Raw genomic sequence first — 57671 nt, 5'->3', positions numbered from 1 at the left:
CGTCCGCTTCGCGGGCGGCGGGACCGGGTTCTGAAACCGGCACCGCCGCGCCCGCGTCACCTCACCCGCCGCGCCCCCGCCGAAGGCACCGCCTCGAACACCCGCGGTGCAGTGAAGCCGGCTGCCGCGAAGGACTCCTCCACCGCCTTGGTGATCGTGTCCACGTCCGCGACGTCGGCCAGGACGATCGCCGAGCCGCCGAAGCCGCCGCCCGTCATGCGGGCGCCCAGGGCCCCTGCCGAAAGCGCGGTGTCCACGACCAGGTCCAGCTCCGGGCAGGAGATGCGGAAGTCGTCGCGCAGCGAGGCGTGGCCCTCGGTGAGGACCGGGCCGATCGCGCGGGTCTCGCCCGATTCCAGGAGGGCGACGACTCGCTCGACTCGTTCGTCCTCCGTGACCACGTGGCGGACCAGGCGGCGGATCTCCTCCTCGTCGCCCAGGCGGGCCAGCGCCGCGTCCAGCTCGGCGTAGGGGATGTCGCGGAGGGCGTCGACGCCCAGCAGCGCGGCACCCTTCTCGCAGCCGGCGCGCCGCTTGCCGTACTCACCGGTGCTGTGTTCGTGCTTGACCTGGGTGTCGACGACCAGCAGGCGCATGCCCTCGGCTGCGAGGTCGAAGGGGATCTGACGCTGGGAGAGGTCGCGGGTGTCCAGGAACAGGGCGTGGCCCGCGGTACAGCAGGCGGAGGCCGTCTGGTCCATGATGCCGACCGGGGCGCCGACGTAGACGTTCTCGGCGCGCTGGCACAGCCGGGCCAACTGCCAGCCTTTCAGGCCCAGTTCGTAGAGATCGTTGAGCGCCAGGGCGATCACGACCTCCAGTGCCGCCGACGACGACAGACCCGCGCCCGCCGGGACCGTGGAGGTCAGGTGGACGTCCGCGCCGGTCACCTCGTGGCCGGCCGCGCGCAGCGCCCAGACCACGCCCGCCGGGTACGCCGTCCAGTTCCTGTCCGACTCCGGCTCCAGGGCGTCGACGTCCAGTTCGACGACGCCGCCCTCGACGTCCGACGAGTGCAGACGCAGTACGCCGTCGTCGCGGCGCGAGACCGCGGCGACCGCGGTGTGCGGCAGCGCGAACGGCATCACGAAGCCGTCGTTGTAGTCGGTGTGTTCGCCGATGAGGTTGACCCGGCCCGGTGCGGCCCACACGCCGTCCGGCTCGGCCCCGTACAGCCCCTTGAACCGCTCGGCGACAGTCCCTGCGGCGACCTCGCTGCTCATACCCCTGACCCCTGACCTTCCGTACGTTCTACTTGCCGTGCCGCTGCGCGAAGTCCCACGCGTCCGCGACGATTCCCGCGAGGTCCGCGCGGGACGGGTTCCAGCCGAGGCGGGCGCGGGCCGTGTCGGCCGACGCCACCAGGACCGCCGGGTCGCCGCCGCGGCGCGGGGCCACCACCTCGGGAATCGGGTGGCCGGTGACCTGGCGGACCGTCTCGATGACCTGGCGGACGGAGAAGCCGTTGCCGTTGCCGAGGTTGCAGATCAGGTGCTCGCCCGGGGTCGCCGCCTTGAGGGCCAGCAGGTGCGCCTCGGCCAGGTCGGCGACGTGGATGTAGTCGCGGACGCAGGTGCCGTCCGGCGTCGGGTAGTCGTCGCCGTAGACGGAGATCGCGTCGCGCCTGCCCTGGGCGACCTGGAGGACCAGCGGGATGAGGTGCGACTCGGGGTCGTGGCGCTCGCCGAACGCGCCGTAGGCGCCCGCGACGTTGAAGTAGCGCAGCGACACCGCGCCCAGGCCGTGGGCCTTCGCCTCGCCGGTGATCATGTGGTCGACGGCGAGCTTGGAGGCGCCGTAGGGGTTCGTCGGGGCGGTGGGCGCGGACTCGACGATCGGGACCTGCTCCGGTTCGCCGTACGTCGCCGCCGTGGAGGAGAAGACCAGCCTGCGTACGCCCGCCTCGCGCATCGCGCCGAGCAGGGCCATCGTGCCGCCGACGTTGTTGTCCCAGTACTTCTCCGGCTTCACGACCGACTCGCCGACCTGGGAGGACGCGGCGAAGTGGAGCACGGCGTCGTACGAGGAGTCCAGCCACTTGGCGGCGTCGCGGATGTCGCCCTCGACGAAGGCGGCGCCGGCGGGCACGCCCTCGCGGAAGCCGGTCGAGAGGTTGTCGAGGACCGTCACCTCATGACCGGCCTCCAGCAGATGCTGGGCGACCACGCTGCCGACGTATCCCGCACCACCCGTGACCAGGTACTTCCCACTCATGAACTCGCTACCTCTCGCAGTCGCTCGGCCGCGCGCTCCGGCGGCACGTCGTTGATGAACACGCTCATGCCGGACTCGGAACCCGCGAGAAACTTCAGCTTGCCGGAAGTACGGCGGATGGTGAAAAGCTCCAGGTGAAGCGCGAAGTCGTCACGGCTGACGCCCTCGAACTCCTCCAGATGGCCGAACGGGGCCTGGTGCCAGGCCGCGATGTACGGCGTGGGCGGTTCACCTTCGCCGAAGATCCGGTCGAAACGCCTCAAGAGTTCCAGATAAACCTGGGGGAATTCCGAGCGCGCCGCCTCGTCGAGCCCGAGCAGATCCGGCACCCGGCGGCGCGGGTACAGGTGAACCTCGTACGGCCAGTGCGCGGCGTACGGCACGAAGGCCACCCAGTGTTCACTCGCGAGGACGACCCGCTCGTCGGCGAGTTCACGCTCCAGGACGGCGTCGAAGAGGTTCTCCCCGCCCGTCGCCTCCTTGTGGGCGGCGAGCGAGCGGAGCATCTGGGCGGTGCGGGGGGTGGTGAAGGGGTAGGCGTAGATCTGGCCGTGCGGGTGACCCAGGGTCACACCGATCTCGGCGCCGCGATTCTCGAAGCAGAACACCTGTTCCACGGAGGGCAGGTGGGACAGCTCGGAGGTACGGTCGGTCCACGCGTCCAGAACCAGCCCGGCCTGCTCCTCGCTCAGGTCGGCGAAGGAGGCGTTGTGGTCGGAGGTGAAGCAGACGACCTCGCAGCGGCCGGAGTCGCCGGCCAGCGAGGGGAAACGGTTCTCGAAGACGACGACGTCGTACGACGAGTCCGGGATCTCGCTCAGCCGGTCGCCCTGCGTCGGGCACAGGGGGCACTCGTCGGCCGGCGGGTGGTAGGTGCGGCCCTGGCGGTGCGAGGCGATGGCGACCGCGTCGCCGAGCAGCTCGTCGCGGCGGATCTCGGAGGTCGTGACGGTCCGGTCCAGCGGACGGCGGTCGACCGCGTCGCGCACGGCGTCGTCGCGCAGGTCGTAGTAGATCAGCTCACGACCGTCGGCGAGACGGGTCGAGGTCTTCTTCACCGCGGACTCTCCATTCGAGCCACCCAAGCATTCAACAGAACTCAACATACCAAAACACAACTCACCACGACAGTCAACATCACAATCAATCAAAGCTCGACATCGGACGTGTTCAATTAGCGAACGCGGAGGCGTAGGTTCCGCCCTGGATCAGTTCAGGAATCGGTTCGGCTCAGTTCCCGCAACGAAGTCCCGCAACGAAGCGAGTGCGTATGGAAACCCCCACATACCTGGCCGCCGAGCTACGGCTCCCCACCAACTGGCTCGACTACACGATCCTCGGCATCTACTTCGTCGTCGTCCTCGGCATCGGCTTCGCCGCCCGCCGGTCGGTCAAGACCAGCCTCGACTTCTTCCTGTCCGGACGCTCCCTGCCCGCCTGGGTCACGGGTCTGGCGTTCATCGCGGCCAACCTCGGCGCCACCGAGATCCTCGGCATGGCCGCCAACAGCGCGCAGTACGGCGTCTACACCACCCACTGGTACTGGGTCGGCGCCATCCCCGCCATGGTCTTCCTCGGCCTGGTGATGATGCCGTTCTACTACGGCTCCAAGGTCCGCTCGGTTCCCGAGTTCCTGCTGCTGCGCTTCGACAAGGGGGCGCACCTGCTCAGCTCGATCCTGTTCGCCTGCGCCTCCATCCTGATCGCCGGCGTCAACCTCTACGCCCTCGCGATCGTCGTCGAAGCGCTGCTCGGCTGGCCGCAGTGGGTGGCGATCGTGATCGCCGGCTTCTTCGTGCTGGCGTACATCACCCTGGGCGGTCTGTCGTCGGCGATCTACAACGAGGTGCTGCAGTTCTTCGTGATCCTCGCCGCGCTCATCCCGATCTCGGTGCTCGGCCTGAAGAAGGTCGGCGGCTGGGACGGGCTGTCCGACACGCTGACCGAACGCCGCGGCGAGAACTTCATGACCGCGTGGGGCGGCACCGGCATCGGCCACGACAACCCGCTCGGCGCGAACTGGCTGACGATCGTCCTGGGCCTCGGGTTCGTGTTGTCGTTCGGCTACTGGACGACGAACTTCGCCGAGGTGCAGCGCGCGCTGTCGGCGAGAAACCTGTCCGCGGCGCAGCGTACGCCGCTGATCGCCGCGTTCCCGAAGATCTTCATCGTCTTCCTGGTGATGATCCCGGGCCTGGTCGCCGCGGCGCTGGTTCCGCAGATCGGTACGCCCGAGTCGGACCTGCAGTACAACGACGCGATCCCGTACCTCATGCAGGACCTGTTGCCCAACGGCGTCCTGGGCATCGCGGTCACCGGTCTCCTGGCGGCCTTCATGGCGGGCATGGCGGCCAACATCTCGGCCTTCAACACCGTCTTCACGTCCGACATCTGGTCGAAGTACGTGGTGAAGGGCCGCGAGGACGCGTACTACGTGCGGTTCGGGCGGCTCATCACGGCGATCGGTGTGATCGCGTCCATCGGCACGGCGTTCCTCGCCTCGTCGTTCTCGAACATCATGGCGTACCTCCAGACGCTGTTCTCCTTCTTCAACGTCCCGATGTTCGTCGCGTTCATCATCGGCATGTTCTGGAAGCGGGCGTCCGCGAAGTCCGGCTTCTGGGGTCTGCTCGCCGGCACCACCGCCGCGATGGTGAACTACTTCGTCTTCTACCAGCAGGGCGTCATCGGCATCCCCTCCGACCAGGGCGCCAACTTCGTCTCCGCGATCGCCGGGTTCGTCGCCGGTGCGGTGGTCATGGTGGCCGTGTCGCTCTTCACCGCGCCGAAGCCCGCGGAGGAACTCCAGGGGCTGGTCTACGGCACCCGGGCCCCCGGTGTGCCCGAGCCGCCCGCCGTGGGCGACGACGCGTGGTACCGCAAGCCGGCGCTGCTCGGCTGGGGTGCCGTGATTCTGGCCGCCGTCTGCTACATCCCGTTCTCGTTCTGACCGCGGGAGGATTGAGAGACCATGTCCGAGGACCACGGATTCTCCGAGAAGGACGTCCAGCGGGAAGTCACCGAGCTGGAGGGCAAGTCCGCCACCGCCGCGCGACTGTTCGACATCCGTCGGACCATTGGTGCGCTGTTCGTGATCTACGGCGTCATCGTCACGATCGCCGGGCTGACCGACGATGACGCGGCGATCGCCAAGGCCGAGGGGGTGAACGTCAACCTGTGGACCGGGGTGGGGATGCTGCTGCTCGGGTTGTTCTTCCTGATGTGGCTGAAGCTGCGGCCGCTGGCTCCGCCGCCGGCTGTCCTGCCGGACGAGAAGACGCCGGAGTAACGCGAGTCGGAGCTACGGATACGGAGCCGGAGTCCACGCCGGTGGGCTCCGGCCGGGCCGGTCGGTACGCCACTTACGCCGTCACGCCGTCACGCCGTCGACTGTCGGCCGGGTCTTCTCCGGCAGATCTGTCCCACAACACGCCCCGGCATGACGACAGCGGTAGGCGCGCGGCTCAAGCAGCAGAGGAGCCTCCGTCCGATGCCGCTTCGGACGACCGGTCGCGGTCATGCGCAGTGAACACGAACGTCGAACTGTCGCCATCGAGATCAATGGTCAGCGATGCATCCAGAGCCTTGGCCAGACGGGTGAGCAGGGGCAGTGTCGGTACGGAGTCGCCGCCCTCGATGTTGGAGATCTGCGGTTGGGTCATGCCGGCGCGGCGCGCCAGCTCGGCCTGCGACAGCCCGAGTTCCCTACGCCGGTCATGAACGGCCTGCCCCAGAGCGAACGCGTACCCGGCCTCCACGTAGGCCGCGGACTCCTCGACCTGCTCCCCCAGCAGCTTCCGGGTCCGCCGAGTCTTCCATTGGGAGTGGTTCACCACTTCTCCTCCTCACTCCGGTCGTAGCTGTGCTCAGCGGGACCATGCTCCGCTTCGCACACCTTCTGTGCCTGCCGAGCCCGCTCGACCTCGGCCTCCTCCCGCTGCCTGGTCTTGCGGAACACCGTCAGGAGCACGACCCGCTGCTCGGGAGCGAGCCAGTACGTGATGCGGACCGCGTTCCCCTCCATCGTGAACCGCAGCTCTCGCAGCTTGCCGCCAAGGTGCCGGGAGTAGGGCTCCCCCAGGGTGGTCGGCTGGGCCGCGAGCATGTCGGCAGCACGCTCGGCCTTGTCGTATTGCTGATCCGAGAGGAGCTCCAGCCACTGGCGCACCTCCGGCTCGATCTCGATCAGCCACGGATCACTCACACCCACGACTATACAGAAATCTGTATCACGCCTTCCGTGAACCGCATGCGCACGGGTGCGGGCCAGTGGCCCGGAGGCGCCGGGCGCCGGCCCCGTAGGGGCACCCCCCTTGCGGCCGGGGCCCCGGAGGGCCGGTGCGACTACGTGTGGCTGGTGCCGTCGTGTTCGGCGTCCTCGGCGTCCGTGTCCGCCGGTGATCGCCGTCCCCGATCCGGACGCAGGGGAGTCGGACGACGCCGAGTAGGCCTCCTCGTTCAGCCGAGCTTCGTCTCCTGGGTCTCGACCAGGACGGTCGGGAAGTCCCATGCGTCGCCGGAGACCACTGCAGCGGAGTTGACGGTGCTGAACTGGGCCAGGATGCTGCCGCGGCGGAAGATCACCGCCTTCGTCGGGCCCAGGAGACCGCCGTCGCCGCTGACCGTCGCGGTGAAGGCGACGGCCTCGTCGCCGGCGTCGGGCGCGGTGGCCGTGCTCACCTTGCCGACGTCCTGCGTTCCGCCCGCGCTGGATTGGAACCCGCCGTCACAAGCGGCAATCGAGCTGCGCAGCGACTTGAGGGCCGTCTTCGCCTGGTCCTCGTTGTCGTAGGAGGCGAGGCTCACCGTGGTGCTGGTGACGGTGAACGCCGCGTCCAGTTCCTCGGCGGACTCCGCCGCATCGATCGCGGTGTCGTCGAGCCCGGAGTCCACCCGCCGTTGGGCGGTGGCCGCCGGGTCACCCAGGGCCACGCCCCACATGACCTGGCTGACCGGGGCGCAGTCCGCCTCGCCCGTACGCAGGTCATCCTTGGTGAACCTCTCGTACGCGGCGGGCTTGCGGACGTCGAAGCCCTTGAGGTCACTCGCGGCCAGGGACAGCTTGTCCAACTGGGCGGCGGTCAGCGGCTTGACGGCGGAGGCGGCGGCAGACGTCTGCGCGGCGGACGGGGACACGGACGCATCGACGGCGAAGTCACCGTCGCCGGAGCCACCGCACCCGGTGAGCACTGCGACGGAGACCAGGGCGGAGGCCGCCAGAGCACCGGCGCGGAAGCGGGAGCGGCGTATGCCGGATCTGTTCACGATGTGCTGTGTTCGCTTTCTCTGTTCCTCAGCAATGGCTGACGCACCGTCAGCCACTTAGGTTCACGCCAGGCGGCTCAGGACAGCTTGGCCAACTGGGCGTCCACAATGGCCGCCGGTACGGCGAAGTCCTTCGGGGCGCTACCCTCGGGCACGGCGCTGACGTAGGCGACGGTGTTCCCCTTGCGGAAGACCACTGCCTTCACCGGCGTCTTCGCTCCGGCCCGCTTGACGACCGCACCCAGACCCATCGCCTGGTCCGCGCCCTCGGGAGCCAGCTCCAGGGCGATCTTGCGGAAGGCCCGATCCTCGCCGTCCACCGTCGCCGTGAAGCCGGAAGCGCAGTCGTCGACCGCGGTCCCGAGCGCGTCCATCGCCGACTGGGCCTGCTCGGCCTCGTACTCCGCGAGGGCGACGGTCACCACGGCGCCCTCCCCTGACGCCTGGCGTACGACCGTGCTCGCCGGCTTGCCGATCACCGTGCCCGACAGGGCGTACGCCGCCGGGGCGCAGGCATTCTGCGACACCCGCACCACCGGCGCCCCCGCCGCGGTCACCGTGAAGCCCTCCGCCTCCCGGCCCGCCAGCGCCGCCTTGCCCAGCCCGCCCGGCAGGCCGGTGGCGGTCGCCTGGGTGATCGGCTTCAAGCCCAGCTCGTCGACCGAGCCCCCGCCACCACCGCCCGCCACGTCGCACGCCGACAGCAGCGCGCACAGCACTGCCGTCACGCCGAACGCGTCTCCGCTCTTCCGACGCGCCGCCACCATGTCAGCCCTCAGCCCTTCTCTGCACGTCTCATCGTTCACGTACCCACCACAGAAGGCCGACGTGGATCGATCAGGTTGACGCCTGCTCTCTCAAATCTTTCTTCCAGCCGCTCCATTCCTCGGCGCCGGGCGTATTCGCCCTCGTTCGCATAGACCGGAACCAGCCAGAGAATGGAGATCGTGCCCCCGGTCGCAGGGGCATCCCCGCATTCCGGCGGGAAGGCGTACAGAGGTGTCACCAAGAGGTGATCCGCGCCGCTCCCCTCGAACCACGGGCGTCCCAAGTTCATCATGGAACCCACGTGCACGTCACGCCCGGTGGCCTGCCAATGCGCCACCATGGCCAACGTCTCGACATGGCGAGGAGTCTCCGCCGGTGACAGCAGCGCGAACTCGTGCACCCGCTTCCCGGCCTGGGGTTCCGCCACTCCAGACGAGATGTAGAGCCATGACTTCAGGCTTTCGCCGGGCGCGACGCGAACCACTCGGAACTCGGGAAGCAATTCCTCGACAGGCCCTGCGGTCCACCTGAAGTCCACCACTTCACTGTTCGGCCACATCGCACGGGCATGTCGAACGACATCGCCGACCGGGCCGACTGCGGACGTGTTCATCTGCGCCTCTTCATTCCCCAGACGTTGGCCGGCTTGGTAACCAGTCCGGACAACCTACCTCCCTGGCTGTTCTGGCACGCCTTGCACCTGGTCCCGTTGATGCCCTGGCGCGCGTAGGAACGGCGTTCCTCATCCGTCATCTGCCATCCACCGTGGAAGTAGTAGTGGATCGCAAGCGGGGGCTCGTGCTCGGGCACCGGCTGCGTCGCGGTACCCGACACCTGCATGTCACCACAGTCCAGGCAGCGGGTCCCCTCGCCTGCCACCCGGGCCGCCCGGCCCTCGGGGCCGTTGGTCTGCGCCCCACCGTAATGAGCCTTCCGAGCACGCCCCGGACACCACCCTCGTCGTCGGCCACTGGGCCTACCTCGGCACCGACTACAGCCCGGCGCCGCCCTCCTCGCCGCCGCCGTCTGGCACCGCAAAGAACTGGAACGGCAGTTCATCGCGGAAGGGGGCTGCTCATGACCGCGCACGGACCCGTGCACGGCGAGGAGTCGACGGCACCGGAGGAACTGCTGACAGTGCCACAGGTCATGACACGCCTCCAGATCGGCCGCTCCGCCATCTGCGACCTGATCCGCACCCGCCAGCTCGCCTCCATCACCCTCGGCCGCGCCCGCCGCATACCCGCTCGCGCCCTCACCGACTTCATCCGCACCCGCCTCGGCCAGGAAGCCGCCTGATGACCACCCCGCGCTCCACGCCCTCCCGCCGCCGCACCCGCGCCAACGGTGACGGGACCGTCTATCAGCGCAAGGACGGACGCTGGGAAGCAGCGGGGTACGTGCTGGCTCCTGGCAACACCCGCAAGCGCATCCGCGTCTACGGCACCACCCGGAAGGAGGCTCTGGCCAAGCTCACCGAGAAAATCGCCGCCAGCAACCGCGGTCTCCCCGTCCCCTCCGCGCAGGGCAGCGTGGCCGCGTACCTGACGTACTGGCTGGAGAACGTCGCCGTCCACCACCTCCGCGAGAACACCCACCCCCGCTACACCGCCTGCGTCCACCGCTACCTCATCCCCGGCCTCGGCAAGAAGAAGCTCACCAAGCTCACCGCCAAGGACGTCCGCACCTGGCTCAACCAGCTCCGTACCACCTGCCAGTGCTGCACCCGCCGCATCGACACCCGACGCGACCAGCCCCGCTGCTGCGCCGCCGGCCAGTGCTGCCGCAAGCTGCTCTCCCCGCTGACGCTCACCTACATCCACTCCGTACTCAAGTCCGCCCTGGAGCACGCCGTACGCGAAGAAGAGATCCCGCGCAACGTCGCCCGCAACGTCCGCACCGGCACCCCACGGCCCCGACGCTTCGAACCTCTCACCGCCGACGAAGCCCGTCAGTTCCTCGCGGCCACGCGCGGACACCGGTTGCACGCCCTGTTCGAACTCGCCCTCCACACCGGACTCCGCAAGGGCGAACTCCTCGGCCTGCACTGGGAAGACCTCGACCTCGACGCAGGCACCGCCGCCATCCGCCGCACACTCCAACGCACCAGCGCAGGCGGGCTCACCACGCTGCCCACCAAGACCCGGGCCTCCGAGCGCCGCATCGCCCTACCCGCCCGTTGCCTCCACTCGCTGAAGCTTCACCGCGAGCAGCAGCAGCGAGAGCGGGAGGCCGCAGGCACCTCGTGGCAGCGCAGCGGGCACGTGTTCGTCACTGTGCAGAGTGGACCGATCGACCCGACCAACCTCAGCCGTGCCTTCGCCACGCTCCTCCGCAAGGCCGGCCTCCGCCGCATCCGATTCCACGACCTTCGCCACTCGACAGCCACCCTTCTCCTGGAGCAGGGAGTCGAACTCGTCGTGATCAAGGAACTCCTCGGCCACGCCCACATCGGCGTCACCGCCACCGTCTACGCCCACGTCCGACTCCGCCTTCAACGCGACGCCATCGACACCCTCAGCACCGCACTCGACGGCCCCACGATCACCGAAACGGCCAACGGCGACGGCGACGAAGCGCCGCCCTGTGCCACTCTCGTCCGCTGACGTCGCCGTCAACTACTGCCGTCACAGCACCAGAAGCCCCTGTCAGGCTCCGCCTGACAGGGGCTTCAATTTGCTGGAGAAACATACCCTGGTGCCGTCAGCTCACGGCGTCTGAGCAAGGCCAGGACTGCACCAAGCTCGCAGCCGCACTACCGGGCACGGCGGGACGCAGCTATCGAAGGCTGTCCCAGTCGATTTCCGGATCCTCGACGACCTCGACCATGGACGGCCGGTCGAGGCGCTGCCCGTTCATGTGACCGGCAACCCAGTTGATGCACTCAGGTCGATTCCCCGAGCGCAGCCGACAGAATTCCTCCACCGCGGCCTGAATTCGGGAAACCGGCAGAGTGCTGGCCGGGTCATGGAAGAGTGGATACCCAGGGTCCGACACAACGCGTGGGTCGAAATCAAGAGGTTCGGGATTGTCGGAAATCCAAACGGAATCATAAACCCCTCCCTCTTTAGGGAATTTCTCATCAACGAACCACACTAGAGCCCCATACCCATGGCGTCGATTGATCGCCACGCGCAGGTTACTCCCCGCCACCGGGTCGGTTTCAGTATGCCGTCGATCAGCAATACAGAACCACGCATCTTCGCCGGGATAGTAGGAGCCCCCAGATCCCGTTCATTCATGCAGTTCACGAGCACATGCGGGTCACGCGGCGCCCTAATCCCAGGACTCATCGGTCCGCCATCTCAGTAGCCGTTCGCGACACCAGCGCACCCCAGGGGCCCCGGTCTGTCGCAGAGCTCGCGGGCTCGCGGATGGAAAGAGGGGTCAGCCCTGGAGCGGGCTCGCGCCGTAACGATCAACGCCCAGCCGGACGCCGTGAGTTTCGCGGTGATCAAACAGCCTCGCGGTGGTGCGAAGGCGCCGGGCCGCCGGTCTAACGGGAGGCCTCGCGGGCCAGGCTGACCACAGGCGTTGCCCGGCGCCCACGTCACCGCCACGGGGGCTCAGGGGGACAGCGGCGCCAGTCTCAGAGCGGGTCTCAAGGACCGTGAGGGCCGAAGGCGTTCCGCTGTCCCCCGCAAGCAGCCCGCCAGCCCCTTGCGGAGACCGGACCGAGCCGCCTACACCCTGGATTAGAGGGCCGGGGTCTGGGGCGGAGCCCCGGAAAAGGTGCGCTGTGCGGGTTGTTGCGCGCCCGGACCGGCGGGGTCGTCGGCGAGCGGGGCGGAGACAGGAGCGGGCGGCGGCCCCGCAGGGCCGGGCGCGCGCGGGCCGCGCTAGCGGGCCGCCTCGGACTGCGCTGGGAAGACCTCGACCTCGACGCGGGCACCGCCGCCATCCGCCGCACACTCCAGCGCACCAGCGCGGGCGGGCTCACCACGCTGCCCACCAAGACGCGCGCCTCCGAACGCCGCATCGCCCTCCCCAGCCGCTGTGCCCAGTCCCTGAGGCTCCACCACGATCAGCAGCAGCGCGAATGCGAGGTCGCAGGCTCCACGTGGCAGCACAACGGGCACGTTTCACCACAGCGCAGGGCAGACAGATCGACCCAACCAACCTCACCCGCACCTTCACTACGCTCCTCCGCCGCGCCGGCCTCCGCCGCATCCGATTTCACGACCTCAGGCACTCGACCGCGACCCTGCTCCTGGAACAGGGCGTCGAACTCGTCGTGATCAAGGAACTCCTCGGCCACGCCCACATCGGCGTCACCGCCACCGTCTACGCCCACGTCCGACTCCGCCTCCAGCGAGACGCCATCGATGCCCTCGGCACCGCACTCGTCGGCCGGGAGACCACCGAGTCGGCGCGCTCCGACGGCGACGAACCGCCACCCCGCCCTCGTCCGCTGACGTTGCCGTCAGCTACTGCCGTCACCCCACGCAGAAGCCCCGCCAGGATGCGGTGGTTTCCAGGGGTCGTTGCAACACGTGGTCGGTTGATCAGGCCGCGAGCAGTTTATTCACGGCCAGTTCGCTCATGGACGCCGACGCGTCGGCTTGCCTCTCGGTTGGTCAGCCCCATCTGCACGAGCCGGAAGTATTCCTCCCGCTCACGCCACAGCTTCACAGGCCCCTGAGCCTTACGGACCTTGCGGATCTCGAAGTCCATCGCACCCCTTGAACTGGGGTGTTGCAACGACCACTAGAACCGAAGTGCACCTGGCGGGGCTTCAAATTTGCTATCGCCACTAAGGACAGTAACTGAACCCCCTGGAGAGTTCACGCCAAAGAGTCCGCCTCAGCATGGTTCTCGGTGATCATCCCTCGGAAGAAATCCGAGAAGGTTCGATATCTTTCGATTTCCCCGCCCGCAAGCCAGATAACCGGTGCCGGTCGATTCGACTCTCTCGCGCACGGCATGACGAGGATGTCGATGTCTGTTCGTGACGCACCGATGGGAATCAAGCGGGTGAAATCATCCCCTCGCTCAATCTCCACCTCATCCTCGATCACACGCACGAGTTCCTCGGCCTCGACGTAAGCGACACTACCGAAGTCCGCCGTCCCAAACAGGTCGATGTCCTGCAAGATGGCCGACCAACCGTCCGCATGCAGCAGGAAATCGGCATACTCAGGGTCCACAGGACAGCGCGTCACTGTAGCAATCTCTGCGATCCGCTCCGGCTTGGCCGGAGGCCGACGTGGCTCATGGCGCCAGAGGCCGTCTTGGTCACTGACCGCCAGCCTGCGCTTAGCCGTTTCCATTTCCGCAAAAAGCGCCGACCAATCAGACACCGCCACCCCTGTTATCCACCAGCACGAACCTCCTAGGACTGCACCCCACCGGGCAGCGCTGCCCTTGGGCAGAAAGACTACTGTTCACCCGCTTCGTCATATCAATCCAGGTTGGCGGCTTCCCGTGGCCCAGCCACATCGCATCCGGCGCATGCCCGGCAACGCCAGAGTAAGGAGTTCCGGCCGCCGCCGCACGGCGCCGCTCGCTCGCTGCCTCACGGGCTGCCTCCCTTCTGATGGAACCTGCGGTAGAAACCCGACCAGTCGGCGACATCTGCCCCCGCGCAATAGCGTCATTGGCCGCATCTACGTAGTCCGCGAACTGCTGCGCCTCTTCATCTGTGGCCCACTCGGGGATCCTAACCTCGGCTTCGCCATTTGTGTTGCAGTTGTGAACGAGTACCGGCGTGGCCCCCGCCAGCACATAGTACGTGTGCAGGTCGCTGACGGTGAGGTTGTGGACCGTGGACCGCCGCGTGGTCCAGCGTTCGACGGCCGTGATCTGGACGTACGTGCCGGCGCTCGTGCGCAGCCACTCGCCGGCCTGCAAATCCTTGGCGTCGATCCACTCGCCCAGCTCCGGGACCCAGAACGGGTGCCCGTCGGTGGCCGTCACCTCGGCGGTCGTGTCCTTGCCGGTGGCGATCGTCATCTTCACCAGGTGCTTGACGCCCTCGCCCACGATCTCGGCGGTGACCGTCTCAACCGCCGTCTCACCGGTCTCCGGGTCGGTGGCGAGGACCTTGTCGCCGTTCTCGACCTGCTCGATCGGCTTGGTGGTGCCGTCGGCCATCAGGACCTGTGTGCCGGGGACGAAGCTGTTTGCCTCGCCCTTGGAACAGCTCCCGCCACCCCCGGACGACTCCTCCTTCGCCTTCGCCTGCCGCGGCTTCGGCTCCGCCTTCTTCGCCTCGGCACGCCTCGTCTTCTGAACCGCGTTGCCCGTCTTCTGCGCCGCCCTCTTGGCCTGCCGGGTCGCCGCCTCCTTGGCCTTCTTCTTCAGCTGGGCAGCCCGCTCGGCGGCCTTGCGCTTGGCCTCCTTGGCTTTGCGCGCCAGCTCCCTGGCCTTCTTGGCCAACTCGATGATCTTGCGGGCCTTCTCCTTGGCCTTCATCCACGCGCTGACCGCCTGCGCGATCCGCCACGCTGCCTTGGCCACCGAGGGAATCTTGGCGACCTTGTACCAAGGAACGGCCGAGATGAACAGCTTCCCGCACGCCCACAGATCGCCCCGCGAGAAGCAGCCCATCACGTCGTCCCAGCCGACGAACTCCTTCAGGGCCGCCCAGCCGACCGAGAGGATGACGTCCGACAGGGACGTGTTCAGCTGCTGCTTCGCCCACGCCTCCGACGACGCCGACGGACCGCCGTACTCCGAGGTACCGCCCTCCGACGCCAGACCCGACGGGTCCGCGAACGTGACCGGGTTGTTCTCGCAGTACACGTACCCGTTCATCTGCACTGGATCAGCCAGGTCCAGCACCGGGTCCGGCGACAGGAAACGGCCCGTCGACGGGTCGTACTCCCGCGCGCCCAGATGCACCAGGCCGCTGCTCGCGTCCTCGCCACCGCCGACGTAGCCCTGATGCGAACGCCACGTCGACGACTCCGAACGCTCCACGCCGAACGGGTCGGTCTTGGAGAACTTGACCTTGTTGCCGGATGCCAGTGCGACATTGGCGTACGCCGTGCCGTTCTGGTCGGTGATCTGGACCGACAACTCCCCCGCGCCGCCAGCGCCCAGCGCGTGCCGCATGACCGTCGGGGCACCCGGCTGCGAGTAGTACCGCTCCGTGTACGCCGGACCGCCGGCCGCGTTCACCGAGATCGTCGACTCGCCCAGGTACAGCGTGCGCTCGGTCGCGGAGATCGCCATCAGACGCGTGCCGTCACCGCCGTAGACGTACTTGGTCTCCTGGTCCGGCGCCCACGACTGAGCCGCCCCGTTGGCATCACAGGTGTACAGCTGCAGATCGGTGCCGTCGGCCGAGTTGGCGCTCGGCACGTCCAGGCACTTGCCGGAGGAGACGTGCTTCAGCTTGTGGCCCGCGGACACCGCCGTCCACTGCTGGCCGGCAGCCCCCGTGCAATCGGCGATCACCACCGCGGTGCCGTTCGCCGTGCCTCCGTCCTTCGGCACCATGCACTTGCCGAGGATCTTCAGCGCGCCCGTCGAGGGGGCGGCGGACGACGCCGAGTCGATGCGCAGCTTCTGCGCCTTTGAGCCATTGCACGTGTACAGCTGGAGCGCTGTGCCCGCCGTCGTCGACGACGACGTCAGGTCCAGGCACTTGTTCGCCAGCCCCAGCCACGCGCCCGAGCCGTTCTCACCGAAGCCGGTGACCGTCTCGACCTGGCCGTCCCAGGTCCAGGTCAGGGCCTGTTCCGAGCCGTCGTACGTGCGCGTCTTCGTGTTGCCCGCGGCGTCGTACGTCAGGTTCGTCGCCTTGGTGACCTGGGCGCCGGAGTCCGCCTTGTACGTCTGCGACATTCCAGTCAGCGTGTGCGGCTGGGTGCCGTCCGTCTTGCCGTACGAGTACGTCGTCGTGGCGTCCTTCGACGTGTCCAGGCCCGGGTCGTGCTCGACCAGCTTCTTGCGGTTGCCCAGCGCGTCGTACTCATAGCTCTGCCAGTAACCGCTGTTCGCGGACGTCACGTTGGTCGTGCCGTCGGAGTACTTCGGGGCCGCCGTCGTCTTGCCCGCCGCCGTGCAAGACGAAGGGGCAGTCCACGCCTCCGTCAGCTGACCCAGCGCGTCATACGTGAAGCACTGGCGGTCGGTCACGGAGTTGGAGGTGTCGGCGATCGACGTGACGTTGCCCGCCGGGTCGTACGCGTATGTACGGGAGTTCACGCGGTGGCCTGTCACGGCCGTCGTGTCGCTCGTCGACTCACGGTCGACGATCGATCGGGTCAGCTCGCCCGTCGCCTCGTCGAACAGGTTCGTCGTCCACACCCGATTGGGGTTCTCACCGCTGACCGTGCGCAGCACCTGGCCGTACGGGGAGTAGGAGGTCTGCGAGGTGTACCAGGCCAGGCCCGACGTCGAGACCGGCAGGCCGTCCTCGTTGTAGCGGATGACCAGTCTCTCGGCGGGCAGGGTGCCCACCGAGGGAAGGTTGACCGCCTCCAGCAGACCCGAATCCGAGTACTCGAAGCTGTAGGCGTACTCCTTCTGCAGGCCGTACGACATCGCGACCGACTCGGGAATCGTGATCTTCTGGCCGGTCGGCTGATAGTCGGCCGTGTAGCCGGTCACCGATGTGGTGTACGCCTGACCGTCCGTGTAACGGGTCTGCGACGTCGGCAGCCCCGCGCCCCCGATCAGCGTGTCGTACACCGTCTTCGACAGCAGGGTGCCGGAGGCGGAGCCCTCGTGCTGCTCGGTCGGGCGGGACAGCTCGTCGTAGAGCGTGTAGACAGCCGCGTTCTCGTCCGTGACCAGCTCGGGACGGTCCAGGACGTCGTACGTCGTTGTGGTCGTGCCGGCGTCCGGGTCGACCGACTTGATCTCGCGGCCGCGGGCGTCGTACTCCCAGCTCCAGACGTTGCCCTCGGAGTCCTTGGCCTCGACACGGTCGCCGCGCTCGTCGTACTTGTACGTCGTCGTACGGTGGGCCGCCCGCAGTGCGTCGGTGAAGGTGTCCACCCGGACCGTGCGGCCGAGCGCATCCGACCAGGTGCGCTGCGCGGCGGCGCCCTCCGGCTCGATGACCGTCGAGTAGTCGTAGCCGTATTCGTAGCGGGTCGCCTTGGCCGGAACCTCCGTGCCGTTGAGGTACGGGGTCTCCGTCAGCGTGCGGCCCAGGCCGTCGTACGCGTACAAGGTGGCGTTGGGGACCTCGTAGTCCGAGGCCAGCTCGAACAGCTGGGTCGTCGGCTCGCCCGTCGCGAAGTACGCGTTGTTGGTCTGCTTGATGGTGCCGTTGGCGCTGTACAGGACGTCCGTGATCAGACGGCCGCCGCCGACCGCAGGCTCCTGCTTCTGGCGCTCGCGACCGAGGCCGTCGTAGATGACGGTGGAAGTTTCGTACGCGCCCTCGTGGTTGAGCGCCTCGGTGGTGATCGAGACCGGCTGGCCGATCGTGGTGTCGTACGTGAACTTCGCCGACGGGGACTTGGACGTCGAGCGGGTCGGGGACCATACCTGCGTCGCGCGGCCGAGCGAGTCGTAGGTGTACGTCGTCGTACGGCCGTTGACGTCCTGGTCGGTGAGGGAGACCCCGCGGCCGGGCTCGATCGTGGTGATCTCGCTCTGCAGCAGCGCGTTGGTGGTCTCGATCTCGTAGACCTGTCCCTTGTCCGGGCGGTAGGCCGTGGTGCTCTTGTTGCCCTTGGCGTCCCACGTCGTCGTGGTGCGGCCGTAGGAGTCGTAAGCGACCTCGCCGTCCTTCACCCAGGCGCCGCCCGCGCCCGCGGGGGCCCAGGTGATGGTGGCGTTGGGGGAGGATGGGACGGCCGCGGTGCTGAACGTAGTGGCGCCGTCGTAGCCCACCCGGGAGCCGTCGATCCAGTCGGCGGCGGTTGCTGTGGCGGCAGCCGCGCAGGTGCCGGCGGTGGTCAGGGTCTGCGCGGGCAGGCCGATGAGGTGCTTGGCCGTGTTGTGGACGTACGACATGACGGTGCACGTCTCGTCACCCGTCCTGCCGGTGTCGCCCTGCGACTCGACCTGGGTGAGCAGGCCGTAGGTGTCCTCGTGGGTGTTGACCGTCTTGAGGGTGCGCCAGGTGCGGGTGTCGTCGCCCGTGCCGGAGGAGCGCGTGACCGTGACACTGTGGCTGTCCTGGACGCGGTAGGCCTTCAGGTCCGGGATGCCGCCGCTGCGGCTGCGGGTGGCCAGGAGCGTGGACGTGGGATAGTCGACAGTGCGGGTCAGCAGGTCGCCGCCGCTCTTTGTGTACGTCAGGGTCTCCGCGACCCGGCCCGCGTACTGCTCCTTGTCGGTGGAGATGGTCGCGCCCGTGGAGTCGGTGACGGTCTCCGAGCGGGTGGTGCCGTCGGGCAGCGGGACGCCGTGCATGCCCCGGAAGTACCGGGTCTCCGTCATTCCCGCCTGGGTGGACATGGACGGCGCGACGGTGGAGTCGGAGGTGTCGCCCGTGATCGTCCGCACGAGCGCGTAGCCGCGCCACTGGTCGTAGGTGCGGGTCTTCTTCTTGGAGAACTCCGCCTGGTTCAGAGCCCAGGCGGCGCCGCCGACGTACTGGTACTGGGTGGTGACGGGGTCCACGCCGGTGAGGGCGGGCAGTTCCTGGACGGACGCGACGCGGTACTTGTAGAACCAGTCGATCTTCTCAACGTCCGGGTCCGGGTGCCAGTAGACCGGGAAGCACTGACCGGTGTTGCTCTCGGGCTTGGGAAAAGCACCGTTGACCTTGCAGTCGTCCCACGGGTCGTCATAGGTGACGAGAGTCTCGCCGCCGTACTCGCTCACGACCCGTAGGATGCGCAGCCGGTCGAAGGCCGGGTTCGGGTCGTCAGCGCCGTGCTTGACGCGGTTGGGCATCGATTTGCTGTTGGCGAGGAACTGCACCGGGTTGAGCGTCTGGGGCTCGCCGTCAGGGGCGTAGCCGGTGCGGGTGATCGACTCCAGCCACAGGGCCGTGCCCTCGTCGGTGAGGTCGGCGGGGAGCGACTGCTGGAGCGTCCAGCTGTCCACCTTCGACAGCTCGGTGGAGCCCTGGGTGCGCTGCGTCCACGTCGTCACCTGGGCGAGGCGCTTGCGCGACCAGAAGGTGGGGACGGGGACGTAACACTCCTTGCCCCCCGCGCAGAACAGATCGGCCGGGGTGTCGTACCAGATGCGGTTCTTCGCGAAGTCGCCGGACGCGAAGTTGTCGTTGGTGTCGTCCTCCGTCGTGCAGGCGATCTCGCCTTCCTTGAAGCAGCGCTCGTCGACGTCGAAGGTGACCTTGGAGATGGGAGCGGCGAAGAGGTTGGCCGTGGTCAGGCCGTACTCGATGCGCTTGAGGTAGCCGCCGCGGTCGTAGGGGACCGGGGACTTGAAAGCGTTGTTCTTGGCGTAGTGGTTCTTCTCCTTCGCCCACCACAGGGTCATCGCGTTGCCGTCGGTGTCGACGACGTAGTCCAGGTTCCAGCGCCAGGCCTCGGTGCAGAACGATCCCGCGAAGTCGCCTGCCTTGTAGCAGGGTTCGTCGCTCTGATTGCTGGCGACGGGGGCCGTGAGGACGGAGTTGGTGACCGGGTTGCCGGTCTGCCAGTTCGGCAGCTTGTGCTTGCCGAAGTAGTACTGGGTGCCGTCCCGGGTGGTGACGCGCCAGTACTCGCCGTCCTGGTCACCGTTGTCGAGCGAGGTGTCCTTCAGCAGCTCGACGCGCGAGCCGTCACCGTTGGCCGTGACCCACTTGTCGCCGTACGGGCCGCTCGCGCTGTCGGGAAGCACCAGCTCGGTGGTCGTGCCGCCCAGCGTGAGCGTCGCGTTGTACGAGCCGAAGCAGAGGTCGCTGGTCTTCTTGGTGTTGTTGCCGTTCGTCTGGTCGTCACGACAGCTCTTGTACGTGCGGGTGATGGAGCCCGCGTTGTACTCCCAGCCATCGCCGATCCATGACGGCTGGTTGTTGGAGGCGGACGTACGGCCGTCCACCACCTGCGAGTTGTAGCCGAAGGACACCGACGGCGAAGGGCCGCCGGGGACGGACGGGGTCTGCAGGGTGTACGAGTAGGTGAAGGCGCCGGAGTTGCCACCCGCCGACCACGAGCCGGCGCTCACCAGCGGGGTCGCGCCGAAGTCGCCCTTCGAGCCGGAGCCGGAGTCGGTGGCCAGGAGGACGGACGAGCCGGAGCCGGAAGTCGCCTCGGCGAGGGACGCGAGACGAGGGCCGCTCTTGGTCTTCGGCTTGCGATAGACCGCGTCGGTGACCATGCCCTTGTCGCTGGTTGCCGCCGTGGAGACGGTGGAGCTGCTGGTGCCGCCGGCCGCCAGGTCCTCGGCGGCGACCGTCGCGAGGATCTTCCGCTCGTACACCGGGTTCCCGTCGGTGTCCGTACCTGTCTGCTCGACGACGTTCTCGGTCGTCACCTCGGTCGGCTCGGAGCAGCCCGTGGTGTCCGGGGTGGTCAGGAAGCACGCCGGGTACTGCACGAAGGACAGGCGGTCCGCCCAGTTGGCGCCGTACAGCTCGGAGAAGTCGGTGTAGTCAAGGGCGACGACCGCGTCACCGTTGGCCGTTGCGGGCGGGGTGACCGTCAGCGCCACGCCCTCGATGGCGGTGGTGGCGAGTTCGGCCTGGCTCGCGAGAGAGACCTGCCACTGGCCCTCCAGGGCGGCCGCCTCTGTCGCGGTGGCGTCCGCGGGGGCGCCGACCTCGACGGGCAGGGCGGTGGCGCCGTCCGAGCTGGTGATCGGCACCAGCTGACCAGGGGTGAGCCCCGTGAGGTCCTTCGCCACCGTGCCGCCCTCAGGGGCGGTGACCTGGGTCGGCTCGTACTCGACCGGCTGCTCGGCCTCACTGGTCGTCAACTCGGCGAGCTTGCCACCGTTCTCGCCCGAGGCCTCATCAGCAGGGGGCAGATCGACCAGGTCGACACCGCTGCGGTCGTCACCCGGCGGCAGCGCGGAGGCGGCCGGCGCGATGCCCACCACCAGCGCCACCACGAGCGAACCGATGACCCCGGTACGCATCCGCGTCCGTCTGCGGCGCTCAGCACGCGTCAGCACACGTCCCCGTCTGCCGCTCCAAGACAGCGATCCCCTCACAGCGGCAGCCCCCGCGCACACAGTTCCGTCAATTGAGAGCACGAATGCTGGGGCACATCTTCACAGAAAGTGAACACTGGTGATTTAGCTCACGGAACGAATTCCCGCAGCTTTCCCAAAGGATTTTAGAAGGGCCATTTTCAGCCAAGATCACGCCAAACGGAGCGCAAACTATGGGTGAATCGTGATCTTTTGACATGAGGTGACCGGGAAGCGAAGTGACAGTTCAGCCCCATATTCGAGACGAGTGGGCAGGCCCGGCGGCTCCCCGCTTCAGGTCACGGAACGGCAAAGGGAAATGAGCGATGTGGCGCAATTCCCCGGCATCGGTCATGCTCTGTGCTCGCTTTTCCTGGCCGCACCGACGCGCGCCCGGGACGCGACACAGGGGACTCAAAGAACTCCGGGTTCTCCGGAATTTCTGGGGGAGAGGACGTAAGCCCATGGAACGTCGTCGCTTCGGCCTGCCCGGATCCGGGCGCGGTCGAGCGGGGGTGGCCGCAGTAGTCGCCGGCGCGCTCGGCCTCGGGCTGCTCACCGTGCCACTGCTCGACGACCGGGACGCCTCCGGCCCCTCCGGCTCCTCCGGGACGAAGAAGGCCTCCGGCCCGCTGGACCAGGACACCGCACAGACTCGCGCCGTCTCCACCGGCAAGCGGGTCGAGGTGACCGCCCTGCGCGACGCGACGTCCACGACGTATGCGCGGCCCGACGGCAGCTTCGAACTGGTCGCCCACGCAGCGCCCATCAGGGCGAAGGTCAACGGGACATGGAAGCCGATCGACACCCGGCTCGCGCGGACCGACGAAGGGTGGGCGGCCAGGGCGGCCGTCGACCCCGTGGTGTTCTCGGCAGGCGGCAGCGGCGCTTCCGCCTCGGACGGTGCTACGACGGTCAAGCCGGCCGTGTTCACCGTCGGCGCGAGTGGGCGTGCCCTCCAGGTCGCCGACGAGGCTGCGGACTACACCGCGTTGGCGACGCTCACCAGCAACGGGCACGAAGTGACTCTGAGTTGGCCGGGCACCGTTCCGGAGCCGGTGATCAGTGGATCGAGTGCCCTGTACCGCAATGTCCTCGACGGTGTCGACCTGATGCTGACCGCACAGGCGAGCGGCTTCAGCCAGGTGCTCATCGTGCACAGCGCGGCCGCCGCGGCCGACCCGGCGCTCACCTCGCTGTCCTACGGACTGTCGTCCCCGGACCTGACCTTCCACCTCGACCCGGTCACCAAGGTCGTCGTCGGCCGTGACCGCGACGGTGAGGAGATCGCCGTATCCCCCACACCGTACATGTGGGACTCGGCGGGCGAGTACGCCGTCACCGAGGGAGCCGACCCGGAACCCACCGAGGAGGCCGCGGAGCCCACGCCTTCGTACTCGGAGGAGCCTGGCGCCCCGGTCGGCGAGGAGAGTGCCGCGCCGGACGACGGTACGGACACCGCCGCGCCGAGCGAGGAGGCGTCGCCGGAGACCTCGGCCACCGGCAGCGTCGATCCCGCCGCCTACCGGAAGAAGGCAGGGCGCGTCGGCAGCGCCGTGTTCCGCAAGGGGTCGTACGGGAAGGCCGTCCGGACCGCCCTCAGCGACACCGAGGTGTTCGCCCTTCCCGGCCTCGCCGGCCCCGACCCCGGCACCCACATGGCCGTCGCCGACGCCGAGTTGAGCGCGCCCGGCGCCACCACCACCAACCTGTCCATCGTCCCGGACACCAAGCTGCTGACCGCCGAGGACACCGTCTACCCGGTCTTCATCGACCCCACGATCTACGGCAAGACCAAGCACTGGACGACTGCGTACAAGAAGTACCCCAGCTCCAGCTTCTACGACGGCGCCAACTACAACAGCGGCACCACCGAGGCGCGCGTCGGCTTCGAGTCGACGACCTGGGGCCTGTCCCGCTCCTTCTTCAATCTCGGCTGGTCCACCAACATCAAGGGAGCCCACGTCTCCTCGGCCTCCATCAAGCTGCGCGAGACGTACTCCTGGTCATGCTCCTCGCGCGAGATGCAGGTGTGGTTGACGGGCGGCATCTCCTCCAAGACCACCTGGAACAACCAGCCGGACTGGAAGACGGAGATCGGCACCAAGTCCTTCGCGCACGGCTACAACTCGTCCTGCCCTGACGCCTATGTCTCGTACGACGCCAAGTCGGTCGCCCAGGACGCGGCCGACGGCGGCTGGTACTCGATGACGATCGGGCTGCGCGCCACCACCGAGGACTCGGCGTACTCCTGGAAGAAGTTCCGCGCTGAGGGCGACAGCGCTCCCAAGCTGACCCTCATCTACAACCGCAAGCCGAAGACGCCGAGTTCGGCGATCCAGTCCCCCGGCAGCGTCTGCGACAAGACGACGCCGTACATCCACATCGGCAAGCGCGACGTGACGCTGTCGGCGGTCTCCTCCGACCCGGACGACACCTCCACCCGGCAGGACCTGCAGTACCTGGATTTCGAGCTGTGGCACACCGGGGACGGCGACAACAAGATCCTCGACAAGAACGTCACCGTGACCAGCACCGGCAAGGCGTCGGCCACGATCACCAAGGACAAGTTCACCAACGGCTGGACGTACTCCTGGCGCGTGCGCGCGATCGATTCCAGCGGGGCCGCCTCGGCGTACGCTCCGACGACCGACCCGAAGGTGTGCCGGTTCATCTTCGACAGCAGCAAGCCCAATGAGCCGCTCGTGTCGTCCACCACCTTCCCGGCGGCCGATGACGACGGTTCGGTCTGGTCCACGGTGAAGTTCGGCCTGTCCGGCAGTTTCACCTTCGCGCCCGACGAGGACACCGACGTCACTCGGTACGAGTGGTCCTTCAACACCACGACCTACGCGAGCGGCAAGAACGTCACCGCGGGCGCGTCGACGTCCGTGTCGCTGTCGCCGCCGATGGCCGGACCCAACGTGCTGTACGTGCGGGCCGTGGACAGCGCCGGCAACCCCTCGCTGGGCACGAAGTACCTGTTCTACGTCACGCCGCGCGACAGCGCCGACGCAGCGGGCGACATGACCGGCGACACGGTCCCCGACCTGCTCGCCATCAGCTCGGCCGGAAATCTCTGGATGTACCCGTCCACCTCCGCCGGCGACCTGCACGCCTCGCTGTCCGCGGCCCACGAGGGCGGCATCGGCCTGCTGACCGACCCGGACAAGGACGGCGAGGACCACCTGCCCGGCTACTGGATGGGCTCCGACGGCAAGCCCGCGCTGGTCACCCACGGCGGCGACGCCATCAGCGCCGACGGCATCGGCGACGTCTTCGCCCGGATGCCCGACGGCAAGCTGTACGCCTACCCCGGCGACGGCTACGGCAGCGTCGACATCGCCCAGCGCCTGACGCTGCGGCTGCCGTCCGGCTCGCCCGACCCGGCGACCTTCGACCAGATCATCGTGGGCGACTACGACCTCGACGGCCGCGCCGATCTGTTCGCCACCGCCACCGGCGGCGAAATGTGGGCCTTCGAGGGCTACACCGGCGGCACCTTCCTGACCGTCACCAAGATCGCCTCGACCGCGTGGGCCGACCGCGACCTCGTCTCGGTCGGCGACCACGACGCCGACGGCGCGCCCGACCTGCTGTGGCGCTCCGAAGCCTCCAGCCGTCTGTACCTGCGCTACGGCGTCCGGGACAGCGCGGGCGGCGCGACGATCGCCTCCTTGGCGACGGCCGCCGCTTCCAGGACAGGTGCCGACGAGGTCTACGCCGAGGGCTGGGACACGACGACCGCCCCCGTCACCCACCTCCGTGGTACTCCGGACGTCACCCGCGACGGCATCCCCGACCTGTGGTCACTGCGGAGTGACGGCGCCATCTACTTCTACAAGGGCGGGACGTCGGTCATCGGCACGCGGGCCGAGGTCATCAGCGCGTCCAGCGACTGGAAGACGACGAAGCTGTCCTTCGGCTGAGCCGACGCCGGTGAACGGGGCTGGGGTTCGCTAGGAGCCCGGCCCCGTCTCGCTGTCCGGCCGTGTGGTGTTGTGCAGTGGACCCGCTCGGTCCAGCAGGCCGGTGCGGGCTGCGAGGGCTGCGGCCTCCAGGCGGGAACCGACTCCGAGTTTCATCAGGACTCGTTGGACGTGGGTGCGCGCCGTCGATGGGGCGATGCCCATGCCCGCGGCGATCAGGCGGGTGTCCTCGCCGTCGGCCACGCGGACCAGGACCTCGATCTCCCTTGGCGTGAGCATCTGCAGCAGCCGCTGGCCCTCGTCGTCGGGCTGGGCCGCGGGGTTGAGCAGTTCGCTGAACGCCCCCTGGAGGAGCTGCGGCGCGACGGCCGCCTCGCCTCCCCTCGCCTTCATGATCGCCCGCTCGACGCCCTCTATGCGCTCGTCGTGACGGACGTAGCCGGACGCGCCCGCCGCGAAGGCCGCGGCGATTCCGCGCGGGCTCGGTACCGGGCCCAGCACCAGGACCGCCACCTGCGGCCGCTCCCGCTTGATCCGTACCACCGGGTCAAATGCCCCCGGATCGGCCGGGGTCGCCGTCCCCAGCAGGCACACCTCCGGCGCCCGGGCGATCACCAGCTCCGCCGCCCCCGCGGTCGGCGCCGCCGCGGCCAGCACCCGATGTCCCCGCAGCTTCAGTGCCGAGGCCAGTGCCTCGGCGAGCAATCGGTGGTCGTCGACCACCATGAGCCGCACTCCCATCGAACCCCCCAGTCCCCCCAGTGGACGCCCACTATGGATGCCCACAGGTCCCCACGGACAGACCCCAGGCACGCAGGCCCCCCGGCACTGCGCCCTTCATGCCCCCGGAAGCTACACGCTTGTTCGACGTTGCGCTGCCCCTACTGGTGAGAAGTGCCCCGGATCGCCGAAATTCCTCTCATTCGAGGGTGTTGAGCGGTACGCGCACGGCCCCGCCCCTGAGCAGGGACGGGGCCGCAACGTCGGCACGAGCAACGATCACTTGGCGCCGAATGCGATCACCAGGTACTCCACCTCGTCACCGGCACTGCCAAAGTCGCTCGCGTAGACGTCCGACATGAACAGCCGGCCCTGCCCGTACAGGATCTCCGCGGAGTCGGGCAACATGCTCCGCTCCACGTCCAGCACCGACTCCGTGGAGGGGTTCTCCAGCAGCTTCGTCTCCTTGAAGGTGCTGCCGTCGATGGACACGACCTGACCGCCCTTGTCGTAGGGCCCGCGCTTGTACGCGATCACGTTGCCGCCGTCCATACGCAGCGGCGTGATCGTGTAACCGTCGCCTGCGTCGGCGCGCTGGCCGGTCTGCTTGCCGGTGGCCAGGTCGAAGACGACGATCTCGTTGGTCCTGCCGTACTCGCCGGAGCCGTCACCCTCTTCGGTCGGCAGGTACAGCCGGTCGTTGCCGATCGCCACCCCGGAGCAGTCCTCGATCCGGGTGATGCCCTCGCAGTCGGCTGCGTAGATGTCGCCCGGCGCGGAGATACGGGTGAGCAGCTTGCCGGTCTTGTTGTCGATGGAGAAGAAGTCCGAGATGCCGCTGCCGTCGCCCGCGGAGTCGCCCACGTCGGCCGCGACGACCAGCGGGTCGGTCGACACGACGCTGGCGTACTCGATGCCCCTGGCCATCTTGTACTCGGAGATGACCTTCCCGGACTTCGGGTCGATGGTCTGGATGTGCAGCTCGCGCGCGTCGTACGAACCGCACTTGCGCACGGCGACGAGCTTGGCGCCGCCGCCGTACCCGGAGTCGTAGCAGGTGTCCGCCGGCTTCGGCGTCCACAGCGCGTCGCCGGTGGCGAGGTCGAAGGCGGCACCGCCGCTGCTGCTTCCGACGGCGACCGTGTTCGCGCTGACGGTGACGTTGTCGAAGCTGATCGGCTGGTCACCGGAGGTGGCGGTCTTCGTCCACAGCTTCTTGCCCGTGTCGAGGTCGATCGCCGCGACCTGGCTGCACCCCTCGAAGGAGTCCTTGGCGGGCATCTTCGGCTGGAAGAGGATGGCCGTCCTGTTGTCCTGGGAGACGTGCTGGCTGGCCTCGCAGACCGGGCCTGGCAGCGGGATCGTCCACAGCTTGGTGCCCTTGTCGGGGTCGTAGCCGACGATCTCGGCGACGCCGCTCTTGGCGTACACCTTGTCGGTGAGCCAGGAGCCCTCGACCACGACGCTCTCGTCCTCGGCGACCTCCGGCTGCGGGATCTGGAACAGCACCTTGGAGTTCGGGTCGGACGGCACCTTCTCTGAACCCTTGGAGGAGGTGCCGCCCTTGTCGTCGCCGCCGGTGCCGCCGCTGGAGCTCGCGGTGTCGTCCTTGCCCTTGTCGCCGGAGGAGTTCGCGTACCAGACGCCGCCGCCGATGATCACGGCGATCGCGACGACGGCCGCGACGATGATGAGCAGCTGCGCGTTCGGCTTCCGGCCGCCCCCGGCCTGCGGGTGCATCGGCACGGTCTGCTGCGGGTAGCCGTAACCGGGCTGCTGGCCGTACGGGTTCGGCTGCTGGCCCGGGTAGCCGTACGGGCTCGGCTGCTGGCCGGGATAGCCGTAGCCGGGGGGCGGAGTGCCCTGCGGGGGCTGCGGCGGGCCCTGAGGCGGCTGCGGTGCGGCGGCGGGCGCCTGCGGGTAGCCGTAGCCGGGCTGTCCCTGCGGGGGCTGCGCGGGCTGCTGGGCCGGCGGCGGGGGCGTCTGCGGGGACTGGGGCGCGCCGAAGCCGGGCGGCTGCTGCGGGGGCTGGCCCTGCGGGGACTGCGGAGCGCCGTAACCTCCCCCCTGCGGGGGCTGGTTGGGCGGCGGGGGCGGCGGCTGGGTCATGACGTGGGTACCTCGGAGATACGGGGACGGAGGAAGTCGGGGGAGCGCGTCACTTGCCGTAGGCGAGCATCAGCTTCTCCTTCGCCTCGTCGTCGCCGGACAGGCGCGTGGAGGAGAGGTAGAAACGGCCGTCCACCCAGTCGATGTCCCGCGAGAAGAAGCTGTCCTCGACGTCCGCTGCGCCGGCGGGGTTCTGCAGGAGCTTCGCCGGCTTGTGGCTGCTGCCGGTCGTCGGGATGGACACGATCTGGCCGCCGGCGTCGTACGACGCCTCGACGTAGGCGATGAGCTTGCCGCCCTCGATCTTCAGCGGCAGCATCGACTCGTCCGCGGGGGACTTGACGCGCCACTTCTCCTTGCCGTTGGCGAGGTTGATCGCGACGATCTCGTTGGCGCCGCCGGTGGCCTCGGTGGGCAGGTAGAGCGTGTTCGCGTCGGCGGCGGCGCCCACGCAGCCGGTCAGGTCGCGCTGGAGGACGGACCAGCCGCACTCGGGGGCGAAGTCCTCGTCGACGCCGACCTGGGAGCGAAACCCGCCCTTGGCGTCGAGCGTGGAGATGTTCCAGTCGTCCTTGTCGTCGTTGGTGCTGTAGACGACCAGCGGGTCCACGGAGTAGGTGCGGGCGACCCGCCAGCCCTTGTCGAACTTCTGGGTCCACAGGACCCGGCCGGTGCGCGGTTCCAGCTCCTGGATCTCGTCGTGCTCGTTCGACGTGGCCGCACCGCAGGACGCGACGGAGATCAGCCGGCTGCCGCCCGCGAACGCGGTCGGGAAGCAGGCGTCGCCGTACTTCTTCTTGTCGAACAGCTTTTTGCCGCTGGCCATGTCGTACGCCGTGCCGGACTGCGAGCGGCCCACCATCAGCGTGTTGCCGGTCAGCGACAGCTCGATGGTGAGTGCACTGTCGAACAGCGCGCCGTCGGCGACCTCGCCGCTCCAGCCCTTCGCGCCGGTGTTGAGGTCGACCTGCTGGATCTGGTTGCACTTGGCGCGGTCGCTGGCGCCGTTCATGTACGCCACGACGATCTTGTCGTCGGCCGTCTTCTGCGGGGTGACCGCGCAGATCTTCTGCGGGAAGGTGATGGGGTCCCAAGTGGGGTTGCCGTCACCGACGTCGAAGGCGAGGAGCTGCTTGTACGCCGCCTTCACCGCCGTCTTGTCGGTGATCCACATGCCGGGGGCGTCAGCGCCGGAACCGGGCGCGTCGGGCGCCTCCTTGTACCAGAGCACCTTCGCCTCGCCCGCCTGGCGGCCCGCGTTGAGGTCCTCCGGGTCCTCGCCGCCGTCACCGCTTCCGTCCCCGGGGTTGACCGGGTCGTCGGAGGCGGTGGGCTCGGCGTCGTCGCTCGGCCCGGCGACCGGCTTCTTCTTCCCGTCGTCGTCACCGCCGCTGGTCACCGCGAACACGGTGCCGCCGATGACGAGCAGCGCCGCCACCGCGGCACCGATCACCAGGGCGGGCCGGCCCTTGAAGGGGTTGCGCGAGCCGGAGCCGGGCGGCGGGGTGCCTGGGCCGCCGGGGTACTGAGACTGCGGGTAGCCGTAGCCGGGCTGCGGGCCGTACGGGCCGGGCTGCTGCGGCTGGCCGTACGGGCCCTGTGCGTTCGGCTGCCCGTAGGGGCCGGGGGTGCCGTACGGGCCCGGCTGGGCGTACGGGCCGGGCTGCTGCTGCGGATAGCCGTAACCCGGCTGCGGGGCGCCCTGCGGGGGCGGCGGCGTCTGGGGCGGCTGGGCGGGCGGAGGGGGTGTGCCCTGCCGCGGGTCCTGCGGTGCGCCGAAGCCGCCCGGCGGCGGGTCCTGTGGCGCGCCGAAGCCGCCGTTCGGCGGCGGGTTGGGCGGCTGGGTCATCAGCGGTTCCCCCTTGTGGCTGATGAGCATGTGACCGATGTGGCCCGCGCCCGGTGGCGCTGTGTTTCCGCCACATCCATGCTTCTCAGACGGCTCTCAGACGGCCTTTCTATCACCCGGGACCGACACGACACGGGGCCGGATCCTCCCCTGTTCCCAAGGGAGGACCGGCCCGTGATGCCCTCGTTACGCGCCTTCACGCCCCCTTCACGAGGCGTGCGCGCCCCGCGCGCAGAGCTCAGGCGTCCTCGGCGAGTTCGAGCCAGCGCAGCTCCAGCTCCTCGCGCTCCCCCGTCAACTGCCGCAGCTCGGCGTCGAGTTCGGCCACCTTTGCGAAGTCCGTTGCGTTTTCAGCGATTTGGGCGTGCAGCTTGGTCTCCTTCTCGGAGATCCGGTCCAGCTGCCGCTCGATCTTCTGGAGCTCCTTCTTGGCGGCACGCTGGTCGGCGGCACTCTTCTCGGCGGCCGGCTTCGCGGGGGCGGCCGGGGCGGACGCGGCGGCCGCCTCCTCCATCTTCCGGCGCCGCTCCAGGTACTCGTCGATGCCGCGCGGCAGCATCCGCAGCGTGCCGTCGCCGAGGAGGGCGTACACGCGGTCGGTGGTGCGCTCGATGAAGAACCGGTCGTGGGAGATGACGATCATCGAGCCGGGCCAGCCGTCGAGGACGTCCTCGAGCTGGGTGAGGGTCTCGATGTCGAGGTCGTTGGTCGGCTCGTCGAGGAAGAGGACGTTGGGCTCGTCCATGAGCAGGCGCAGCAGCTGGAGGCGGCGGCGCTCACCGCCGGACAGGTCGCCGACCGGCGTCCACTGCTTCTCCTTGTTGAAGCCGAACGTCTCGCACAGCTGGCCCGCGGTCATCTCGCGTCCCTTGCCGAGGTCGACGCGCTCGCGCACCCGCTGGACGGCTTCCAGGACCCGCCAGTTCGGGTCGAGCTCGGCGACCTCCTGCGACAGGTACGCGAGCTTGACCGTCTTGCCCACGGCGATCCGCCCGCCCGCCGGCTGCGCCTCGCCCTCCGTCTGCGCCGCGTCGGCCATGGCGCGCAGCAGGGAGGTCTTGCCGGCGCCGTTGACGCCGACGAGGCCGATGCGGTCGCCGGGGCCGAGGTGCCAGGTGACGTGCTTGAGCAGCACCTTGGGACCGGCCTGGACGGTGATGTCCTCCAGGTCGAAGACCGTCCTGCCGAGCCGGGAGGAGGCGAACTTCATCAGCTCGGAGCTGTCCCGGGGCGGTGGTACGTCCTTGATCAGCTCGTTGGCGGCCTCGACGCGGAAGCGCGGCTTGGACGTACGGGCGGGGGCGCCGCGGCGCAGCCAGGCCAGCTCCTTGCGGACCAGGTTCTGCCGCTTGACCTCCTCGGTCGCGGCGATCCGCTCGCGCTCGGCGCGGGCGAAGACGTAGTCGGAGTAGCCGCCCTCGTACTCGTACACCGCCCCGCGCTGGACGTCCCACATGCGGGTGCAGACCTGGTCGAGGAACCAGCGGTCGTGGGTGACGCAGACCAGGGCCGAGCGGCGCTCGCGCAGGTGCTGCGCCAGCCAGGAGATGCCCTCGACGTCGAGGTGGTTGGTGGGCTCGTCGAGGACGATCAGGTCCTGCTCGTCGATGAGCAGCTTGGCGAGCGCGATACGCCGCCGCTCGCCACCGGAGAGCGGCCCGATGACCGTGTCGAGGCCCTTCGGGAACCCCGGCAGGTCGAGCCCGCCGAACAGACCGGTGAGCACGTCCCTGATCTTGGCGTTGCCCGCCCACTCGTGGTCGGCCATGTCGCCGATCACCTCGTGGCGGACGGTGGCCTCGGGGTCGAGGGAGTCGTGCTGGGTGAGCACGCCCATGCGCAGGCCGCCGGAGTGGGTGACCCGGCCGGTGTCGGCCTGCTCCAGCTTGGCGAGCATCCGGATCAGCGTGGTCTTGCCGTCGCCGTTGCGGCCGACGACGCCGATGCGGTCCCCTTCCGAGACGCCCAGGGAGATGCCGTCGAGAAGGGCGCGGGTGCCGTACACCTTGCTGACGTTCTCGACATTGACCAGATTGACGGCCATTTCGCTCCTGCTCGCGGGGATCGGTCAGCCTCCCAGCGTAGTCCGCGCCGGGAGGTGACCGATACGCGCAGGTCAGCGAGGTGCCGCTGCCGCGCGGACCTCGGCGAGCAGGTCGTACATCGTCTGCCCGGGGCAGTCGGTCTCCAGCCAGTCGCGGTGACCGCTCACCACGGGCACGTCCTTGGTCACGCCGTTGACCGGGTTGACGAAGGTGACCTTCGCCTGCGGGTCCAGGCCCTTGAAGCGGGCGATCACCTTGATCAGCCGGGTCAGGGAGGCCTTCGCGGCGTCCGTGGGGCCCTGGTCGGCCGGCGTGCCGAGGAGGGCGATGCCGAGGTTGCCGGAGTTGTAGCCGGCGGTGTGGAAGGCGGTGACGAGGTTGCCGTCCGGGTCGAAGGCGGGCAGGCCGTCGTCGCCGGAGTAGCGGCCCTCGTAGATGACGCCCGCCTCGTCGATGAGGAAGTGGTAGCCGATGTCGCCCCAGTCGTTGGTGACGGCGTGGAACTCGTAGATACCCCGGACGGTGGCCGCCGGGTCCGGGTCCGCATTGGGCGTGGCCGTGTGGTGGACCGTGATCGTCTGCAACGGGTAGTACTGCTCGGGCGAGTCGACCTGGCCGTCCTTGTGGCGCAGCGACTCGTCGGCGCCCCACGCCGGGCGGGACAGATACCGCACGCCCCGCATGCGCGTGGGCCCGGACGGCACCTTGAAGGTGCGGTCCGGTCCGTCGGTGGTGTCGATCGCGAGCGAGTGCACAGCGGTCGCTCCGTCCGGCGCCTTCACTTCGTACGACCTGGCCGCGTCGGCCGCGACGAGCGCCGTACCGCCGTCCTCGACGGTCGCGCAGCCGGCGGTCAGGGGCTGCCAGGCACCGTCGCCGAAACGGATCCCGGCGCCGTCCGTGGTGCCCTTCCAGCGGACGGCGACGTAGGAGGCGGCGAAGGCGGTGGTGGCGGTTCCGGTGCCGGTGGCGGCGGCGGAGCGGGTGGCCGGGAAGGTCTCCGGCTTCGTCCCGGCGTCCGTGGTGGTGGCGTCGTCGGACTCGCCGGCCGCGAAGACCACGGGGGTGAGCGCGGCCCCGGCGGCCACGGCACCGGCGGCGCCGATCACGCCACGGCGGGACAGGTGCCTCTTCTTGCGGTGGGAGGAGGGGGTGGATTCATCCAACCTTCAAGAAAATCTAGTGGCCCCGCCTGCCCCACCAGCACCACAACTACCCCAAGTTCTCGTGGAGATCGGGTGAGGGAAGGAGGATGTCGAGCTCTCGCCGCCGCGGTCAGCCGATCACCGTCGCCCCCGGCGCCGGCCCCGAAGCCGTACGCACCGTCCGGCACGTCCCCGACGCGCGCAGCGCCTCGGCCACCTTCGCCGCGGACTCGGGGTCGCGGGCGAGGAACGCGGTCGTCGGACCGGAGCCGGAGACCAGCGCGGTGAGGGCGCCGGCGGCGCGGCCGGCCGCGAGGGTGTCGGCGAGCTCTGGGAACAGCGAGAGGGCGGCCGGCTGGAGGTCGTTGGAGACGGCCGCGGCGAGCGCGTCCGGGTCACCCTTGGCCAGGGCGTCCAGGAGCGCCTGGGAGGCGAGCGGCTCGGGGATGTCCGTGCCCTCGCCGAGCCGGTCGAACTCCCGGAAGACCGCCGGGGTCGACAGCCCTCGGTCCGCCATCGCGAACACCCAGTGGAAGGTGCCGCCGACTTCGAGCGTGGTCAGCTTCTCGCCGCGTCCCGTACCGAGCGCCGCCCCGCCGACCAGGCTGAACGGCACATCGCTGCCCAACTCGGCGCAGATGTCGAGCAGTTCGTCACGGGAGGCGCCCGTGCCCCACAACGCGTCACAGGCCAGCAGCGCACCCGCGCCGTCCGCGCTGCCGCCCGCCATGCCGCCGGCGACGGGGATGTCCTTGGCGATGTGGATGTGCACGTCGGGGGTGCGGCCGTACCGCTCGGCGAGGGCTTCGGCCGCGCGGGCCGCGAGGTTCGTACGGTCCAGGGGGACCTGGTCGGCGTCCGGGCCGTCGCAGGTGACGCGGAGCTCGTCGGCCGCGGTGACCGTGACCTCGTCGTACAGCCCGACCGCCAGGAAGACGTTGGCCAGGTCATGGAAGCCGTCGGGGCGGGCGGCGCCGACCGCGAGCTGGACGTTGACCTTGGCGGGGACGCGTACGGTGACGCTCGCGCTCACTTACTCGGACTCCTTGTGCTGGGCGCCGGCTTCCTTGTGCTCCGCGATACGGGCGAACTCCTCGACGGTCAGCGCCTCGCCACGCGCCTGCGGCGAGACCCCGGCCGCGACGAGCGCCGCCTCGGCGGTCGCCGCCGAACCGGCCCACCCCGCGAGCGCGGCCCGCAGGGTCTTGCGGCGCTGGGCGAACGCCGCGTCGATCACGGCGAAGACCTCGCGCTTCGTGGCGGTGGTCTTCAGCGGCTCGGGGCGGCGGGTGAGCGAGACGAGCCCGCTGTCGACGTTGGGCGCGGGCCAGAAGACGTTACGGCCGATGGCGCCGGCCCGCTTGACCTCGGCGTACCAGTTCGCCTTCACGGACGGCACGCCGTACACCTTCGAGCCGGGCGCCGCGGCGAGCCGGTCGGCGACCTCGGCCTGCACCATCACGAGGGTGCGCTCGATGCTCGGGAAGGTGTCCAGCATGTGCAGCAGGACGGGCACGGCGACGTTGTAGGGAAGGTTGGCGACCAGCGCGGTCGGGGGCGGGCCCGGCAGCTCGGTCACGTGCATCGCGTCGGAGTGCACCAGCGCGAAGCGCTCCGCTCGGTCCGGCATGCGGGCCGCGATCGTCGCGGGCAGTGCTGCGGCGAGTACGTCGTCGATCTCCACGGCGGTGACACGATCGGCGACCTCGAGCAGGGCGAGGGTGAGCGAGCCGAGTCCCGGGCCGACCTCCACGACCACGTCGTCGGGGCGGACGTCCGCGGTGCGGACGATACGGCGGACCGTGTTGGCGTCGATGACGAAGTTCTGGCCGCGCTGTTTGGTGGGGCGTACGCCGAGGGCTTCCGCCAGGTCACGGATGTCGGCGGGGCCCAGGAGGGCGTCGGGGGTGGGGCTGGTCACGGGGACAAGGGTACGGGGCGGTTGGTGGCGGGGTTCTTCGGTTGTCCGGCGTTCGTAGCTGCGTGCGTCGCGTCACGTGTGCAGCCGCGACCCGCAGTGTGGCCAGGGGGCCGTGCCTCGGCGTACGTAGAGCTTCTTTGCTCGGAGGGTTTGTTCGGTGGCCGGTGCGTCCTGGGGGCGGCCGGTGCCGCCCAGGCTGCGCCAGGTGTGGGCGTCGAACTGGTAGAGGCCGCCGTACGTTCCCGAGGCGTCGACCGCGCCGGGGCGGCCGCCGGACTCGCATGCCGCGAGGCCCTGCCAGTTGAGGTGGTCGGCGCTCTGCACGGACGTCGGCAACGGCTGCGTCCCCACCTTCACCACCTGCGTGGTCGGCTCGCGCACGACCTCGGAGCCGATCCGCCGCGGCTTCTGCCGGACCCCGTTCACGCTGCGCACGGAGTACGTGACCCGGCGCAGGCCCGGCTGCCCGGCCCGCTCGATGACCTCCGTGCCCCGGAAAACCGTCGGATCCTCGATCCGCCGCACCTGGAACGGGATCTGCTCCTCGATCACCTCCCTCGTGGCGGTGATCCGCAGCACGCTGACCGTCTGCCCGTCGCGCGGGAAGCTGTCGGCCGGGACGGAGGTGGTGTCCTGGCCGTGCAGGGTGATCCCGGCCTCGTCGACGGCCTCGCCCACGGTGGCGGCGTTGGTGCGGATGGTGCGGGCGCGGCCGTCCGCCATGATCGTCACGGACCGCTCGGTGCGCACGTCGAGCGTGAGGCCCGCACGCCCGATACGCCGGGAGCGCGAGGCGGACAGGTACGCGCCCTCCGCACGCACCCCCAGCTGCTTGAGCGCCCCTTCCACCGTGCGCGCCGTCGTCCACACCTCGCGCCGTTCGCCGTCGAGGGTGAGCCGGACGGGGCGCCCGTAGTGCACGGCGATCTCGTCGCCGTTGGCGAGTTCCGTGCCGGGGGCGGGTGTGACCACGTCGTGCGCCCCCACCTCCACGCCCTCCTCCGCGAGCAGCTCGGTCACATCGTCGGCGAAGGTGTGCAGCCGGCGCGGTTCGCCGTCGACGCTGAGCTCGACGGCCTTGTCCTCGGCGACGAACGCAGTGGTGCCACCGGCGAGGAAGGCGACGACCAGTGCCTGCGGGAGCAGACGGCGCACGGAGCCGTCCGCGCGCTCGGCGTACCGCCCTCTGCGTCGGCGCGCACCCCGCCGCTCCACTCCGGCGCGCGACCCGCCCTGCCGGGGCAGCACAGGATCGGGCCTCTCGTAAGCGGGCCGGTACGTGTCATCGTCTGTGTCGCACGTGTCGTATGTGTCATACGTGGCGCCATACGCCAGCGTCGGCGCACTGTGCACATCAAAACCGGCGTACGCCGATGACTCATAGGCGCCATATGCCTCGTAAGTCTCATATGGCTCGTATGACTCATACGGTTCATATGGCTTGTACGTCTCGAACTGCGAGTTGCTCACGCCGACACGCTCCAGGGGCCGGAGGGGTCCGGATCGGGCCCCCAGAACCTAGCCGAGCGTTCGCCACTCTCCAAAACGACGCGACTACACAGCGTGGTGCGTTATGGGTCAGTAACCGAAGGCACGCGCCGTGTTCGCGCCGAGGGCCGTCGCCAGCGCGTCCTCGTCGATGCCGCGCACGGCGGCCATCGCGCGCACCGTGACCGGAACGAGATACGGGGCGTTGGGCCGTCCGCGGTACGGCGCCGGCGTCAGGAAGGGCGCGTCGGTCTCCACCAGCACCAGCTCCAGCGGGGCCACGGCGAGCGCGTCTCGCAGGTTCTGGGCGTTCTTGAAGGTGACGTTTCCGGCGAAGGACATGTAGTAACCGGCGCGGGCGCACAGCTCCGCCATCTCCGCGTCACCGGAGTAGCAGTGGAAGACGGTCCGATCGGGCGCGCCCTCCTCCTTCAGGACCCGCAGCACATCCGCATGAGCCTCGCGGTCGTGGATGACCAGCGCCTTGCCGTGCCGCTTGGCGATCTCGACATGGGCGCGGAAGGACCGCTCCTGCGCCTCCTTGCCCTCCGGGCCGGTGCGGAAGTAGTCCAGCCCCGTCTCCCCGACGGCCTTCACCTGCGGCAGCGCGGCCAGCCGGTCGATCTCGGCGAGCGCCTCGTCGAGCCCGGCGTCACCGCCCGGCTCGCGCGCCCCCTGCCGCGACCAGCCGTCAGGATCCCCGTGGACGATGCGCGGGGCCTCGTTGGGATGCAGCGCGACGGCCGCGTGGACGTTCTCGTACGCCGCCGCCGTCTCGGCCGCCCACCGGGAGCCGTTCACGTCGCACCCCACCTGCACCACCGTCGTCACACCGACCGACGCGGCCTTGGCGAGACCCTCCTCCACCGTGCCGGACTGCATGTCGAGGTGGGTGTGGGAGTCGGCGACCGGGACCCGGAGGGGTTCGGGCAGGGGCGGGGCTTCGGCGGGGGAAGGCATGTCCCGATCCTACGAAAGGGCCACGCCTCCCCCGAGCCGCCGACCGTCTCAGCTCGCCCGGCGCTGGAACGGGTGCAGCAGATCCGACAGATGCCAGTGGCGGTGCCGCTCACCCGTCGGCGCCTCGGCCGACCTCGCCGGAGGGACCCGACGCGCCGCATCGCGCACCGACGACACCTGCCCGGCCCGCATGATGCGCACCACATGCCCGTCGCAGTTCCGGCACGTGGGCCGGCTCAGCGGCGAGGGCACCACCCGCCCGTCCGCCACGTACATCACGAACTCGCGGCCCTCCGCGTCCGTGTGGTGCTCGATCTCGTACGACTGCTCCCAGCCGTGCCCGCAGCGCATGCAGGCGAAGGAATACGACTCGTCGACCACGGCGGTCGCCCCGTTACGAAGGCCGGTCTGTCCTGTGATCTCGCTCATTGCCAGCTCCTGTTGTCCGCTGGAGGGACGGATTACATCCCGCCACCCAGTGGACTCCTCACCGGCAGCGAAATCACGAGATCTGCCCAGTGTTGAGCGGCACTTGGCCCTACCTTGCCCAAACGCCCAGACCCCTTTACCGACGCATGGAAAACGCCCTGAAGGGGCGCGGGGCTGTGTCGATATGCGGCTCCGCCGCGTGGGCGCGACAAGCCACCCACACCCCGCAGACCGCCACGACCCCCGACCCTCAACGGCGCTTAGCAGCAACCACCGCGTCGAAGACAACCCGCTTCGGCACCCCCACCTCCACAGCCACCGCAGCAATCGCCTCCTTACGCCGCTCGCCGGCTTCCTCCCGCACCCGCACCCGCCGCACCATCTCCTCCGCGTCGACAGCCTCGGCCTTCTCCGGCGCCCCCTCGACCACGACGGTGATCTCCCCCCGAACCCCCTCCGCGGCCCATTCCGCGAGCTCCCCCAGCGAACCCCGTCTGACCTCCTCGTACGTCTTGGTCAGCTCCCGGCACACGGCGGCCCGTCGCTCCGTCCCGAACACCTCGGCCATCGCTGCGAGCGTGTCGTCGAGCCGATGCGGGGCCTCGAAGTAGACGAGCGTCCGGCGCTCGCCGGAGACCTCCCGCAGCCGCGACAGCCGCTCGCCCGCCTTGCGTGGCAGGAACCCCTCGAAGCAGAACCGGTCCACGGGCAGCCCGGACAGTGCGAGCGCGGTGAGTACGGCGGACGGACCGGGCACGGCCGTGACCTTGATGTCCTTCTCCACGGCCGCCGCGACCAGCCGGTACCCCGGGTCCGACACCGACGGCATCCCGGCGTCCGTCACCAGCAGCACGCGCGCGCCGCCGAGCAGTTCCTCGACCAGTTCCGGCGTACGGGCGGCCTCGTTGCCCTCGAAGTACGACACGACGCGCCCCTTGGGCGTGACACCCAGCGCCTGGGTGAGCCGCCGCAGCCGCCGGGTGTCCTCGGCGGCGACCACGTCGGCCCCGGCCAGTTCCTCGGCGAGCCGGGGCGGGGCGTCCGCGATGTCGCCGATGGGAGTGCCTGCCAGTACAAGGGTTCCAGTCACGTTTCCATCCTCGCAGGAGCGGTCCACGGGACTCCCACAGACCTGTTCCCTACGATGGCGCGGTGACCAGTACCGCGTCCGCCACGGACACCCGGCAGGAGCAGGCCCCCCACGAGCAGCGGCCCTCGTGGCAGCAGCGGCTGCGCCGTTTCGGATATGTGCCGTCGGGATCCCGCGGCGATGTCCGGGACCGGCTGGTGCCGCCGTACACCGAGCCCTCCCCGCGGCTGTGGGCGAGCCTCGGCATCCGGCACACGCTCGCCGAGCGGATCGTCCGCTGGTCCGGCTGGGGCGGTCCGCTGCTGGTGACGCTGTTCGCGGGCGTGCTGCGGTTCTGGAACCTGGGCAACCCGAAGGCGGTGATATTCGACGAGACGTACTACGCCAAGGACGCGTGGGCGATCGTCCACCGCGGGTTTGAGGTCAACTGGGACAAGAACGTCAACGACCTCATCCTCTCCTCGAACGGAAACGTTCCGATCCCGACGGACGCGGCGTATGTCGTGCATCCGCCGGTCGGCAAGTACGTCATCGGGCTCGGCGAGCTGATGTTCGGGTTCACCCCGTTCGGCTGGCGGTTCATGACGGCGCTCCTCGGCACCCTCTCCGTCCTGCTGCTCTGCCGCATCGGCCGCCGCCTCTTCCGCTCCACGTTCCTCGGCTGTCTCGCGGGCGCGCTGATGGCGGTGGACGGCCTGCACTTCGTGATGAGCCGTACGGCGCTGCTCGACGGCGTGCTGATGTTCTTCGTGCTGGCGGCGTTCGGCTGCCTGCTGATCGACCGCGACAAGGCGCGGGAGAAACTGGCCGCCGCGCTCCCGGCGGACGCCGACGGCCGGGTCCGCCCGGACGCGTACACGGCGGAGAACACGCGGATCGGCTGGCGCCCCTGGCGGCTGGCGGCGGGTCTGATGCTGGGCCTGGCCATCGGCACCAAGTGGAACGGCCTGTACATCCTGGCGGCGTTCTGCGTGATGGCGGTGCTGTGGGACGTCGGCTCGCGCCGGGTCGCGGGCGCCCGCCACCCGTACGCGGCCGTGCTCAAGCGCGACCTGGGCTGGGCGTTCCTGTGCACGGTGCCGGTCGCCGTCGCCACCTACATCGTCTCCTGGACCGGCTGGATCCTCTCCGCCACCGACGGTTCCGGCGGCTACTACCGCAACTGGGCGGCGACCGACGGCAAGGAGAGCAGTTGGTCGTGGCTCTTCCCGGACTGGTGGCGCAGCCTGTGGCACTACGAGCACCAGGTGTACGAGTTCCACGTCGGCCTGTCCTCGCCGCACACGTACCAGTCGAACCCGTGGAGCTGGCTCGTCACCGGCCGCCCGGTGTCGTACTTCTACGAGTCGCCGGCCCCCGGCAAGGACGGCTGCCCGGTCGACGCCGGCGAGAAGTGCGCCCGCGAGGTGCTGGCGCTGGGCACGCCGATGCTGTGGTGGGTGGCCTGCTTCGCGCTCCTGTACGTCCTGTGGCGCTGGTTCTTCCGCCGCGACTGGCGGGCGGGCGCGATCGCCTGCGGGATCGCGGCGGGTTATCTGCCCTGGTTCATGTACCAGGAGCGGACGATCTTCTTCTTCTACGCCGTGGTCTTCGTGCCGTTCCTCTGTCTGGCGGTGGCGATGCTGGCCGGCGCGCTGGTCGGCCCGGCCCGCTCGAGCGACACCCGCCGGGTGGCGGGAGCGACGGGTGCGGGCGTGCTGGTGTTGCTGATCGCGTGGAACTTCATCTACTTCTGGCCCCTGTACACCGGCACCGCGATCCCGATCGACGACTGGCGTTCACGGATGTGGCTGGACACCTGGGTCTGACGACCGGTCTAACAATCCGAGAAACACCCGCCCCGTCCTTCACAGCTCCCGCCTAGAGTGCGGAGATCGAGTACGGGGAGGGAGCGCATCGTGCGCAAGGGGGTCAAGACTGCCGTCGTCGGCGGTGTGTTCGTCGTGATGGTGGGAGGGGCCGGGTACGGCGCCTACAACTTCGTGTCCGCGCTGAACGGCGACGGCGGATCGGGCGCGGCCGGGCCGGAGGCCGCAGAGACCGGGCCGCCCAGCAGCGCGGAGGTCGAGGAGACGACACGCGCGTTCTTCGCCGCGTGGGAGAAGGCGCAGGGCGCGAAGGCGGCGTCGTACACGAACAACGAGGCCGAGGCCGAGCCGCTGCTGACGTCCTTCGGTCAGGACGCGCACCTCACCGACGTGAAGATCACGCCGGGCAGGGCGAGCGGCCGTACGGTCCCCTTCTCGGTGAAGGCAACGGTGTCGTACGACGGGAAGTCCAAGCCGCTCGCGTACGACAGCCGCCTCACCGTCGTCCGCGGGGTCACGACGGGGCGGGCGCTCGTCGACTGGAAGCCGTCCGTCGTCCATCCCGCTCTGAAGGACGGCGACACCCTCGTCACGGAGGAGTCGGAGAACCCGCCCATCGAGGCGGTCGGCCGAGACGGCACCGTCCTGACGAAGGAGAAGTACCCCTCGCTGGGCCCGATCCTGGACGAACTGCGCGCCCGCTACGGCGACAAGGCCGGCGGCACCCCCGGCGTCGAACTCGCCGTCCGGCACACGGCGAGCGAGGCGGCCGACACCTCGCTGCTGACCCTGTCCAAGGGCAAGCCGGGCAGACTGCCGACGACCCTCAGCGCGAGCGTGCAGGCGGCGGCCGAGAAGGCGGTCAAGCAGTACGACGAGTCGTCCGTGGTCGCCGTCAAACCGAGCACCGGCGAGGTGCTGGCGGTCGCCAACAACCGCACGGACGGCTGGAACGCGGCGTTCCTCGGCCAGGTGGCACCCGGCTCCACGATGAAGATCCTCAGCGCAGCGACCCTCATCGACAACGGGCTCACCTCCATGAACGGTCCGGCGCCGTGCCCCGACTCTGCGATATCGGAGAGCCAGACCTTCCACAACCTCACCGGCATGACGCCCAACGAGAACGCCACCCTCTCCGAGAGCTTCGCCCGCTCCTGCAACACGGCCTTCATCAAGTTCGCGGACGAGGTGAAGGTGGACTCCCTGAACAAGGAGGCGCAGGAGCGCTTCGGGCTCGGCCAGGACAATTGGCAGGTCGGTATCCCCTCCTTCGACGGCTCGGTCCCCGCGTCCGGCGGTCCGGACACCGCGGCCAACATGATCGGCCAGGGCCAGGTGCAGATGAGCCCGCTGAACATGGCCTCGGTGACGGCGACGGCCATGACGGGCACGTTCCGGCAGCCGGTGATCGTGCCGCAGAGCCTCGACGACCGTGAACTGGCCCGGGCGCAGGGCCTGTCCGGCAACACCGTCGCCCAGCTGCGCGCCATGATGAACCGCACCGCCACCAGCGGCACCGCGGCCGGCGTGATGTCCCGGCTGGGCGGCGACATCGGGGCGAAGACCGGTTCGGCGGAAGTGGACGGGCAGGCCAAGGCCAACAGCTGGTTCACTGGCTATCGCAACGACGTTGCGGCGGCGGCCATGGCCCAGCAGGGCGGTCGTGGCGGTGACGCGGCCGGTCCGATCGTGGCGGCCGTCCTGCGGGCGGGTGGCTGATGTCACCCACATCTCCCCCGCACAGGACGGGACTCTAGGGTGGGGCCGTCGTTGGGGACTGTGAGTGCTACGAGGCCGGTACGGCTGCAGGGGTCGTAGCCGGCCATGCGGGCGGCGGGACCCGGGAATGCGCGGAGGATCGGGAAGCAGTGGGCAAGAGAAGGCGCGTCGCCGAGCGACGGAAGACGAAGCCCGCCGTCATCGGCGGGATGATCGCCGTGGTCGTCGGCGGTGCCGGGATCGGCGCCTACGCGCTGTTCGGTGGCGGGGCCGCGGCCGAGGACGGCACGTCGGCGACCTCCGCCGGCGGGAAGAAGTCCGTGAAGACCGGCCCGCTGTCGGCCACCGAGGTCACCACCGCCGCCCGGGAGTTCCTCACGGCCTGGCAGCAGGGCCGGGTGACGCGGGCGGCGGCCGCCACGGACGACGCCACCGCGGCGAAGACCCTGCTGACCGCCCACGCCAAGGACGCCCACATCAAGGACGTCACGCTCACCCCCGGCACCCGCACGGGTGACCGGCTCCCGTTCACCGTGAAGGGCACGGTGTCGTACAAGGGGGTCAGCAAGCCGCTGTCGTACGACAGCTCACTGAAGGTCGTACGACAGGACCCGGACGGCACGCCGATCGTCGCCTGGGAGCCGTCCGTCGTGCACCCCGACCTGCGGGCCGGCGACCGGCTCGTGACCGGCGAGTCCGGGACACCGCCGGTGACGGCGCTGGACCGGGACGGCGGGGAGCTGACCACGAAGGAGTACCCGTCGCTTGCGCCGGTGCTGGACGGGCTGCGCGAGAAGTACGGCAAGACGGCGGGCGGCAAGGCGGGCGTCGAGCTCCAGGTGGTCCGCGGGAAGGCCTCCCAGGCCAAGGAGCTGTCCGACAAGACGCTGCTGGAGCTGAGCGAGGGCACGCCGGGCGAGGTGAAGACGACGCTCAGCCCGTCGATGCAGGCGGCGGCGGAGGGCCAGGTCGCCTCGAAGGCGCGGGCGTCGGTGGTCGTGCTGCGGCCCTCGACGGGCGAGATCCTGGCGGTCGCGAACGCCTCCCGCGGCTTCAACACCGCCTTCCAGGGCTCGCTGGCGCCCGGTTCGACGATGAAGGTCATCACGTCGTCGCTGCTGATCGAGAAGGGGCTGGCGTCCGCGGACAAGCAGCATCCGTGCCCCAAGTACTTCTCGTACGGGGGCTGGAAGTTCCAGAACGACGACAAGTTCCAGATCAAGGACGGGACGTTCAAGGCGAGCTTCGCGCGGTCCTGCAACACGGCCTTCATCAGCCAGGCGCCCGAGCTGGCCGACGACGATCTGACCAAGCAGGCACAGCAGGTGTTCGGTCTGTCGCAGAACAACTGGTCGGTCGGGGTACCGACCTTCGACGGCGCCGTGCCGGTGCAGTCCGACGCCCAGATGGCGGCGTCGCTCATCGGTCAGGGTGGGGTGCGGATGAACCCGCTGAACATGGCGTCGGTGTCGGCGACGATCAAGGCGGGCGTCTTCCACCAGCCGTACCTGGTCGCCCCGTCGGTGGACGGGCGCAAGCTGGCCACGGCCTCGCGCACGCTGTCCGCGTCCGCCCTGTCGCAGCTGCGGGAGCTGATGGCCTACACGGCGGCGTACGGCACGGCGGCGGAGGCGATGGCGGGAGTCACCGGTGACGTCGGTGCGAAGACCGGCTCCGCCGAGGTCGACGGTCAGAAGAAGCCCAACGGCTGGTTCACGGCGTACCGGGGCGACCTGGCCGCCGCGGGCGTCGTCCAGTCGGGCGGGCACGGCGGGGAGACGGCGGGACCGATCGTGGCGGCGCTGCTGAAGAAGGGCGGCTGACGCGCGCGTCAGCCGCGTACCGGCGTCGCGGCCGCTATGTACGTCCGGCGCAGGAAGCGGATCAGGGTCTTCATCTCGAACTGCACGACCGCCGTGCCCTGCGCGGAGTGGAACTCGACCACGGCCTGCACCCGCCCGCACGGCCACACCCGTACCTCGCCGGAGCCGGCCGGTGCGCGCAGGCCCTGTTCGAGCAGGGACCGGGAGAAGGACCACTCGTGCGGGCCGGGCAGACGTATGCGGACCGCGCGCGGGTCGATGTCGGGGTCGTAGCGCAGAACGACCGGAACCGCTCCCTTCTCCTCGAGCACCTGGACGTCCTCGTCCGTGACGATCTGGGCTCGCGCGTACTGTTCGACTACAGACATGGACGGTCCCTTACCCTGCGTGAGCTGTGCGGAAGCTGTGAATCCACTTCCTCCTCCAATGTCCCATATTTCCAGGATTACGCTCATCGGACGGGCATATCTCGCATGCACGGCGCATCCAACAAGAGGAGAGGGACTCGCTCTTGCAAGCCATTCGCATTAAGCCACTATCATCGAACGGTGCATGTACCTGACGGATTCATCAACGCCCCCACCTCCGCCGTGGCCGGAGTCGTCGCCGCGGGCGCCGTCGCCGTCAGCCTGCGCGGCGCGCGCCGCGAGCTCGACGAGCGCACCGCGCCGCTGGCCGGTCTCGTGGCGGCATTCATCTTCGCGGTGCAGATGCTGAACTTCCCGGTCGCGGCCGGGACCAGCGGACATCTGCTGGGCGGCGCCCTCGCCGCGATACTCGTCGGCCCCTATACCGGCGTCCTGTGCATATCCGTCGTCCTGCTGATGCAGGGCATCCTCTTCGCGGACGGCGGCCTGACCGCACTGGGCGTGAACATCACCGACATGGCGATCGTCGGAACCGTCGTCGCCTACGTCCTCTTCCGCGGCCTGGTGAAGGTGCTCCCGCGCAGCCGGCGCTCGGTCACCGCGGCCTCCTTCCTCGCCGCCCTGGTGTCGGTGCCGGCCGCCGCCGTCGCCTTCACCCTGTTCTACGCGGTCGGCGGCACCACCGACGTCTCCATCGGCAAGGTCGCCACCGCCATGGTCGGCGTCCACATCCTCATCGGCATCGGCGAGGCCGCGATCACCGCGCTCACCGTCGGCGCCGTCGTCGCCGTCCGGCCGGACCTCGTGTACGGCGCCCGTGATCTGCGCCGGCCGCTGAAGCTGCGGGTCGGCGGCGAACTCGTCGACGCGCCCGCCGCGGAGCCGGTCGCGGTCGCCGCGCGGTCTCACCACAAGGTCTGGCTCGTCGGCCTTGTCACCTCCCTCGTCCTCGCCGGTTTCGTCAGCTTCTACGCCTCCGCCAGCCCCGACGGCCTGGAGAAGGTCGCCGAGGACAAGGGCTTCGCCGAGTCCGCCGAGGAACACGACATCGCCGACTCCCCGCTCGCCGACTACGGCGTCAAGGATGTCGACAACGCCCGCCTGTCCGGCGGCCTCGCCGGTGTGATCGGGGTCGGCGTCACCGTCGTCGCGGGCAGCGGCATCTTCTGGGCGGTGCGCCGCCGCCGCAGCGACGAGGGAACCGACGTGTCGCCCGCCTCGCCCACGAACACGGGCGTCTGACATGGGTGCGGGCCACGCCCACAAGCTCTATCGGTCGGGGTCCTCACCCGTGCACGCCCTGCCGCCGCACACCAAGCTCGCCGCCACCTTCGCCTTCGTCGTGGTCGTGGTGTCCACACCGCGGGAGGCGATGTGGGCGTTCGGGGCGTACGCCGTGCTGCTGGGCGTCGTCGCCGCCGTCGCGCGCGTGCCCGCCGGTTTTCTGCTCAAACGGCTGTTGATCGAGGTACCGTTCGTCGCGTTCGCCGTGCTCCTGCCGTTCGTCGCGGAGGGCGAGCGCACCGAGGTGCTGGGCATGTCGCTGAGCGTCAGCGGACTGTGGGGCGCCTGGAACGTGCTCGCCAAGGGCACGCTGGGCGTCGCCGCGTCCGTGCTGCTGGCCTCCACCACCGAACTGCGGGAGCTGCTGCTCGGCCTGCAGCGGCTGAAACTGCCGCCGCTGCTGGTGCAGATCGCGTCGTTCATGATCCGGTACGGCGATCTCATCACCGACGAGATGCGGCGGATGCGCATCGCGCGGGAGTCACGGGGCTTCGAGGCGCGCGGCGTACGGCACTGGGGGGTGCTGGCGAAGTCCGCCGGGGCCCTGTTCATCCGCTCCTACGAGCGCGGTGAGCGCGTGCATCTCGCGATGGTCAGCCGTGGCTACGCCGGTGTGATGCCGGTGATCGACGAGGTGACCGCGTCCCGGGCGCAGTGGTCGTACGCCCTCGCTCTGCCGTGTGCCGCTCTTGTCGTCTGTCTGCTGGGATGGTCGCTGTGACTGCTTCTGCCTCGCTGGAGGTCTCGGGCCTCGCCTTCGCCTACCCCGACGGGCACCAGGCCCTGTTCGGCGTGGACTTCCGCATCGAACGCGGCGAGCGGGTCGCGCTGCTCGGGCCGAACGGTGCCGGGAAGACCACGCTGGTGCTGCACCTCAACGGCATCCTGAGCGGCGGCACGGGCTCGGTGCGGGTGGCCGGGCTGCCCGTCGGCAAGAAGAACATGGCCGAGATCCGGCGCCGCGTCGGCATCGTCTTCCAGGACCCCGACGACCAGCTGTTCATGCCGACCGTCCGCGAGGACGTCGCCTTCGGGCCGGCCGCGGCCGGGCTGACGGGGGCGGAACTCCAGGCGCGTGTGCAGCGGGCGCTGGAGCAGGTGGGGATGGCCGACTTCCAGGACCGGCCCCCGCACCATCTGTCCTTCGGGCAGCGGCGCCGGGTGGCCGTCGCGACCGTGCTGGCCATGGAGCCGGAGATCCTCGTCCTGGACGAGCCGTCCTCCAACCTCGACCCCGCCTCCCGTCGCGAACTGGCCGACATCCTGCGGTCCTTGGACGTGACCGTGCTCATGGTCACCCACGACCTGCCGTACGCCCTCGAGTTGTGCCCACGCTCGCTGATCCTGAGCGAGGGCGTCATCGCCGCCGACGGTCCGACGGGCGACCTGCTCTCCGACGACGAGCTCATGCGGGCGCACCGTCTGGAGCTGCCCTTCGGCTTCGACCCGAGGGCGGTGCCCGCCGGGTCGGGGCCCGCTTGAAGTGTTTCCGTGACGGCCGTCCCCCGGCGTCCGTGACAATGGGCGCGTGACGGAACACGAGGACGCCGGGTCGCTGCTGCTGGACGAGCAGCTGTGCTTCGCGCTGTACGCCGCCCAGCGCGCGGTGACGGCCGCGTACCGCCCGCTCCTCGACGAGCTCGGTCTGACCTACCCGCAGTACCTCGTGCTGCTCGTCCTGTGGGAGCGCGGTGAGACCACGGTGAAGGAGCTGGCGGCGGCGCTGCGGCTCGACTACGGCACGGTGTCGCCGCTGCTCAAGCGACTCGCGGCGGCGGGGCTCGTACGCCGGGAGCGCGCGGCGCACGACGAGCGCTCGGTGCTGGTTGCCTGCACGGGACGCGCGGAGGAACTGAGGGAGCGTGCGACGCGTGTGCCGGGCGCGCTGCTTGCGACGACAGGGCTCGGCGCGGCGGAGGTCGCGCGGTTGCGCGAGGAGTTGTGGCAGCTCGCGCAGCGGGCGGAGACGGCGGCCGAGAGCGCCCGCTGAGGCGTAACACGGCGCTCTGCGCGCCCTGTTACCTCCGGTCACTACCCCCCAGTAACCCCACGAGCACCTACCCGCCAGTACCTTGTGCACGATGTACTTGCACACCTCTGTGCTGCCTGCCGTTGTGTCCGCCCTGGGGGAGGTCCTGCCGTGACCGAAGGCACCACCGTCGACTCCGCCGTCGACACCCGCCCGACGAAGATCATGTATGTCGCCGAGGCCACCGCGCACGGCGGCCGGGACGGCTATGTCACCAGTCAGGACGGCCAGATCGAACTGAAGGTGGCGATGCCTCCGGAGCTCGGCGGCGACGGCAACGGCACCAACCCGGAGCAGCTGTTCGCGGCCGGCTACAGCTCCTGCTTCCACAACGCGCTGGTCCTGGTCGGCCGTCGGGAGGGCTACGACCTGTCGGGTTCCGCCGTCGCCGCGAAGGTCGGCATCGGCCCCAACAAGCAGCGCGGCTACGGTCTCGCGGTCGCACTCAGCGTCTCCCTGCCCGTCCTCGACCCGGACATCGCCGCCAAGCTGGTCGACGCGGCCCACGAGGTCTGCCCGTACTCGAACGCGACCCGCGGCAACATCGACGTCACGATCCTGCTGGGGTGACGAATGGGGTGACGAAAACCACCCGGAACCAGGGAATCGCCGGCCCTACGTCCGCGCTGCACCGACCGTCACGGGTGTGAGTGAACGGAGTACGGACGTGGATGTGCACGGCACGGTTGCCGAGGGCTTCGAGCCGGTCAGGGCAGCGTTCGTACGGAACTTCGAGGCGCTCGGCGACCGCGGCGCGGCCGTGGTCGTCCACCGCGACGGGCACAAGGTCGTCGACCTGTGGGGCGGCACCAAGGACGTCGACGGCAGTGAGCCCTGGCAGCAGGGCACCGCGCAGATCGTGCGCTCGGCGACCAAGGGCGTCGCCGCCGCCGCACTCCTGCTGCTGCACCAGCGCGGCGAGCTGGACCTGGACGCGCCGGTCGGCGAGTGGTGGCCGGAGTACAAGGCGGCCGGCAAGGAGCGGACCCTCGTACGGCATCTGCTCACGCATCGCGCGGGAGTGCCGGTCCTGGACCGTCCGCTGACCCCCGAGGAGGCGGCCGACCCGGACCTCGGCGCCGCGGCGGTGGCCGCGCAGACGCCGGTGTGGGAGCCGGGAGCGGACCACGGGTACCACGCGCAGACGTACAGCTGGCTGGTCGGCGAGCTGATACGGCGGGTCACCGGGCGTGAGGTCGGTGAGTGGATCGCGGACGAGATCGCGGGCCCGGCCGGCGCCGACCTGTGGCTGGGGCTGCCCGCGGGCGAGGCCGCCCGGGTCGGACGCGTCGGACAGGTCGCGCCCCCGGAGACGGCCGGCGCACTGAAGACGCGCCCCAAGCGAGCCGTGGCCGACGCCTACGCCGACCCCGCGTCCCTCACCCGGCGCGCCTTCGCCGCGATCACGCCCCTGCCCGACGAGAACGACCCCGCCTACCGCGCCGCCGCCCTCCCCGCCTCCAACGGCATCGGCACGGCGGAGGGACTGTCCCGCTTCTACGCCTCGCTGATCGGCGACGTGGCCGACGGGCAGCGGCTTTTCACCCCGGAGACGGCCGGACTCGCCCGGGCCGAGCAGTCCGCGGGCCCCGACCGCACCCTCGTCGTCACCACCCGCTTCGGCCTCGGCTACATGCTGGACGGCGCCGCCTCCCCGCTGCTCTCCCCGGCCTCCTTCGGCCACCCGGGCCGCGGCGGCGCCCTCGGTTTCGCCGACCCGGAGGCCGGCATCGCCTTCGGCTATGTCACGAACGGCTTCCGCAAGAGCGTCACGGCGGACCCGAGGGCACAGGCACTGGTACGCGCGGTACGCCAGGCGATCGCCTAGCGACCACTGGTGGGTCACTTCGTGACGGCCCGGAACTGCCACGCCTGACGCACATCGCCCTTCCGGGGGAGCTGAAGGTCGACGCGGGGCGGGTAGACCGCCAACGGGCTCCGGTCGAGGACCAGTTCGCTGTCAGGAGCCTGGAGGTGGAAGGCGAGAAAGCCCTTGCTCGTGCGCAGCGCCGGGCTGAGCCCCCACTCGTACGGGGTGCTCGTCGTCACGGCGAACCGGTGGGGCCGGAACGTGCCCTGATGGCCCACGTAGGTGTTCTGCCGGATGTTGCGCAGGGCGATATTGCCGTGGGTGAGCCGCACCACCTCCCACTCCTGGGCGCCCGGCGCCGCACCGGGCGGCAGGATGACGAGGGGTTCGTCGACGCCCTGGGCGGTGAGGAGCTGCCCGGGGTTCTTGGCGATGGTGTAGGTCCCGCCGGCCAGGGGCGCCGGCCGGCTCATGGCGGCCGCCGCCCTGGGGGCACCGGCGGTGAACAGGGCGGCCAGACTGGTGGCGGCGACGGTGCCGAGCGCACGGCGTCGGCTCAGAGACTGTTGCGTCATGCGCCGATCGTGCCGCGTCGCCGCCTCCAGTGAACCGCCCTGGACCCGTTTGACCAGGCCTTTCCCCCGGTCGGGCGACCTGACGGCCACCTCCGGTTGTGCGTACGGCCAAACCGTACGCGGCTAGGACGTACGGCGATCAGACATGGATCGGATGCGATGTCCGCCCGGACACCGAGTCGATCTCGCCGTGCGCCTTGGTGAGCAGCTGCATCGCGAGCTCGTTGAGCGCCCGCGCCCCAGCGATCTCCTCGCCGACCCTCGGCTGATTAGGGTCGGTGTGGTGCCGGCTGGCGTGCCCGTGCGCCCGAACCTCGCTCCCGTCGGGCAAGCGCACCAACGCGGCTGCCTTCGTGTGCGTGTCGTCTTCCTGGAACTCCAGCTCGACATGCCATCCCACAGCGGTGTGCATCATGACGATCTCCTCCGGAACCCGTGTTTCCAGGGTTGCTTCCAGGGTGCTCCTCCGATGCCGGAGTTGTCGCGTCCCGTCGTGGTTGTCGTGCTCCACAACCGCGCCGGCACTTCACCGCAGCATCAACCCGATCCCCGCCAACAGCAGCCCGGCGGCCACGATCCGCGGCGTACCGAACCGCTCCTTGAACACCACCGCCCCGATGGCCGCGCCCACGATGACCGAGGACTCGCGCAGGGCGGAGATGGGCGCGAGTTCCGCGCGGGTCTGCGCCCACAGGATCAGCGCGTACGCCCCCACGGAGAGCCCCGCGCCCAGCAGTCCGAGCCCGAGGAACGGCCGCAGGCGCGCGGGCGTCTGCGTACGCCAGCGGTACGCGGCGTACGCCGGTATCACCATCCCCTGCACCGCCATGAGCCACGCGACGTACCCGAGGGGCGAGCCGGACGCCCGCACGCCCAGCCCGTCCACCACCGTGTACGCCGCGATCGACAGCCCGGTCGCCAGCGCCGCCCCGATCGCCGCCCAGTCCGGCCGCCGCCCGCGCAGCCCCCACAGCGCGGCGCCGGTGAGTCCCGCGCAGCTCAGCGCGATGCCGGCGACGACCCAGCCGTCCGGCACCTCGTGTGCGAAGACGGCGGCGAGCACCGTGACGGCCAGGGGCGCACTGCCGCGCGCGATCGGATACGCCTGCCCGAAGTCACCGAGCCGAAAGGACGTCATCAGCAGCGCGTAATAGACGATGTGGATGGCCGCGGAGGCGAAGAGATACGGCCACGCCTGCGCGGCCGGGAAGGCCACGAACGGCACGAGCGCGAGCCCGATGACCAGGCCTCCGCCCGAGATGAGCGCGAACCCGACCAGCTTGTCGGTGATGCGGTGCGCGATCGCGTTCCAGCTCGCGTGGGTGACCGCAGCCAGCAGTACGGCCGCGGTGACCAGCGGCGTCACGCAGCCCGCTCGCGCACGTCCACCAGGGTGCCGCCGGCGTGGGCGACGAGGGCCTTGGGCTCCATGGGGAAGACGGTGTGCGGGGTGCCCGCGGCGGCCCACACGACGTCGTGGTGAAGCAGCCCGCGGTCGGCAAGCACCCGCGTCGCCGTCCGATGCCCGAACGGCGGCACACCTCCGATGGCGTACCCCGTCGTCTCCCTTACGACGTCGGCGCCGGCCCGCGTCACCTTCTCGGTTCCGAGCTCCCGCCGCACGAGCTCCACGTCGACGCGGGAGGCCCCGTCCATGAGGACGAGCACCGGGACCCCGTCCGCCGCGAAGACGAGCGACTTGCAGATCTGGCTCAACTCGCACCCGATCGCGGCGGCAGCCTCGGCGGCGGTACGGGTGGCGTCCGGGAACCGGCGGATACGGCCGCGCAGTTCACCGAGCCCCAGCGCGTCGAGGGCCTCGGCAAAACGAGGGTGGGCTTCGCAGCCCTCGTCCTTGAGGTCAGTGGCGGGATTCGTCATGCAGGGCACGCTAGCGGTGGGTGTAGGGGGCCTGCGACTGGGTTACGGGGTGGGGTTGGGGGTTGGGGGTTGGGATGGGACCGGTTCTTGGTGGGTTGGCGGAGTGCCGGGGTTGGCGGCCAGGTCTGTTGAGGGGTTGCCGTCGGGGCCGCTCGCTTCTTTGCCAGTGTCGTGCTTCCACGGCCCAAGTAAAGGGCGCTGCGTTCCGCTGCGCTCCACTCCGCGTCGGCTGCGCCGATGGCCCTGCGGGCCACCCTTGACTCGGTCCGTTCCAGCACGGGTGAGAAGCGAGCGAGCGGCCCGGAAAGGCGGGTGGCCGAGGCACGCGGTCGCCTCCGTCGGCTGCGGAGCGGGCCGGGGTTGGCGGGCGCGGTCGCGCCTCGCATGCACGCCGGGTCGGCTCAGCGGCTTGCGGGTGGTGGGTAGCGGGGCGGGCGCGTCAGTGGGGTGGGGGGCACGCCGGGTGGGCTCAGCGACTTGCGGGTGCTGGGTGGCCAGGGCGGGCGCGTCAGCGGGATGGGGGCACGGCGGGACGGCATAGCGGCTTGCGGTGGGTGGCGGGGCGGGCGCGACAGCCGGGTGGTGGCATTCCGGGCCGGGTCGGCGGCCGCAGCACCCGGGGGCGGCGGTGGTCCGCCCTCGGATCGCTCCGATCGCGGGCAAGGGTCACGTCCACTGACGTGGTGGACGGCGGTCGCCCACCAGTGGGGGAATCCGCAGGTGCAACACATCTGGCGGACGTGTTGCACTCTCAGCCGCTACACCACTCCTCAATGTCACGGCCCGGGCAAGGAGCAGTGATGGGAGGATTTGTGCCACCCAACCGGAGAAAGCCCAGGTCGTGGGTGCCTGCTTGAGGCACAAATCCTCCCATCACCTGCAGGAGTGGGGTCGGTGAGGCTCGTGTGCCAGTGATGTGACTTGCGTGGCCTGCCCCACCAACCCGCCGCGTCCACCCCCGCCATCCACCCACCGATCGCTGCCGTGCCGACCCGGCGTCCCCCACCCACTGACGCGCGCCCCCGCCACCCGCTCACCGTGAGCCGCTGAGCTGACCGGGCGTGTCCCCATCCCGCTGACGCGCCCGCCCTGGCCACCCAGCACCCGCAAGTCGCTGAGCCCACCCGGCGTGCCCCCCACCCCACTGACGCGCCCGCCCCGCTACCCACCACCCGCAAGCCGCTGAGCCGACCCGGCGTGCATGCGAGGCGCGACCGCGCCCGCCAACCCCGGCCCGCTCCGCAGCCGACGGAGGCGACCGCGTGCCTCGGCCACCCGCCTTTCCGGGCCGCTCGCTCGCTTCTCACCCGTGCTGGAACGGACCGAGTCAAGGGTGGCCCGCAGGGCCATCGGCGCAGCCGACGCGGAGTGGAGCGCAGCGGAACGCAGCGCCCTTTACTTGGGCCGTGGAAGCACGACACTGGCAAAGAAGCGAGCGGCCCCGACGGTCACTTCGCGACGTACGTCAGGAAGTCGGCCCAGGTGCCCCGAGCGACGGTGACGTGCGGAGTGTCGGGAGTCTTGGAGTCGCGGATGTGGATGGTGGCGGGGGTGGTGGCGACCTCGACGCAGTCGCCGGGCTCGTTGCTGCTGCTGTAGCTGCTCTTGAACCAGTGGAGTTCCGAGGTGCTCATAGTCTCCCCAGCGCTTGCTCGATGAAGGCCAGCGACTCCCTTGGCGTGAGAGCCTGCGCCCGGATCATCCCATAGCGCAGTTCAAGGATCCGAAGATCCCTTGGGCTTGAGACCGGGCGACCGTTGAACGCGCCTTCGGAACGCCCGATCGCGGTCCCATCGGCGAACTTCAGCACTTCGATCAGACCGTGCATTCCGGCGTGCTCCTCCCGGTCGGTCGGCATGACCTGAAGCGAGACGTTCCGCAACTTCCCTACTTCCAGCAGGTGTCCGAGCTGACGGCACAACACCATCTTGCCCCCGATCGGCCGTTCCAGCGTCACCTGCTCCTGGACGAAACTCAGCGACGGAGCGGGGTCCCGCTCGAAGACCGACTTTCGAGCCATGCGGGCTGCCACCTCGCGTTCCACCACGTCCTGAGCGAGCGGGGGCTGTCGCACCTCGTACAGCGCCGTCATGTACTCCGGCGTCTGCAACAGACCATGGATGTTGTGGCTGCTGTACAGCAGCATCTCCACAGCCCGCCCCTCCATCTCCGCCAGCTCCCGCACCTTCTTCGGATACCGAGCCTTCCGCATCTCCTCCATGAACTCCCTGAGATGCCCCTGGGCGTTCAGGATCTGGTCCGCCCTGTCCAGGAACTCCGGCCGAGGAATCCGGGTCCCCCGCTCCATCTTCCTGATCATGTCCTCGCCGTATCCCATGACCTCCCCGAAGTCGGACGCCCGCATCCCGGCCCCCTCCCGGCAGACCTTGAGCAGACGCCCCACCGCCTGGACCACCGGTTCGATCTCGTCCCCCGGCTCGACATCCCAACCCGCTTCGTCCACACCGTCGTTCACGGCCACCCACCTCCGACGCGCACTCGTACCCGTACAACTCCCAAGACAGCCGAGACAGCACGAGACAAACGCCGGACAGTGATCGCACGCACACGCTGCATGAAGGAAGCCGGTGAGGGCAGCCCCGTCCCCACGGAACCCTCACCGGCTGGCCTTCAGGGAAGCCGTCGCGTCAGACGCGTACCAACTCCCGCTCCTCGTCCGGGTCCTTGCGGCCGTCGTCGGACTTGGTGCGCAGGCCCTCGCCCTCCACGTCGACGTTGGGCAGGGCGCGGTCCAGCCACCGCGGCAGCCACCAGGCCTTCCTGCCGAGCAGGGCGAGGACCGCCGGGACGATCGCCATGCGGACGATGAACGCGTCGAAGAAGACCGCGATCGCGAGGCCGAAGCCGATCATCTTGACCATCGACTCGCTGGAGCCGATGAAGCCGGCGAACACCGCCATCATGATCACCGCCGCTGCCGTGACCACCCTCGCGCCGTGCCTGAAGCCCGTCACGACCGCCTGGCTGGGCTTCTCGCCGTGGACGTACGCCTCCCGCATCCGCGTCACGAGGAACACCTCGTAGTCCATCGCGAGGCCGAAGACCACGCCGACCATGAAGATCGGCATCATCGACATGATCGGGCCGGTCTCCTCGACGCCCATGAGGCCGGCGAGCCAGCCCCACTGGAAGACCGCGACGACGGCGCCCAGCGCGGCGAGCACGCTCAGCAGGAAGCCGAGGGCCGCCTTCAGGGGGACCAGGATCGAGCGGAAGACCGCGATCAGGAGGAGGAACGCGAGGCCCACCACCAGCGCCAGGTACGGGATCAGCGCATCGTTCATCTTCTGCGAGAAGTCGATGTTCATTGCGGTGGTGCCGGTGACCAGCACCTCCGCGCCCGTGTCGGCCTTGATGTCCGCGCCCGCGTCACGGATGCCGTGGACCAGGTCCTCGGTCTCGGTCGACGAGGGCTTGGAGTCCGGGATCACGGTGATCGTGTAGGTGTCACCGGCCTTGTTGGGCACCGCCGGGGCCACCGTGACGACGCCCTCCAGACCCTTGATCTCGTCGGTCACCGTGGCGGCGGCCGCCTGGGGGTCGTCGCTGGACTTGGCGTCGACCACCAGCATCAGCGGACCGTTGAAGCCGGGGCCGAAGCCCTCGGACAGCAGGTCGTAGGCGCGGCGCTGGGTCGTCGACGTCGGCTGCGAACCGTCGTCGGGCAGGCCCAGCTCGAGCGAGCCGACCGGGGCCGCGGCAGCGCCGAGGCCGATGATGCCGAAGAGGAGGACGGCGACGGGGCGGCGGACGACGAAGCTCGCCCAGCGCGTGCCCATGTTCGGCTTGGTCTGGCTGTCCTGGCTGCTCTTCTGGTTCTTGGACTTGCGGCCGCCGCCGAGCAGCTTGCTCTTCGCACCCGCCGGCTGGATCCTGCGGCCCGCGTAGCCGAGCAGCGCCGGGATCATGGTGAGGGCGATCAGTACAGCGATGACGACCGTGCCCGCCGCCGCGAGGCCCATCTTGGTCAGCATCGGGATGTTGACGACGGCGAGACCGGCCAGGGCGATGACGACCGTCAGGCCTGCGAAGACCACCGCGGAGCCCGCCGTGCCGACCGCCCGGCCGATAGCCTCCTCGCGGTCGCGGCCCTCGGCGAGTTCGGCCCGGTAGCGGGAGACGATGAACAGCGCGTAGTCGATGCCGACGGCGAGGCCGATCATCATGGCCAGCGTGGAGGTGGTGGAGCCGAGTTCGAGCGTGTTGGCGAGGGCCGTGATGGTGGAGACGCCGATGCCCACACCGATGATCGCCGTCAGCAGCGGCAGTCCGGCCGCGACCAGCGAGCCCAGGGTGATCACCAGGACGACCGCGGCGACCGCGATACCTATGATCTCGGTGGTGCCGGTCTCGGGCGTGGCCTGGAGCGCGTCACCGCCGATCTCCACGGTCAGCCCGGCGTCCCGCGCGTTCTGCGCGGCCTCCTCCAAGGCTTCCTTGGTGGAGTCCTCCAGCTCCATGCCGGAGACGTCGTAGCTCACCGCCGCGTAGGCGACCGTGCCGTCCTTGCTGACGGCCTGCGCCTTGTACGGGTCGGCGACGGAGACGACCTCGGAGCCGTCGGACAGCTCCCGGACGGTCTCCTTGACGGTCGCCTTGTTCTCGGCGTCGGTCATCTTCTCGCCGTCGGGCGCCTTGAAGACGACCCGGGCGGTCGCTCCGTCGGCACTCATGCCGGGGAAGCGGTCCTCCAGCAGGTCGAAGGCCTTCTGGGCCTCGGTGCCGGGGATGGAGAAGGAGGTGGTGCCCGCGGCGGGGGCACTGGCGGCGCCGACACCCGCGAGCGTCAGCAGCGCCACCCAGATCAGGGCGACGAAATGCCGTCGCCGGAAGGCGAGTCGGCCGATTTTGTAGAGGAACGTGGCCACGAGGGCGTCTCCCGGTCAGGTCGTGGGGTTTTCAGGGCAGGGGTGACCAACCCGGTGGGTGCAGGGGTGATCGGCCCGACGACGTGAGCGGTCGCGTCAGGTACTAACTGAGGGGGATAGGGCTCAGGTGGTGGGAACGCCGAGGGCGGGGAGGACCACGGCGTCGATGTACGAGATGAGGAAGGCCCGGGTCGGCGGCAGATCCTCGATCAGCCCCCGGGCGACGAACGCCCCGATCATCATGTGCCTCAGGTAATCCAGCGCCGGGTTGTCCGCACGGACCTCACCCCGGTCGACGGCCCGCTGCAGCACGCGGCGGAACTCCCGCATTTCCGGCTCGACGAGCTTTTCCCGGAACTCCCGCAGGAGGTCGGGGTTGTGGTGCACCGCCATGGCCAGACCCCGCATGAGCGCGGCGTTCTGCTCCAACTGGCAGTCGTCCGCCAGCTCCAGGTGGGCGTGCAGATCGCCCCGGAGCGAGCCGGTGTCGACGTCGGCGAGCGAGCCGGGTTTGTTGTGCCGGACGGCCTTCACGACCAGCTCGGCCTTGCCGCCCC

The 57671-nt window shown here is 69.7% G+C and carries 46 protein-coding genes and 2 pseudogenes (2 of these 48 only partly in view); 16 read left to right on the top strand and 32 right to left on the bottom strand.

Features of this window, described 5'->3' with window-relative positions; genetic code table 11:
- On the top strand, window positions 1-34 hold the 3' end of the coding sequence (locus ACKTSN_RS27680) for a hypothetical protein (protein WP_409471588.1). 107 nt of this gene lie to the left of the window's left edge; only the last 34 of its 141 coding nucleotides appear in the window; its start codon lies off the left edge, out of view; the stop codon is at window positions 32-34.
- Between the two features lie 22 nt (window positions 35-56).
- Here ACKTSN_RS27680 and galK read toward each other — a convergent pair whose 3' ends face one another.
- The 3 genes from galK to galT are packed head-to-tail and all read right to left on the bottom strand — an operon-like array spanning window position 57 to window position 3272.
- A complete protein-coding gene (galK, locus tag ACKTSN_RS27675; RefSeq protein ID WP_409471587.1) occupies window positions 57-1223 on the bottom strand; it encodes a galactokinase in 1167 nt (388 codons plus the stop codon).
- Window positions 1224-1251: 28 nt separating this feature from the next.
- Window positions 1252-2214, bottom strand: coding sequence for a UDP-glucose 4-epimerase GalE (gene galE / locus ACKTSN_RS27670; RefSeq protein WP_409471586.1), 963 nt, complete (start codon window positions 2212-2214; stop codon window positions 1252-1254).
- Window positions 2211-3272 (bottom strand): galactose-1-phosphate uridylyltransferase, encoded by a 1062-nt coding sequence (galT, locus tag ACKTSN_RS27665; RefSeq protein WP_409471585.1) that lies wholly within the window; start codon window positions 3270-3272, stop codon window positions 2211-2213. The genes galE and galT overlap by 4 nt, the downstream gene beginning before the upstream one ends.
- Window positions 3273-3484: 212 nt before the next feature.
- On the opposite strand from galT, the gene ACKTSN_RS27660 reads away from it, so the two are divergent.
- Window positions 3485-5164 (top strand): sodium:solute symporter family protein, encoded by a 1680-nt coding sequence (locus ACKTSN_RS27660; protein ID WP_409471584.1) that lies wholly within the window; start codon window positions 3485-3487, stop codon window positions 5162-5164.
- 21 nt (window positions 5165-5185) lie between these two features.
- Entirely contained in the window at window positions 5186-5503 is a 318-nt protein-coding gene (locus ACKTSN_RS27655; RefSeq protein WP_409471583.1) for a hypothetical protein, read from the top strand.
- Window positions 5504-5678: 175 nt separating this feature from the next.
- On the opposite strand, the gene ACKTSN_RS27650 is transcribed toward ACKTSN_RS27655, so the two are convergent.
- From ACKTSN_RS27650 to ACKTSN_RS27630, 5 genes are all read right to left on the bottom strand, one after another.
- The gene (locus ACKTSN_RS27650; RefSeq protein ID WP_409471582.1) at window positions 5679-6047 is read right to left on the bottom strand and encodes a helix-turn-helix domain-containing protein; all 369 of its coding nucleotides are present in this window, start codon (window positions 6045-6047) and stop codon (window positions 5679-5681) included.
- Window positions 6044-6418 (bottom strand): type II toxin-antitoxin system RelE/ParE family toxin, encoded by a 375-nt coding sequence (locus ACKTSN_RS27645; protein WP_385513495.1) that lies wholly within the window; start codon window positions 6416-6418, stop codon window positions 6044-6046. Before ACKTSN_RS27645 ends, ACKTSN_RS27650 begins: the two co-directional genes overlap by 4 nt.
- 254 nt (window positions 6419-6672) lie before the next feature.
- Entirely contained in the window at window positions 6673-7479 is an 807-nt protein-coding gene (locus ACKTSN_RS27640; protein ID WP_409471581.1) for a hypothetical protein, read from the bottom strand.
- A 77-nt stretch (window positions 7480-7556) separates the two neighbouring features.
- Window positions 7557-8207, bottom strand: coding sequence for a hypothetical protein (locus ACKTSN_RS27635; protein ID WP_409471580.1), 651 nt, complete (start codon window positions 8205-8207; stop codon window positions 7557-7559).
- A 74-nt stretch (window positions 8208-8281) separates the two neighbouring features.
- Window positions 8282-8860: a suppressor of fused domain protein gene (locus tag ACKTSN_RS27630; protein WP_409471579.1), complete on the bottom strand. Its 579-nt coding sequence runs from the start codon at window positions 8858-8860 to the stop codon at window positions 8282-8284.
- 464 nt (window positions 8861-9324) lie between these two features.
- On the opposite strand from ACKTSN_RS27630, the gene ACKTSN_RS27625 reads away from it, so the two are divergent.
- Window positions 9325-9546 (top strand): helix-turn-helix domain-containing protein, encoded by a 222-nt coding sequence (locus tag ACKTSN_RS27625; RefSeq protein ID WP_409471578.1) that lies wholly within the window; start codon window positions 9325-9327, stop codon window positions 9544-9546.
- Complete coding sequence (locus ACKTSN_RS27620; RefSeq protein WP_409471577.1) at window positions 9546-10853, top strand: tyrosine-type recombinase/integrase; 1308 nt, start codon at window positions 9546-9548, stop codon at window positions 10851-10853. The genes ACKTSN_RS27625 and ACKTSN_RS27620 overlap by 1 nt, the downstream gene beginning before the upstream one ends.
- Before the next feature lie 172 nt (window positions 10854-11025).
- Here the strand turns inward: ACKTSN_RS27620 and ACKTSN_RS27615 are convergent, their stop codons facing one another.
- Complete coding sequence (locus ACKTSN_RS27615; protein WP_409471576.1) at window positions 11026-11400, bottom strand: Imm1 family immunity protein; 375 nt, start codon at window positions 11398-11400, stop codon at window positions 11026-11028.
- A 698-nt stretch (window positions 11401-12098) separates the two neighbouring features.
- On the opposite strand from ACKTSN_RS27615, the pseudogene ACKTSN_RS27610 reads away from it, so the two are divergent.
- Window positions 12099-12622: pseudogene (locus ACKTSN_RS27610) on the top strand (site-specific integrase); the annotation flags it as partial.
- 149 nt (window positions 12623-12771) lie between these two features.
- Here ACKTSN_RS27610 and ACKTSN_RS47560 read toward each other — a convergent pair.
- The 3 genes and pseudogenes from ACKTSN_RS47560 to ACKTSN_RS27600 form a co-directional block, all read right to left on the bottom strand.
- Window positions 12772-12921, bottom strand: a pseudogene (locus ACKTSN_RS47560) (IS30 family transposase); the annotation flags it as partial.
- 110 nt (window positions 12922-13031) lie between these two features.
- Window positions 13032-13553, bottom strand: a complete 522-nt coding sequence (locus ACKTSN_RS27605) for an SMI1/KNR4 family protein (RefSeq protein WP_409471575.1) — start codon at window positions 13551-13553, stop codon at window positions 13032-13034.
- Complete coding sequence (locus ACKTSN_RS27600) at window positions 13540-21189, bottom strand: polymorphic toxin-type HINT domain-containing protein (RefSeq protein ID WP_409471574.1); 7650 nt, start codon at window positions 21187-21189, stop codon at window positions 13540-13542. Before ACKTSN_RS27600 ends, ACKTSN_RS27605 begins: the two co-directional genes overlap by 14 nt.
- 518 nt (window positions 21190-21707) lie before the next feature.
- Here ACKTSN_RS27600 and ACKTSN_RS27595 point away from each other — a divergent pair.
- A complete protein-coding gene (locus ACKTSN_RS27595) occupies window positions 21708-25172 on the top strand; it encodes an FG-GAP-like repeat-containing protein (RefSeq protein ID WP_409471573.1) in 3465 nt (1154 codons plus the stop codon).
- 30 nt (window positions 25173-25202) lie between these two features.
- On the opposite strand, the gene ACKTSN_RS27590 is transcribed toward ACKTSN_RS27595, so the two are convergent.
- From ACKTSN_RS27590 to rsmI, 11 genes are all read right to left on the bottom strand, one after another.
- Window positions 25203-25913: a helix-turn-helix transcriptional regulator gene (locus tag ACKTSN_RS27590; protein WP_409471572.1), complete on the bottom strand. Its 711-nt coding sequence runs from the start codon at window positions 25911-25913 to the stop codon at window positions 25203-25205.
- Window positions 25914-26171: 258 nt separating this feature from the next.
- Window positions 26172-28001, bottom strand: coding sequence for a PQQ-binding-like beta-propeller repeat protein (locus ACKTSN_RS27585; RefSeq protein WP_409471571.1), 1830 nt, complete (start codon window positions 27999-28001; stop codon window positions 26172-26174).
- 49 nt (window positions 28002-28050) lie between these two features.
- Entirely contained in the window at window positions 28051-29850 is a 1800-nt protein-coding gene (locus tag ACKTSN_RS27580) for a PQQ-binding-like beta-propeller repeat protein (RefSeq protein ID WP_409471570.1), read from the bottom strand.
- A 238-nt stretch (window positions 29851-30088) separates the two neighbouring features.
- Entirely contained in the window at window positions 30089-31894 is a 1806-nt protein-coding gene (locus tag ACKTSN_RS27575) for an ABC-F family ATP-binding cassette domain-containing protein (RefSeq protein WP_409471569.1), read from the bottom strand.
- A 72-nt stretch (window positions 31895-31966) separates the two neighbouring features.
- Window positions 31967-33061: a peptidoglycan recognition protein family protein gene (locus ACKTSN_RS27570; protein ID WP_409471568.1), complete on the bottom strand. Its 1095-nt coding sequence runs from the start codon at window positions 33059-33061 to the stop codon at window positions 31967-31969.
- A 109-nt stretch (window positions 33062-33170) separates the two neighbouring features.
- On the bottom strand, window positions 33171-34073 hold the full coding sequence (locus tag ACKTSN_RS27565; protein ID WP_409471567.1) for a 4-(cytidine 5'-diphospho)-2-C-methyl-D-erythritol kinase: 903 nt from the start codon (window positions 34071-34073) through the stop codon (window positions 33171-33173).
- Window positions 34074-34961 carry a 16S rRNA (adenine(1518)-N(6)/adenine(1519)-N(6))-dimethyltransferase RsmA gene (gene rsmA / locus ACKTSN_RS27560; protein WP_409471566.1) on the bottom strand — a complete coding sequence of 296 codons (888 nt, stop codon included), beginning with the start codon at window positions 34959-34961 and terminating at the stop codon, window positions 34074-34076. It lies immediately after the preceding gene.
- Between the two features lie 72 nt (window positions 34962-35033).
- The gene (locus tag ACKTSN_RS27555; RefSeq protein WP_409471565.1) at window positions 35034-36431 is read right to left on the bottom strand and encodes a ubiquitin-like domain-containing protein; all 1398 of its coding nucleotides are present in this window, start codon (window positions 36429-36431) and stop codon (window positions 35034-35036) included.
- 108 nt (window positions 36432-36539) lie between these two features.
- Window positions 36540-37409 carry a TatD family hydrolase gene (locus ACKTSN_RS27550; protein WP_409471564.1) on the bottom strand — a complete coding sequence of 290 codons (870 nt, stop codon included), beginning with the start codon at window positions 37407-37409 and terminating at the stop codon, window positions 36540-36542.
- A 48-nt stretch (window positions 37410-37457) separates the two neighbouring features.
- On the bottom strand, window positions 37458-37838 hold the full coding sequence (locus ACKTSN_RS27545; RefSeq protein ID WP_409471563.1) for a hypothetical protein: 381 nt from the start codon (window positions 37836-37838) through the stop codon (window positions 37458-37460).
- A gap of 250 nt (window positions 37839-38088) precedes the next feature.
- A complete protein-coding gene (gene rsmI / locus ACKTSN_RS27540; protein WP_409471562.1) occupies window positions 38089-38928 on the bottom strand; it encodes a 16S rRNA (cytidine(1402)-2'-O)-methyltransferase in 840 nt (279 codons plus the stop codon).
- Window positions 38929-38990: 62 nt separating this feature from the next.
- On the opposite strand from rsmI, the gene ACKTSN_RS27535 reads away from it, so the two are divergent.
- The 3 genes from ACKTSN_RS27535 (at window position 38991) to ACKTSN_RS27525 (ending at window position 44278) form a co-directional block, all read left to right on the top strand.
- A complete protein-coding gene (locus ACKTSN_RS27535) occupies window positions 38991-40736 on the top strand; it encodes a dolichyl-phosphate-mannose--protein mannosyltransferase (protein ID WP_409471561.1) in 1746 nt (581 codons plus the stop codon).
- 90 nt (window positions 40737-40826) lie between these two features.
- Window positions 40827-42455, top strand: coding sequence for a penicillin-binding transpeptidase domain-containing protein (locus ACKTSN_RS27530; protein ID WP_409471560.1), 1629 nt, complete (start codon window positions 40827-40829; stop codon window positions 42453-42455).
- Between the two features lie 149 nt (window positions 42456-42604).
- Window positions 42605-44278 (top strand): penicillin-binding transpeptidase domain-containing protein, encoded by a 1674-nt coding sequence (locus ACKTSN_RS27525; protein WP_409471559.1) that lies wholly within the window; start codon window positions 42605-42607, stop codon window positions 44276-44278.
- 8 nt (window positions 44279-44286) lie between these two features.
- On the opposite strand, the gene ACKTSN_RS27520 is transcribed toward ACKTSN_RS27525, so the two are convergent.
- The gene (locus ACKTSN_RS27520) at window positions 44287-44646 is read right to left on the bottom strand and encodes an SsgA family sporulation/cell division regulator (RefSeq protein ID WP_409471558.1); all 360 of its coding nucleotides are present in this window, start codon (window positions 44644-44646) and stop codon (window positions 44287-44289) included.
- Window positions 44647-44826: 180 nt separating this feature from the next.
- Between ACKTSN_RS27520 and ACKTSN_RS27515 the strand changes: the two genes are divergently transcribed.
- The 6 genes from ACKTSN_RS27515 (at window position 44827) to ACKTSN_RS27490 (ending at window position 49787) form a co-directional block, all read left to right on the top strand.
- A complete protein-coding gene (locus ACKTSN_RS27515; RefSeq protein WP_409471557.1) occupies window positions 44827-45888 on the top strand; it encodes an energy-coupling factor ABC transporter permease in 1062 nt (353 codons plus the stop codon).
- 1 nt (window position 45889) lies between these two features.
- A complete protein-coding gene (gene cbiQ, locus ACKTSN_RS27510) occupies window positions 45890-46651 on the top strand; it encodes a cobalt ECF transporter T component CbiQ (protein WP_409471556.1) in 762 nt (253 codons plus the stop codon).
- Window positions 46639-47412 carry an energy-coupling factor ABC transporter ATP-binding protein gene (locus ACKTSN_RS27505; RefSeq protein ID WP_409471555.1) on the top strand — a complete coding sequence of 258 codons (774 nt, stop codon included), beginning with the start codon at window positions 46639-46641 and terminating at the stop codon, window positions 47410-47412. Before cbiQ ends, ACKTSN_RS27505 begins: the two co-directional genes overlap by 13 nt.
- 46 nt (window positions 47413-47458) lie before the next feature.
- Window positions 47459-47920, top strand: a complete 462-nt coding sequence (locus tag ACKTSN_RS27500) for a MarR family winged helix-turn-helix transcriptional regulator (RefSeq protein ID WP_409471554.1) — start codon at window positions 47459-47461, stop codon at window positions 47918-47920.
- Between the two features lie 204 nt (window positions 47921-48124).
- A complete protein-coding gene (locus ACKTSN_RS27495; RefSeq protein ID WP_409474932.1) occupies window positions 48125-48529 on the top strand; it encodes an organic hydroperoxide resistance protein in 405 nt (134 codons plus the stop codon).
- A gap of 97 nt (window positions 48530-48626) precedes the next feature.
- Entirely contained in the window at window positions 48627-49787 is a 1161-nt protein-coding gene (locus ACKTSN_RS27490) for a serine hydrolase domain-containing protein (protein ID WP_409474931.1), read from the top strand.
- Between the two features lie 14 nt (window positions 49788-49801).
- Here the strand turns inward: ACKTSN_RS27490 and ACKTSN_RS27485 are convergent, their stop codons facing one another.
- The 8 genes from ACKTSN_RS27485 to ACKTSN_RS27450 form a co-directional block, all read right to left on the bottom strand.
- On the bottom strand, window positions 49802-50344 hold the full coding sequence (locus ACKTSN_RS27485; protein WP_409471553.1) for a hypothetical protein: 543 nt from the start codon (window positions 50342-50344) through the stop codon (window positions 49802-49804).
- A gap of 139 nt (window positions 50345-50483) precedes the next feature.
- The gene (locus tag ACKTSN_RS27480; RefSeq protein WP_129799945.1) at window positions 50484-50759 is read right to left on the bottom strand and encodes a DUF1876 domain-containing protein; all 276 of its coding nucleotides are present in this window, start codon (window positions 50757-50759) and stop codon (window positions 50484-50486) included.
- Window positions 50760-50870: 111 nt separating this feature from the next.
- On the bottom strand, window positions 50871-51710 hold the full coding sequence (locus tag ACKTSN_RS27475) for an EamA family transporter (protein ID WP_409471552.1): 840 nt from the start codon (window positions 51708-51710) through the stop codon (window positions 50871-50873).
- On the bottom strand, window positions 51707-52225 hold the full coding sequence (locus ACKTSN_RS27470) for a YbaK/EbsC family protein (RefSeq protein ID WP_409471551.1): 519 nt from the start codon (window positions 52223-52225) through the stop codon (window positions 51707-51709). Before ACKTSN_RS27470 ends, ACKTSN_RS27475 begins: the two co-directional genes overlap by 4 nt.
- A 1448-nt stretch (window positions 52226-53673) precedes the next feature.
- The gene (locus ACKTSN_RS27465; RefSeq protein ID WP_409471550.1) at window positions 53674-53859 is read right to left on the bottom strand and encodes a DUF397 domain-containing protein; all 186 of its coding nucleotides are present in this window, start codon (window positions 53857-53859) and stop codon (window positions 53674-53676) included.
- A complete protein-coding gene (locus tag ACKTSN_RS27460) occupies window positions 53856-54701 on the bottom strand; it encodes a helix-turn-helix domain-containing protein (protein WP_409471549.1) in 846 nt (281 codons plus the stop codon). The genes ACKTSN_RS27465 and ACKTSN_RS27460 overlap by 4 nt, the downstream gene beginning before the upstream one ends.
- Window positions 54702-54873: 172 nt before the next feature.
- On the bottom strand, window positions 54874-57114 hold the full coding sequence (locus ACKTSN_RS27455; protein ID WP_409471548.1) for an MMPL family transporter: 2241 nt from the start codon (window positions 57112-57114) through the stop codon (window positions 54874-54876).
- A 123-nt stretch (window positions 57115-57237) separates the two neighbouring features.
- Window positions 57238-57671, bottom strand: the 3' portion of a protein-coding gene (locus ACKTSN_RS27450) for a TetR/AcrR family transcriptional regulator (RefSeq protein ID WP_409471547.1). The gene runs 166 nt beyond the window's last position; the window shows 434 of its 600 coding nt (coding positions 167-600); the start codon falls outside the window, past its right edge; its stop codon occupies window positions 57238-57240.

It is taken from the genome of Streptomyces flavusporus (assembly GCF_046267975.1).
GTDB classification, from domain to species: domain Bacteria; phylum Actinomycetota; class Actinomycetes; order Streptomycetales; family Streptomycetaceae; genus Streptomyces; species Streptomyces flavusporus.
The sequence above is the reverse complement of the archived record's forward strand: the minus strand, read 5'-3'. Positions and strand labels throughout refer to the sequence as shown.

Bases quoted from the DNA above. Each gene is read 5' to 3' on its own strand.
- ACKTSN_RS27495 (WP_409474932.1), top strand. From the start codon at position 48,125: ATGTATGTCGCCGAGGCCACCGCGCACGGCGGCCGGGACGGCTATGTC.
- ACKTSN_RS27465 (WP_409471550.1), bottom strand. From the start codon at position 53,859: ATGAGCACCTCGGAACTCCACTGGTTCAAGAGCAGCTACAGCAGCAGC.
- ACKTSN_RS27595 (WP_409471573.1), top strand. From the start codon at position 21,708: ATGGAACGTCGTCGCTTCGGCCTGCCCGGATCCGGGCGCGGTCGAGCG.
- ACKTSN_RS27575 (WP_409471569.1), bottom strand. From the start codon at position 31,894: ATGGCCGTCAATCTGGTCAATGTCGAGAACGTCAGCAAGGTGTACGGC.
- ACKTSN_RS27620 (WP_409471577.1), top strand. From the start codon at position 9,546: ATGACCACCCCGCGCTCCACGCCCTCCCGCCGCCGCACCCGCGCCAAC.
- cbiQ (WP_409471556.1), top strand. From the start codon at position 45,890: ATGGGTGCGGGCCACGCCCACAAGCTCTATCGGTCGGGGTCCTCACCC.
- ACKTSN_RS27580 (WP_409471570.1), bottom strand. From the start codon at position 29,850: ATGACCCAGCCGCCCAACCCGCCGCCGAACGGCGGCTTCGGCGCGCCA.
- ACKTSN_RS27585 (WP_409471571.1), bottom strand. From the start codon at position 28,001: ATGACCCAGCCGCCGCCCCCGCCGCCCAACCAGCCCCCGCAGGGGGGA.
- galK (WP_409471587.1), bottom strand. From the start codon at position 1,223: ATGAGCAGCGAGGTCGCCGCAGGGACTGTCGCCGAGCGGTTCAAGGGG.
- ACKTSN_RS27655 (WP_409471583.1), top strand. From the start codon at position 5,186: ATGTCCGAGGACCACGGATTCTCCGAGAAGGACGTCCAGCGGGAAGTC.
- ACKTSN_RS27625 (WP_409471578.1), top strand. From the start codon at position 9,325: ATGACCGCGCACGGACCCGTGCACGGCGAGGAGTCGACGGCACCGGAG.
- ACKTSN_RS27630 (WP_409471579.1), bottom strand. From the start codon at position 8,860: ATGAACACGTCCGCAGTCGGCCCGGTCGGCGATGTCGTTCGACATGCC.
- galE (WP_409471586.1), bottom strand. From the start codon at position 2,214: ATGAGTGGGAAGTACCTGGTCACGGGTGGTGCGGGATACGTCGGCAGC.
- ACKTSN_RS27470 (WP_409471551.1), bottom strand. From the start codon at position 52,225: ATGACGAATCCCGCCACTGACCTCAAGGACGAGGGCTGCGAAGCCCAC.
- ACKTSN_RS27485 (WP_409471553.1), bottom strand. From the start codon at position 50,344: ATGACGCAACAGTCTCTGAGCCGACGCCGTGCGCTCGGCACCGTCGCC.
- ACKTSN_RS27480 (WP_129799945.1), bottom strand. From the start codon at position 50,759: ATGATGCACACCGCTGTGGGATGGCATGTCGAGCTGGAGTTCCAGGAA.
- ACKTSN_RS27550 (WP_409471564.1), bottom strand. From the start codon at position 37,409: ATGCCTTCCCCCGCCGAAGCCCCGCCCCTGCCCGAACCCCTCCGGGTC.
- ACKTSN_RS27600 (WP_409471574.1), bottom strand. From the start codon at position 21,189: ATGCGTACCGGGGTCATCGGTTCGCTCGTGGTGGCGCTGGTGGTGGGC.
- ACKTSN_RS27590 (WP_409471572.1), bottom strand. From the start codon at position 25,913: ATGGGAGTGCGGCTCATGGTGGTCGACGACCACCGATTGCTCGCCGAG.
- ACKTSN_RS27520 (WP_409471558.1), bottom strand. From the start codon at position 44,646: ATGTCTGTAGTCGAACAGTACGCGCGAGCCCAGATCGTCACGGACGAG.
- ACKTSN_RS27660 (WP_409471584.1), top strand. From the start codon at position 3,485: ATGGAAACCCCCACATACCTGGCCGCCGAGCTACGGCTCCCCACCAAC.
- ACKTSN_RS27505 (WP_409471555.1), top strand. From the start codon at position 46,639: ATGGTCGCTGTGACTGCTTCTGCCTCGCTGGAGGTCTCGGGCCTCGCC.
- ACKTSN_RS27545 (WP_409471563.1), bottom strand. From the start codon at position 37,838: ATGAGCGAGATCACAGGACAGACCGGCCTTCGTAACGGGGCGACCGCC.